The organism is Clostridium perfringens (assembly GCF_016027375.1).
GTDB classification, from domain to species: Bacteria; Bacillota; Clostridia; order Clostridiales; family Clostridiaceae; genus Sarcina; species Sarcina perfringens.
The window spans coordinates 380,083-437,753 of the sequence record NZ_CP065681.1 but is presented as its reverse complement, the minus strand read 5'-3'; the positions used below and the strand labels follow the sequence as shown (position 1 = coordinate 437,753).

Sequence of the window (57,671 nt, the reverse complement as noted above, 5' to 3'; positions counted from 1 at the left end):
ATAAATGACAGAAGTAAAATAACTATAAGAATAATGACTAAAGATATAGATGAAGAAATAGATGAGGATTTCTTCAAGAGAAGATTTAAAACTGCATGGGAATATAGAAAGAAAGTTATAGATACATCTTCATGTAGATTCATCTTTGGAGAGGCTGATTTCCTTCCTGGTTTAACAGTTGATAAATTTGAAGATTATTATGTAATTCAAATATCAACTCTTGGAATGGATAAATATAGAGACCTAATAGTTAAAATTCTAGTTGAGGAATACGGTGCTAAAGGTGTCTATGAAAGAAGTGATATAAAAACTAGAGAAATAGAAGGTTTAGAGCAAAGAAAAGGCTTCTTAACTGAACCATTTGATACAGATATACAAATAGTTGAAAATGGAGTTAAATACATAGTTGACTTAGAAAATGGTCAAAAAACTGGTTTCTTCTTAGATCAAAAAGAAAACAGAGCTGCAATGCATAGAATATGTAAAGGTATGGATGTTTTAGATTGCTTCACTCATACTGGCTCTTTTGCTTTAAATGCCGGTATAGCAGGTGCTAAATCAGTTTTAGGAATAGATGTATCTCAACACGCTGTAGACTGTGCTACTAGAAACGCTGAACTTAATAACCTTCAAGATAGGGTTAAATTTGAAAAGCATAATGCCTTTGATGTATTAGGAGATTGGTCAAGAGAAGGAAAACAATTTGGTGTTGTTATTTTAGATCCACCAGCTTTCACAAAATCAAGAAATACTGTTAAGCAAGCAATAAGAGGATATAAAGAAATAAATCTTAGAGGAATAAAAATGGTTAAAGAAGGTGGTTACTTCGCTACATGCTCTTGTTCACATTATATGGATGAAGAACAATTAAAGAAAACTGTAGCTGAGGCTGCTCATGATGCAAGAAGAACTTTAAGACAAATAGAAGTTAGAACTCAAAGTGCAGACCACCCTATACTTTGGAACTCTGACGAATCATATTATTTAAAATTCTTCATATTCCAAGTATTCTAAAAAAATTTTAAATCTTAAGTATAAAAAAAAATATATTGGTTAATATACTAATGTAGCAAAAATATATAAAGTTAATATCTTAACTTATAAATAAGAGGTGCCTTACAAAATCGGCATACACTCTAAAATTTGTATTTAAGGGTTAATCATTAATTTAAATATTAAATATATTATTACTATGAGGTGCTTTACATAAATGGCATACACTCGTTAAATGGTCATAATTAATTTAAATATTTAAATATCTATTTTTAGCTACTCACTAGTTAGGACTGTTTATTCTATCCTAATTAATGTACATATAATATTAGATGTATTAAAAGAGAAAGGTATCTGATTTTTTCAGATACCTTTCTTAATTTATTTATGAAACTGTCTTGGCAGAGACTATGCTAACACCTGTTCCTAAAACATCTTCTATAATTACATCTCCAACTTTAATTGGAAGTTTAACAGAAGCCTTGTTAATTTCCTTCATTACATCAAATATCATTCCCTTTGGAATAGGTTCCTCTGTTTTAACTGGAACAACTATGTTGTCACAACCATCTATTTTAACAGTTGAAGTTACTATTCTAGTTGGATTTTTAACCTCATTTAATCCATAAATTTCTCCTCTTTTACATGTGTTTCCTGTAACCTTTTCTAACTCTGTGTCTACTGTTAAATGACATCCTCTAGGACATACTATGCATATTAATTCTTTTACCATTATTATTCACCATCCTCTAATGAAATTGTTATTGCTCCTTTAGCATTTTTTAGCTTATCTTTAAGAATTGTAATTCTCTCCATTTCTGCAGGAACAACATGAGGTTTCTTAAAGCTTTGAATAACATTTCCTTCTTCATCTCTAACTACTATTTGTTTATTTTTAAATACATTTCTAACTCTCATAAACACATTTAAATTTCCATCTAAAGATTCAATTTCAAATTTTTGAGGAACTGTATAACTTATATTTTCTCCATTTTTTATTTCAGTGAAATGATTTAATCTCTTTTTACCTTTAATATATTTAGCAGCATTCTTTCCTGCATTTTTAGCTTCCTCAGTTACAAAGTCAACTAAGTCATGAACATGGACAACATTACCACAGGCAAATATACCTTCTCTATTTGTTTCCATACTTTCAGAAACTACAAGTCCATTAGTTCTAAGGTCTAATTCAACTCCTGCATTTTTTGAAAGTTCATTTTCTGGTATTAATCCAACTGATAATAATAATGTATCAGCATCAAATTCTATTTCAGTGCCTTTTATAGGTTGTCTATTTTCATCAACCTTAGCTATAATAACCTTTTCTAATCTTCCATCACCTTTAACATCAATAACTGTATGAGATAGGTATAGTGGAATTCCATAATCCTCTAAACATTGAACAATATTTCTAGTTAATCCATTTGAATAAGGCATAAGTTCAACAACAGCCTCTACCTTAGCTCCTTCAAGAGTCATTCTTCTAGCCATTATAAGCCCAATATCCCCTGATCCTAAGATAACTACTTTTTTACCTACCATGTAGCCTTCCATATTGATAAATCTTTGAGCAGCCCCTGCAGTGAATATTCCTGATGGTCTATCTCCTGGAATACTTATAGCTCCTCTTGTTCTTTCACGGCATCCCATAGCAAGTACTATAGCTTCTGCTTCTATTGTTAAATATCCTTTTTCAGTATTTATAGCATGTATTATTTTTCCTTCTATTTCTAAAACCATTGTATCTAACATAACTTCTATGTTAGTTCCTTCTACCATGTCAATAAATCTTCCAGCATATTCAGGTCCTGTAAGTTCTTCTTTAAAGGTATGAAGACCAAATCCGTTATGAATACATTGATTTAAGATTCCACCTAGTTCTTTATCTCTTTCTATAATTAATATTTTTTCTACTCCATTTTCATGAGCTTCATAAGCTGCTGCTAATCCTGCTGGGCCTCCACCTACAACTACTAAATCATATTTCATAACTAAATCCTCCTACTTTGTTTTTCCACTTATTATATATGAACCATTTTTATCTAAAAGCACTTCTTCTATATTCATACCAGTTTCACGAGATATTATTTCTTGAACTCTAGGTCCACAGAAACCACCTTGACATCTTCCACAACCAGGACGACATCTTCTCTTAACTCCATCAATAGTTCTAGCTCCTAAAGTTCTATTTATACTATCAACAATCTCTCCCTCAGTTATATTTTCACATCTACAAATTATTCTTCCATATCTACTATCTTTTTTAATTAAATTTGCTTTTTCTTCTGGAGAAAGTTCTATAAAGTGTACTTGTTCTCTTTTTTCATTGAAATTATCTTTTTTCTCTAAAGCTAGTCCACTTTCACCAAGCATTTTAACTACATCCACCGCAATAGCTGGTGCTGAACTTAAACCTGGTGATTTTATTCCTGCTACATCAAAGAATCCTTTTACATCTTTAGCTTCTCCAATTATGAAGTCAGGCTTATCAGCTATAGCACGAAGTCCTGCAAAGTTTCTAATATTTTCTCTAAAATTAACTTTGTTAGTTGTTTTTAAAGAAACTTCTCTAACCTTAGCTAATCCATCATACTCGGTAGAAACTGAATCTTTATCACAAGTATCAATAGCATCTGGACCAACTAATAAATTTCCATGAACTGTTGGAGTAACTAAAACCCCTTTTCCAAGTTTAGTTGGACATTGGAATATTGTCTTTTCAAATAATCTTCCTTGGCTCTTATCTAAAACATAGTATTCACCTTTTCTAGGAGTTATCTTAAAGTCTTCCTCACAAACCATATTGTGAATCTTATCAGCATAAATACCTGCTGCGTTTACTACGAATCTAGCTTCTACTACATCACCATTTTCAAGTTTTATTTTGAAGTTTTCATCTTTTTCAATACCAACAACTTTAGAGTTTAGTCTTAATTCTCCTCCATTATCTATAGCATTTTCTGAAAGAGCTATAGTAAATTCATATGCTCCAACAATTCCTCCTGTTGGGCAGAATAAAGCTCCCTTTACATCTTTATTTAAGTTTGGTTCCATTTCTAAAATTTCTTCTGCTGATAAAAGTTTTACTCCTTCTACTCCGTTTTGAATTCCTCTATTATATAAAACCTCTAATTCTTTTTGGTCATCTTCATCAAAACCTATAATTAATGATCCATTTCTCTTAAAAGGAACTGATAAGTCTTTACAAAGCTTATCAAACATCTTATTTCCTTCAACATTGTATTTTGCCATTAATGTTCCTGGTTCAGGATCATATCCTGAATGGACAATTGCTGAATTTGCCTTAGATGCTCCCATAGCAACGTCATTTTCTTTTTCTAATTCTACAACCTTTAAATTATACTTTGTTAATTCTCTAAATATTGCTCCACCTATTACTCCAGATCCTATAATTGCTACATCATAAATCATTAAATATCGCTCCCTTTTTTAAAAATAAAAAAGAACCAAACTCAAAAAAGACATAAGAATATCCTTTTTGTGTCTAGCTCTCTTCTCTCTTACACACAAAATTAAAATTATTTATTAACTTTTATTTAATTATATCATATTTCTGTAAATGTTTCCAGACCTTTTTTAATCTTCAAGTGCCCATCCTTTTGATCTTTCAACAGCCTTTTTCCATTTCTTATGATATTTATTTCTTCTCTCTTCAGAAATAGTTGGCTCAAATTCTTCACTTGCAAACCATAACTTAGCTATTTCTTCTTTATCACTCCAGTAACCAACTGCTAATCCTGCAAGATAAGCAGCTCCTAAAGCTGTTGTTTCTGTAATTATAGGCTTAATTACCTTTTTACCAACTAAATCTGATTGGAATTGCATTAAGAAATTATTTCTACTTGCTCCTCCATCTACCTTTATACAATTTATATCATATCCAACATCGTTTATCATAGCTTCAAGCACATCTCTTGTTTGATATGCAATTGATTCAAGTGCTGCTCTTATTATATGATTTCTATTAGTTCCACGTGTTAATCCTACTATGGTTCCACGAGCATACATATCCCAATAAGGAGCTCCTAATCCAACGAAGGCAGGAACAACATATACTCCACCATTATCTTCTACCTTTGTAGCAAAGTATTCAGTATCACTAGAATCACTTATAATTCTTAATTCATCTCTAAGCCATTGGATAACAGCTCCTCCAACAAATACTGATCCTTCTAAAGCATATTGAACTTTTCCGTGTAATCCAATAGCTATTGTTGTTAAAAGTCCTGATTTACTTTTAACAAGTTCTTCTCCTGTGTTCATTAATAAGAAACATCCTGTTCCATAAGTATTTTTTACGTCACCTTTATTAAAAGCAGCTTGTCCAAATAAAGCAGCTTGTTGGTCCCCAGCTATTCCAGCTATAGGAACTCTTATTCCACCTTTTGCTCCAAGGTTTGCATATCCGTAAATTTCAGATGAATTTTTTACTTCTGGTAACATACTTCTAGGAATGTCTAGTTCCTTTAACATTCTTTCATCCCATTCAAGGTTCTTTATGTTAAATATCATAGTTCTAGATGCATTAGTATAATCAGTTACATGAACTTTTCCATTTGTAAGCTTCCAAACAAGCCAACTGTCTACTGTACCAAATAAAAGCTCACCCTTTTCAGCTTTTTCTCTTGCACCTTCAACATTGTCTAATATCCATTTTATTTTTGTTCCTGAAAAATATGCATCAAGTACAAGTCCTGTATTTTCTCTAATATAGTCTACAAGTCCATCTCTTTCTTTTAACTCATCGCATATATCAGCAGTTCTTCTACATTGCCAAACAATTGCATTGTATATTGGAACCCCTGTATTTTTATCCCAAACTATTGTAGTTTCTCTTTGGTTAGTTATTCCAATAGCTGCTATATTTTCTTGAGTTATATTACACTTAGCCATAACTTCTTGAAGTACACTATATTGAGTTGCCCATATTTCCATTGGATCATGCTCAACCCATCCTTCTCTAGGATAAATTTGATTAAATTCCTTTTGGCTTACCCCAATAATATTTTGTTCTTTATCAAAAATTATTGCTCTAGAGCTTGTTGTTCCTTGATCTAATGCTACTATATATTTTTTCATAAAAACTCACCTCTTAATTTTATATCTTCCATATATCCTCTTTTGTTGTTGATATACATGTTGCTCCTGATCTTAAAGCTTCCATGACATCCTCTTTATCTGAAATTAAACCACCTACTATTAATGGCTTATGTATTGTTTTTGATAATTCTTTAATAACTTTAAATAATAATCCTGGTAACATTTCTACAGCATCACATTCATCCACTAAGTGATTTTTTGTGCTTTGAAAAGAAAGACTATCTAAAATGAAAACTCTCTGAATAGCTACTAACCCTAATTTTTTTGCACTTTTTACTGTTTGAGCCTTAGTGCTTATTATTCCATCAAACTTAGTTTTCTCTTTCAAATATTCTAAAACAATTTCTCTATTTGTAAGTCCATCAACTAAATCTATGTGCAATATTCCAATCTTATTTTTTTCTGATATTTTATGTGAAATTTCTATAATATCTAAAATATTACCAAATAGAACAAAAATCACATCAACATCAGCTTCTAATGCCTTATTTAATTGGTCCATATCCTTTACAGCTGCCACAATAGGGTTGTCCTCAAGTATTCTTTTAAAATTAATCATTTTATATAGCCTCCTTAAAATTGTCCAAAATTAATATCTCCTTAAAATATATTTGTATATACCATTGCTCCTGCTATAGCTCCAAGTATTGGTCCTACAATTGGAATCCAAGCGTAAGCCCAATCTGAGCCTCCCTTATTTTTCATAGGAAGCAAGAAATGTGCAAGTCTAGGTGAGAAATCTCTAGCTGGATTAATTGCATATCCAGTTGGTCCGCCTAAAGATACTCCTATAACTAAAATTAATAATCCAACGGCTATTGGCATAATTCCATCTGCCATTTTCGCATCACCAAGTCCTAGAATTCCAAACATTAAAACAAAAGTACCTATAAATTCAGTAAAAAAATTCCATTTATAATTTCTAATAGCTGGTATAGTACAAAATGTACCAAGCTTTGCATCATGATCTTCAGTAGATTCAAAATGAGTATAATAAGTTAAATAAACTAGTACAGCACCTATGAAAGCTCCTATAAATTGTGCTATACAAAATACTATAACCTGACTCCATGTTAATCCTCCAGTTATACCTAATGCAATAGTTACCGCTGGATTAAATACAGCTCCACTCACCCTAGAAAAGATATAAACAGGAATAGCAACAGCTATTGCCCATCCTACAGTGACTACAATAAGATCAGCGCCATTACCCTTAGTTTTTTTAAGAGCTATATTTGCAACTACTCCATCCCCTAACAATATCAAAAGCGCAGTTCCAAAAAGCTCAGCCAAGAATTGATTTACCATGACTATCCACCACCTAGTAATTAATATATTTAATTTTAAAAAAGCTTAAAATAAAAAAGAGCTAAACAAAAAAACTAAATTTTTTTCTCGTGTTTAACTCCAAATACTCTTACACAAGTTGAATATATACGTATATATTTTTGTTGTTTTTTTACAATATTTATTTTAACACCTCTTGAAACTGTTTTCAATAAATTAAAAATTTAACAATCTTTCCATAAAATAAAAAAAGAGGGATATTGCCCTTAATCCCCTCTTTTTCTAATTATTTATCAAATAATAATTGTTTAATTTGTGCTTCTAAATTTTGTATTCCTGTTGGATCTGCACCTTTACCATCTAAGCTATTTTGATATTTATCTATTAACTGTTCTATATCTGATATAGCTTGATTTATATTCTTATCACTTTCTGGAGTCATTGCCTTAATTTCTTTTAAATCTTTTAAAGCATCTGCTTTCTCCTCATTCCATTCATTCATTTGTTTATTTTCAAGTACTTCTAAATATTCTTCTCTAAGATCAAGATAAACCTCAGCTACTTCATTAACTAAGCTATCATCATCTACAACCTTACTTTTATTCTCTGTAGTTGCAGCAGGCTTATTATCAGAAGTGGTTTTATTTGATGAATCATTAGAGCTTCCGCATCCAACTAATTGTAATCCCATTATGGCAGAAATAATAACTACTAATAATTTTTTCTTCATAAAAAACATCTCCTTTAAAAATATCTCGTCCTATAAACATCATATATTCCTAAATACATATTAACAAATTACTTCTTTTAACTATTTACCAAGAAATCAAACATAAAATATTAATATTGAAAATTTAATAAATGTTTTAATGTATTTTATCAAGATATTTCTTTTTTGTTTTAAAAACATTACATTAAAAGTAGTTTTTACTCCTATTATTTTATTTTAAAATTTATTCATCTTTTATAAAAATACTTCACAAAACTTTATTATATTGTCACTTTAACTCCTGATTCCACAGTTTTTATTTCACCATTTTTAAATTCAAAAACTAAATCTATTAAATTCTTTGTAGAACAATACTTTAAATCCTCTTCTAGTCCTAAATTTTTAAGAATATTATAGTGTTTAGCATCTTTTATAAACTCTTCTATTCCTTCACTGCTTTCATAAACATATTTAGCTGTTTTAGCTATATCAGTAAGTTCAGCCTCTTTGTTTTTACATAATTCACTTATTATATAACCTGCACACATAAAATCATCACTTGAAAATTCACCGTTTGTTCCAGAATTAACAAAGACTATTTCTTTTTCTTCATTTTCTAAATATTTAGCTACCGCTTGTCCATTTAACACAGAGGCAACTATAACTTTATCTGCTTTGCTGCATAAATTTAAAGCTCTAGTTCCATTTGTAGTAGACATTATTACATTTTTTCCTTCTACTATTTCTCTTTTGTATTCTAATGGAGAATTAGAGAAATCAAATCCATCTATTTTTAAAGCCTTTCTCTCTCCTCCAAGTAAAACTTCTTCACCTAAAGATTTTAATTCTTTTGCTTTTTCAAAAGCCTCTTCAACACTAACTACTGGTATAACCTTTTTAGCTCCATTATAAAGTGCTGTAGTAATTACAGATGTAGCTCTTAACATATCTATAACCACAGCTATCTTTCCTTTAAGTGCTTCACTATCTATGTAATCTGCAGAAATTATAACATCAATTTTCATAAAAATTCCCCACCTTATTTTTAAAATTATTCTTCAAAATTCTTTCCTTGATAAATATCATTATCTTCAAGAGCCTTATCAATAGCATTTAAAACTTCCCATTTTTTTAAACTCCACATAGGTCCTATAAGAAGTTGTCTAGGAGCATCTCCTGTTAGTCTATGTATAACCATATTTTGAGGTATTCTACTTATGGCCGTACAAATTAAATCAACATATTCCTCTTGAGTTAAGAATTTTAATCTACCTTCCTCATAATCCTTAACCATTCTTGTTCCTTCCATTAGATGAAGTAAGTGTAATTTTATTCCTTGTGCTCCACATCTAGAAACATAATCAACAGTTTCTAACATTTGCTCTTTACTTTCTCCAGGAAGTCCAAATATACAGTGAACTACAGTATCTATTCCTCTGCTTTTTAATCCTTCCATAGCCTTATCAAATACTTCTAAATCATATCCTCTATTAAAACTTCTAGCAGTATCATCATGAATTGTTTGAAGTCCTAACTCAACCCAAGTATATACCTTTTTATTCATTTCCTCTAATAAATCTAAAACTTCTTCATTTATACAATCTGGTCTTGTACCTATAGCAAGAGCAACCACACCTTCTTTATTAATTGCTTCCTCATATTTTCTTCTTAGTTCTTCAACAGGAGCATATGTATTAGTGTAAGCTTGAAAATAAGCTATGTATTTTCCCTCTTTCCACTTCTTATTCATCATCTCTTTAACATTATCAAACTGAGTACCAATACTTAAAGTTCTTTGTCCAGCATAATCTCCTGACCCCTTTGAACTACAAAAAGTACATCCTCCCTTAGCAACCTTACCATCTCTATTAGGACATGTAAAACCACCATCTAAACTTATTTTAAATACTTTTTCTCCAAACTTTTCTCTTAAAAATCTATTTAAAGTATTATATCTCTTGTCTCCCCATGTTTTTCTTTTTTCCATTTATATCACCTTTTCATTAAAATCAAAATTTCTTTAAAATAAAAAAGTTAATCATAAATTTAAGGGTTATGATTAACTTATTTTATATTATACTATAGTTTTTCAAGTTTAAAATCTTTTAGAGATATTTTATATCTTCCAATTAAGCCACTTTCAGTATTATTTGATTTTATTATTGGAGTAACATTCATAATTATATTGTTATCCTGTATTCTTTCATAAATAAGATTATATTCCTCTTCTGCAAATATATCATCTAATTCTAATGAAACTATACTTCCACCACTTTGATAAACCTTAAATCTTGTGCCATTTCCTTTAACATAATTTACAACAACATATCCATCATCATCTGAAAAATTTAAGCTAGAAATTTTACATCCATTTAATACATCTAATGATGTTATCTTTTTCCCTAAAGTTTTATCATCATTCTTTTCATCTTCTTTTCCCCCTTCATCTTCCCCTTCTTTAGCTGCAGTCTCCTGTGCATCCTCAACATCAACCACTCCTATATAAGAATCTTCATCCTTATATGTTGAAATTGCTACTTTATCTCCTGAAAATGAAATTTCTACGGCTGAAAAAGCTTCTTTAGGTACATCAACCTTGGCTACATCTATAACATTAACCTTTGGATAAATTTTATCTGGTATGCTCTTTAAATCTATTAATGTGTTAATCTCAACATCATCATCTTTTCTAATCTTTAATTTATCCTTATCTAAAAAAACACTATAAAGCTCAGTTGATTTAAGTTCTGATACCTTATATTCTCCCTCTTCAGTTTTTCTAACTTCTAAATAATATTGCTCTAAATCAGCCTTAGGCTCTCCTTCTTTAGTTCTAGTTACATAGAATTTAAACATAGTTTTATTCCCTAATTGTGCTGACCCAACTTGCTTAATCCCTGTTATTTCAAGATCCTTACTAGGACTAATTATTATATTTTTATCAACCTCTTTATCAGATAACCTTTTTATCTTTTCTAAATCATTGCTTTTAAGAGCCTCCATATATTCCTCTGCAATTGATATTGCTATCTTATTATTAAAATATATACTTTCAACACTTTCCTTTAGCTCCTTATTATCATTGACCGTATTACTTATTCTATTACAGCCCATGAAAAGAAATAAAGATCCAATAATTAAGGATGCCATAATCTTTTTAACCATTTATAATCATTCCTCCCTTAGAATAAGTCCTATTTTAGGTTTTCCAAATAGCTTAAAAGTATTAATAAAATAATAAATATCCTAAACTTAATTTTTACTTTTTTATTTTAAGAATAAACTTCCTTTACAACTTATATATTTAGTTAGGGAGGTGATTTAATGAAAAGTATTATAAAAGTTTTTCAAGTAGCTTTTGTTTTTATAGGAACTATAGTAGGAGCTGGACTTGCCTCTGGAAAGGAAATAACAAATTTCTTTACAGTTTATGGATATAAAAGCTTTTTTACTATTATAATGACTGGCTTATTTTATATTTTTCTTTGCAACATAATTTCAAGAATAAGTATTAAACATAGTTTAAATTCCTATAGCGAAGTCATAAATACAGTTAGTCCTAATATTTTAGGAAAACTCACTGGAATCATAACAACCTTTTACTTAATATCTAGTGCATCCATAATACTAGCTGGTAGCGGAGCCTTGTTGAATCAATACTTTGGAATTCCTAAGATTATAGGTTCAATATTTATGGCTATTATTGCTTCACTGATTCTTATGAGAGAAACTGATGGGTTAGTAGAGATAAATTCTATTATTGTTCCATCCTTAATAATAGTAACAACTACGCTTATGATTCTTTATGTTGCATTTGCTAATGACCCAATTACTATAGATTCTCTTGTTTCTTCTACCCCAAAACTTTCTAAGGGAGTTTTTACTTCTGGAATACTTTATTGTGGCTATAATATTCTTTGCTGCTGTGGGGTTATTGTTCCTTTAAGTAACGAAGTTAAAAGTAAGAAAATCATGACCTGGGGAATTATATTAGGTTCTGTTCTTCTAACTATAATATGTATTTTTATAAATTCAATGCTTATGGTTAATCAGCCACAAATATTCCAATACGAAATTCCTCTGCTTTATATTGCTGATAGATTTGGAAAGCCTATTCAAATAATGCTTTTAATAATAATATTAGCTGAAATGTTTTCTACAGAGGTTTCTGATGTATATTCCATAAGTAAAACCCTTACTAAAAGCTTTAAAATAAAATATAAACATGCTATATTTGCAGTTTTAATAGTAGCACTTCCAATTTCATCAATAGGATTTTCAAACTTAATCTCCACATTATACCCAATGTTTGGAGTTTTAAGCTTAGTATTTATAGTTCAATGTATTTACTTCTACTTTTTTAAATTAAAAAAACAAAGATAAAAAGTAAAAGCTGAGCAATTTATATAACTTGCTCAGCTTTAATATTTAATAAATTATCTTTGGTACATTTTCATATCTATCCATTATTGTTGGTGGATAAAATATCTTCTTCTCAACACTTGATCTAAGCTCTGCTATTTTTGTTACTGCAACATAGACATCTGATATTTTATACCATGTTGCATAATCCACCTCTCCTGTTTGAGGAAGGTTAAATACCTTTTGAAAAGTTCTAACAGAATCTCTAGTTTTCTGACCATATTTCCCGTCTACAGCAACCTTAGGTATTAAAGGATACGCCTTTGAAATAGCATTTAATTGTTCTTGTATAACTCTTACAGGTTGACCTGAAGCTCCAATACCTAAAGTATATCCTGGAAATGATCTTGGACTTCCCTGAACTTTTTTAGCAGACTTTAATTCTAAATCATCTCCATAAAAAGATGTTAAAATATCATAAGGAACCTTTCCTTCGTCTCCTAAGTATTTACTTCCCCATTGAGTCATCCAACCTGGACATTGTACATTTATTCCATCACAATATTGTGCCAAAAGAGGCTGCTTAGAATTGAATCTTTTCATATATGTTGAGAATATTTCATCTACAATTCTACTTATGTTATCATAAAAGTTTCTTCCATAACTAAAAGCATGGTCAAAAGCTGTTGAATTAGTTATATCAAAATTCTTACCTTTTCCTCTATACCATTCAGTATATATTCTATTTAAAGTAAATGATATTATGGCATAAACATTAGCTCTTATAGTATTTTCAGACCATGTTGAAAAAATTTCACAACATGCAACATTTTTTATATAGTCTTTGTAATTAACCTTATAATTGGCTGCTGAATTATCATTTGGTCTACCATTATGAACAACTATATACTCTGGAACTACAGGCTCTGGCAAAACCACTGTTCCCTTTGGTGGTGGAAGTTCCTTTTCCTCTGCTTCAGGTATCTTTGGTGGGAAATTTCCAACTAATCTATTAGGTTGTATATCAATAACTTCCTCTTGTCTATAATATCCTCTAGTCTCAGGTAAGTTTACATTTTGAAGAGCAACTCTTGAAGGATAGATTTGTACTCCATTTACTGCTACAGGCAAAAATCCTTCTCTTTCAACAATAACCTCTGCGAAACTATAAGGAATCGTACCTGGTTGATTAGAATTTTCTATTGGTGGTGCATCTAATTCTATAGTGTCAGTGCTTCCAGTATCATCTGTATATAATTCTATAGTATCTCCTACAGCCACACCATCTTCTCCTGTTGGTGTTATTTTAACCTTACATTTATCAATAGGTATATATCTCCTTTGTTCACTAAAACATTGAACTTTTAATCCACCTAATGCCATATACTTTCTCCTAATAATAAATTAATACCCTATAGTTTATGAGATTAATATCTATTTTGTTAATAAGTATTTATAATTAAAATATAATCAAAATTATTTTTTACTTTGTAATATTTAAAACTCTAAGTTCTTAAACTATTAAAAACATTGATCATATCTATAGTTCCATATCCCCACTCTCGATTTGGGTACATGTCACCTTCCCTAGTATTCACACCTCTTATTAGATAGGTTTGAAGTTTAGCTACATATAGTGTTGGATCATTATTATAAACAATTCCCCATTGAAATAACATTGCACAGCACCCAGCTACTATAGCCGCAGCGACGCTTCCCCCACTAACTGATACCTTTTCTCCTTTGTTGTTTATAGTTAAAGCATTTACTCCACCTGCTGCAATAATAGGTTGAATAATATCATTTCTTGCATACCCTCTTCCTGATGAAGATAATATGGTATTATTCTCTTGATTATATGAAGCTACAGTTATCATTTTCTCTGCGGCTCCTGGAATGGTCAATGTTGTGTATGGTGATGATATTAAAAATTTTGTTCCCTCTGCTAATAATTCTTTTTGCAATATATAGGCATCAAAATTTCCAAAGGTTATATGCTGTCCAGTTAATCTAAATCTCCATATACCAGGCTTTAAATTTTGTGCTCTTATTACAATTCTCTCCCCTCCAGTAAGTTCATCTGGCGAATCATAAAAAACATCCATAGTTGTTCCTTCATATATAAAATTTATTTTATATCCATTTTCAACAGCTAAATTTTTATTTCCACCATAGTTAGTTAAGGGATTAGCATTTTCAATAAGTTCTCCTGATGGTGAAATTATTGAAAGCTTAAATTTATCAGGTTTATAACCTAAAATAATCATCATAATACCATCTTGATCCTCTCCAACATCAAGCTCTATGGTTTTATTATCACCCATCTCTGTTATTATTCCATCAGCATGGGTATTAGTATTTCCTTGATTGCCAGATGAAGCAATTACAGCAATTCCTCTTTTATTTGAAATATCATTTATATATCTTTCTAAAATACTTGATCCATCATGGGCTCCAAAATTAGTTCCCATAGGAATATATATAACCATTGGTTTATTATATTGAAATGATAAATTATATAAATATTTCATTGCTAAAAGTATGTCTACATTTCTATACTTAACAGCGTCACCCTTTGCAAAGAAATAATCTGTGTATTTTTTAAAAGCTCTATCTAACTTTACTATTGCAAGGTCACATTCTGGAACTACCCCTGTTAAACTTTCATCCTTTCCACTTCCTGCTATTATACAAGCCATCTCTGTTCCATGTCCTACATCATCTTTAGATTGAACTATGGTATATGGATCTCCGCCACTATTATTAAGTTCTATTGCTTGATTGATTTCTTCTTCACTATACTCAGTTCCATAAAACATATCTTTGGGATACTTATCTGTTTTTAATGATTGATCCCATATTTTTAATATTCTAGTCTTTCCATTACTATCAGTAAATTCAGGATTTAAATAATCTATTCCAGTATCAATAATTCCAACAATCACATCTTCCCCTGTCAATTTTAAGTATGGACTATTATGAAAGTTTTCTGCCTTAGAGGCCTCTATAGGACTTGTACTACTTAGAGTATATATTCCTCCGAGCTCTATAAAAACCAAGGAATTTATCATCTGAATAACACTATCATAGTCAACATTTTTCATGGATAAAACAGCATAAGTACCATCAATTATATAGACTTCAACATTTTCAATATCCTTAACTTCATTCTCTATATCCCCTCTATATTCAACAAGAAAATTCATGCTTTCAGGGTCAACTAATAGATTCGCTTTATTAGATACAGTTTCCATAACTATCTCCTATTAATTAATAATTCCATTGTTCTATCTAAACATACAAATCCATATCCCAAGTCTGGATTTGGATATGCCTCACCAAAGATCGTCCTCTTTGCTCCTTTAATCAAATAATATTTAATTCTTTCTCCATATAAAAAAGGATCATTATTTCTTATAATCCCCCATTCAAAAAGAAGAGCACATATTCCAGAAACTTGTGGCGCAGCCATTGATGTACCACTTTTAGTATCAAATCCTTGCTCCTCAACAGTGGATAATATGTTTTCACCTGGAGCAACTAAATCTGGTTTTATTAACCACTCAGGTCTAACAACTCCTCTTCCAGAAAAAGCTGATAAATTATTGTTTAAAAAATTATAACTTCCAACGGAGATAACCCCTTCTACAGTTGCAGGGATTCCTAAGGTATTATAAACAGATGGTTGTAAAAATCTTGTTCTTTCATTTAATCCTTCTGCTATAGGTAACCAAATATCAAAATATCCCTCATAATTATTTAATTTTCTAACTATAATTCTCCATCCACCAGAAGTTATTGTATCTCCTAAGGGCAAAATACTTATGGTAGTTTGTCCTTGTATATCAAAAGGCTTAGGACCAGTACTATATACAACTATTTTTTCTCTTCCAACAAATCTTTCTTTATAAGACTCAGATAATTCTATTGGTCCTGTACTTATTCCAGTTGGTGAAATTACTTCAACTGATACATCAACTAATACAGGCTTGAAAAAATCTAATATAATACCTTTTTCTCCATCTCCTATATTTAAGTCTAAATCTTCTTCTTTTTTCATCTTGCCCCCTACATGATGAGCACTATTACCTTCATTCCCAGCAGCTACTACAATAACTGCCTTTTGTAATTGCGTAAAAGTTTGAATATACTTTTCTAGTAAACTACTTCCATTATGAGAACCATCATTTGTACTTAAACTTATATTTACAACTAAAGGTTTATTAATTTCATTACTTTTATCCATTAAAAATTTTAAACCTCTCATAAGCTGTGTACTTAAGGCCGCCCTTAAACTATTCTCACCAGTTATCTTTACCATTGCTATGCTACTTTTATATGCAACTCCATAATTATCAAAGTTTATATTTCCTCCGGCACATGCAATTCCTGCAACATGAGTTCCATGACCTGATAAATCAATTTCAGGTACAATGCTAAATGGATCTTCAGATTTTAAAGCTTCATTTATTTTATTTTTATCATATACAACTCCATTTTCAAGATCATATATATACTCTATCCTGGTATTGCCCTCAGCATCTTTAAAAGCATTATGAGTGTAGTCTATTCCAGTATCTAAAAAACCAACTAATATTCCTTCTCCAGTTAAATTATAATTATTCCAAACTGATGGAATGCATGATGCTCTATTACTATCATAAGCTGATGTATATAAAATTTTGGGTAGCTCTATATATTGAAGGCCTTCAAGCTCAATTATCCTATTTAAGTCATTAACCTTTATTATAAGTATTCCAAATCCATATCCTAAATCTTCAACTTTAGCACCTATGACATCTACTGAATTTTTAAATCTTAAAAAATTATCTCCATATAAAACAACTAACTCTATCTCTCCATTATTAGGGGAATATTGTTCTATTAAGCTAGTTAGTATTTGCTTGGGTATTGTATTTATAAAATCTATGCCAACCTTAGCTTTATTTTCCATACTTATACTCCTTATTTACTTATTCGTTAAACTCTTAAATATTTCTTGCATGTCCAAAATTCCATATCCCCACTGTCTATTTGGATAAGTATCTCCTTCTCTTTTCCTAGCTCCTCTAATAATATAAGCTTGTAATTTAGTTGCATACATTTGAGGATCATTTCCATCTACAACGGCCCATTGGATTATTAAAGCACAGCACCCTGCTAAAATTGCCCCAGCAACACTTGCCCCAGACATGGTTATAGTCCCTCCACCAGGTTTAGTTGTTATGGCATTTATGCCCCCAGCTGTTATTATAGGCTGTATATAATCTTTCATTGTATATCCTCTTCCAGATTCTGATACTATAGCCCCATTATTTTGATTGTAGTATGAAGTATTAATAATAGTCTTTGCAGTTCCTGGTATAGTTAATGTTGTATAAGGAGAAGGATTCAAAAATCTTGTATCCTCAGCTAATAATTCTCTTTGAAGAATCCAAGCATAATATTTACCATCAACTATATTGTTACCAGTTAATATAAACCTCCAAACCCCCTCTGTGATTCCCTCCATCTTTATTACAAACTTATCATCTCCAGTAAATTCATCTGGGGAGTCATAAGTAACTTGCACTGTAGTTCCTTCATAAATAAATTTCCAAGTTGGTGCGTCATTTATCAATATATGCTTTGTCTTCCTAGGATTAGTATTTTCAAATATCTCCCCTGAAGGAGATAATATGCCTAACTTTATTTTACTAGGTCTTTGTGCATATATTTGTAAAACTAGCCCTTGTTGCTCTTTCCCACAATTAAGTTCTATTATTTGACTATCACCATTACTCTTTATCTCCCCTGAAGTATGTGTATCTGTATTTCCTTGATTCCCTGTGGAAGTAACTACAAATAAGGAGTTTCTCCCGGAGATTTTAGTATCAACATATCGTTCTAATATGCTTGCACCTGCATGATCTCCTAAGTTGCTTCCTAAAGGTAAGTATATTATCATTGGTTTATTTAAGGTAAATGATAATTCATATAAATATTTAAGAGCCATTATTATATCTGTATTTCTATATTTAGCCTTATCTCCTTTAGCATAATAAAAATCTATATACTCTTTAGATGCTTCCTGTAATTTTATGATTATAAACTCACAATCTGGTGCTACTCCTACTATTTCTCTATTAATCCCTCTAGCTCCAACTATCCCTGCCATCTTAGTCCCATGTCCATAATCATCTTTTGAAGGAACAATATCATATGGATTCTGCCCTTGTTTTTGAGCTTGTATAGCTTTATTTATATCTTCTTCTGTATACTCGCTTCCACTAATAAATCCATCAGGAGTCTTACCACTATCTATTGTTTGATCCCAAATCCTTAAAATTCTAGTAGTTTCATCTTCTCTCATGAATTCATTATTTAAATAATCTATTCCAGTATCAACTATGGCAACAACAACTCCACTTCCTCTAAGATTTAAAGAGGGATTTATATGAAATATTGGAGCCTTTGAATCTTCTACAGGACTTTCACCTAGGGTATATATTCCGTTTAACTCTATATAAATTATACTTTTTATACTTCTTATAGTTTCCATATAGTTTTGTAATTTTATAGATAAGATTGCAAAATTATCATCAATAAAAAAGATACTAGCATCATTTATATCATCAATTTCTTTTTTAATATTTCCATCATAAGCAACAACAAAGCTTATATAATTTTCATCATTATAGAAGTTTTTTTTCTCAATTGACTCCACTAAATCCACTTCCTTCTTACTTACTTTATTTTCTTATAGCTATTTTATTCAGAATTTCTTCTTTTTGATAACCAACATAAAAAGTATTTAAATATAAAAAGGACAGTTCTAATCTAGAACTGTCCTTTTTGTATTTAAATTTATAAATCAAATTCTATTCTATAAAGCTTAGCAATTGCCTTAATTTCTTTTATGTTAGCTGTCTCTGTTCTCATGCTACCATTATTGCTTATTAGTAAAGCCTTAACGTTATCTAGCTTTTTAATTTGTCTAATAACTCTTTTTCCATTGAATTCAACTAAACAAATAGAATTATTTTCTATCTCTTTTATTGAATAGCATAAAGCTAAATCATTCTCTTGAATTCTATAGCCAGTCATATCATTATTTTCTATTTTTAAATAAAAAACTTTGTTTGCTGTATGACCATCTATTTTATTTGAAGCAGTGGCAAGTTGTTTATATCCCTTAACCTGAGCTAATGAATAATCATATATTGGAACATTTTTTAAAACTGATCCAAAGGCTTGATTCCAAACTTCATTAACCTCTGCTGGTTTTGTTTGTCTTACTTGCTTTTCAGCTTTAAGTTCTTTTTGAAGTTCCTCATCAGTAACAACCATATTTATATCATTTAAATCAGTATTTAAAACCTTTGATACCTTTGATATAAGTGATTCATTTATAATTTTTCTTCCTGTTTCAACTTCATTTACAAACTTCTCAGCTACACCTAGCTTTTTAGCTAAAGCTTTTTGTGTCATTCCACTTTTTTGTCTAGCCTCTTTTATTCTTTCCCCAACTCTACTCATTTTAAGCTTTTCCTCCTTGCATACTTCTATACCATTCTCTTTCTTCAATCAAATGTTCAACAAGGTAGTTAAATTGCCATTCTTTAGAGGTTTCTGTAACTACAGCCATTATAGGATTTTCTGTAATAACTTTTGCTATTGAAACCATCATTTGTAATTCTTCATCAGGGAAATTACTGAATATAACAACTTTTTCATCAAAGTTTTTCTTTGAAACAACTTCAAATTTTAAGCCTTCTAATATATCTTTAACTTTCATAGAAGCCATTTCATTACTTATATTAATAACCTTGTGCCCTGTTGCTTGAAAGTCTTTTGTTTCCTTTTCATTTAAACCATAAGTTAGAATAGCTTTGCTATTATTAAGCATACTCATGCTAATCTTCCTCCCATACATTCATAAATTAAAGTATTTCTGGTTCTTCTATACCCTCTGCATTTTCTACAGTTACTTTTGCCATAACTTGTGGCTCATCTGGCATATCATTGTAATCAGTTTTTACATTTGCTATTTTATCAACAACGTCCATACCTTCTATAACCTTACCAAATGAAGCATATTGACCATCTAAATGTGGTGAATTTTCGTGCATTATGAAGAATTGACTTCCTGCTGAATCAAAATTCATAGCTCTAGCCATTGATATAACTCCTCTTGAGTGCTTTAAGTTATTTGGGAATTGGTTTCTTGTAAATTCACCTTTTATTCTATATCCTGGGTTACCCATTCCTGTACCTTCTGGGCATCCTCCTTGTATCATAAATCCTGGTATAATTCTGTGGAATGTTAATCCATCATAAAAACCTTTTTTAACTAAACTAACGAAGTTTCTAACTGTGTTTGGAGCAAATTCTGGATATAATTCTATTTTGATTTTTTCTCCAGTTGCCATTTCTATTGTAACTATTGGATTCATATTAGTAATTCTCCTTTCAAATTTAACTATTTAGTATTATTTACTTAAACTAAAATGTTAATCCTTCTTTGTATAAAATTATATATTATTTCTCTTAACAATGGAATATTGGGAAAATATTTAAAAATAAAAATAAGACAACATAAAGAATCCTAATAACATAGATTCTATTATGTTGCCCACTTAGAGTTCAACTTAATATAATATTTTATAGCTTTTATATAATTCATATTTTCATTTTTAAGCAAAAGTAGTTCCAGCTACAACTCTTGAATAATCAGTATAGTTTGATAAATTCTTAACATTGATTTTTGAAATAATATTCTCTCTTCCCTCTTTATTTATCATATCAGTAAATAAACAAGTTAAGAAAGTTGTTGAAACTCTACCTATACCACCAAAATCTAATTCTACATTTTCATTTAAATTATCTTCAATATAATCTCTTAAGATTATAGCATCCTCAACGTGTATCTTATCTCCTAAAAATTCTCTTACATTTATTTTCATTGTGAAATCCTCCCTCTTTAAGTAACTCCCATTAATCTTTGTTCAAATTTTCTGAAAATTCTCTTTACATTTATTATAATATCAACCCCTCATTAATTTGTCAACAATTTAACAAACTTTTTTTGTAAAAAAATTTCTTAAAATAAAAAATCTACAGAAATACTAAAATAATATATACTAAATTATAACAAATAAAGTTATATGTTATTTCGTATTACTGTAGACCATTAATTGGTTATTTAATTTCTATAAGCTTTTTACTTAACTCTAATATTTTCTTATCTTCTAAGGAATTAAATATATCTAAATTACCTTTTTTCTTTGATTCTGATTCCATATTATTTTCTTCTAATCGTCTTTTTAACTCTCTTACCGTGCCTGAACTTCCATCTATTATGTCTACTTTTTCTCCAACAATATCTTGTATTACATCTTTTACAAAAGGATAATGAGTGCATCCTAAAACTATACTTGAAATTTCTCTATCCATATAAGGATTTAATTTTTCTCTCAAGAAGTTTTTTACATCTTCTCCCTCTAAATCTCCTGCCTCTATAAATTCAACTAACCCTGGACAAGGAAGAGGTATTACTTCTCTATGCTCCCCATATTTATCCATAAGATTTTTGAATTTCTCTTGATTTAAAGTTGCCTTTGTTGCCATTACTATTACTGATCCAGTTTCATGTAACTTTATAGCAGGCTTTAAAGCAGGTTCTATGCCTATTATAGGTATATCTTTATAATACTCTCTAAGATCATGAGCTGCTGCTGAAGTTGCAGTATTACATGCTATTACAATTGCCTTAGCTCCCTTTTTTATTAAAAATTCAATAGCATTAAATGAAAGTGACCTTATCTCTTGTGGAGTCTTCTCTCCATAAGGTGCATGCTTAGAATCCCCATAATATATATAATTTTCATTTGGCATCATTTCTAAGGCTTTTCTTAAAACGCTTAAGCCTCCTAAGCCAGAATCAAAAAAACCTATAGGTGCATTCTTTAAATCATCTTGCATCGCTATCCCTCACTTCTAAGTACTTTATTTAATCTTAAGATAATTTTATAACTTTCTATTAAATAAATCTATTAAAATTCATATTTTACACTTATACTAAAATATAAAATATATTGACAGTAATATTCTATTGTAATAAAATCTTTTTAAGAATATTTACATGACGAATATTTTTGCATAAAAATCATATTATTGTACGTTTACAAACAAATAAAATAACTATTAGTCATAAAAATGAAAGGATGTGAACAGGAGATTATTGCAATTATGTTAATTTATTATAATTGTATTACTTCTAAATAATTATGAATAAAGATTTATTATTTACAATTCCTAAGAAATATCATAATAAAGAAAGTTTAATTTCTATTTTTGAGGACCACCCTGAAATAAAATTTGTATCTTTAGTTGGGGTTGACTTAGCAGGTAATGATACTGACGAAAAAATTCCTTCCAAGTTATTCTTAAAAGATATGGATTCTTTCCTTCATGGAACTGCCGTACAAACAGACGGTTCTTCAGTTGTCCTTCCAGGAATAGCAACTTTAAATAACGCAAAAGTGGATATGATCGCCGATTTAGATTGTAAGTGGTTTGTAGATTACAATTACGACTTCATAGACCCTTTAACTAATAGACCAGTAGGAACACTTAGAATTCCTTGTTTCCTAATCCACGAAGATAAAGCAGTTGACTCTAGACATATCTTAAAAAATTCAATTGGCACATTCAAATCAAACATATTCTCATTATTAAAAAAATATCCTGAAACACTAAATGATTTAAATATAAAATTCGATGATATAGATGACCTTTTATTAACATCTGCAACAGAATTAGAATTTTGGGTAAAAACACCAAATGATAAAGCTTTAATTGAAGAACTTTCAACTTCTGAAGTTTTACAAGAACAATATTGGACAAGAACTAAGGGTAATGTTAGAACAGCCTTAGAACAAAGTTTATTATATATGGATGAGTATGGATTTGAACCTGAAATGGGACACAAAGAAGTTGGTGGAGTTAAAGCTAAGCTTACTTCTTCAGGTCAATTTGATCACATAATGGAACAATTAGAAATAGACTGGAAATTCTCAGATGCTATGCAAGCTGCAGATAATGAATTATTTATAAGAACATTAGTTAAAGAAACCTTTAGAAGAAACGGATTAGAAGTAACATTCCTTGCTAAACCAATATCAGGAGTTGCTGGTAGTGGAGAACACACTCATTTAAGCTTAAGCTTAAAATTAAAAGATGGAAGAATTATAAACCTATTTAATCCAACTAAAAATCATTTCTTAAGTAAAATAGGATATGGTTCTATAATGGGTATATTAAAGAACTACGAGGTAATGAACCCATTTATCTCAGCTACAACAGACTCATTAAAAAGATTAAAACCAGGATTTGAAGCTCCTGTTTGTATAGTTACATCTCTAGGTCAAAGCCCTGAAGTTCCATCTAGAAATAGAACTATATTAGCAGGCTTAATAAGAGATCCTCATAATCCTTTAGCAACTAGATTTGAGCTTAGATCACCAAATCCATTTACAAATACTTATCTTTGTATAGCATCAAGCTATATGGCTATGTTAGATGGTATTAAGTATGCTTTAGAAAATAATAAAACAGAGGATGATCTTTTAGCTGAATTATCTAAAAAACCAGGTGAAGAAGCAGATTACCTAGAAAAATCTAGAGCATATAGAAGTGAAGAAGATGTGTTTGAAGATTTCACAGATTCACAAAGAAATGAATACTTTGGTGTAGCTCCTGCTACTGTTTTTGAAAACTTAAGTGCTTTTGATAAATACCCTGAAAAGGTAGAGGTATTAAAAGTAAATTCAGTATTTACAGACAAGCTTATAAATAGTTTCAAAATGGCTACTACTAAGAGATGGACTACAGAAATAACTTCAAGAATAATTCCTTCTTACACAAAAGATATAAGAGCCGCTAAACAACTTCATTGTTGTGATAAAGCCTTAGATCTTGACGTATCAACTTGGATGACAATAAATGAATTAAGACATATAACAATGAAAGATTCTTATCACAGAAGAAGCTTATTTACTCAAATAAAGAATGCTATAAATGAATCTGATTTTGAAAAAGCTTCTGATTTACAAATAAAACTTGATAAAAATATGAGTGAATTAAATGACCTTTACTCAACTTACAAGAAAAATTTATTAGATATATAATAAAAAAAGAAATCAATACTTTAAATTGATTTCTCATACTTTAAAGAAATGACCTTTGTTAATTTCAAAGGTCATTTTATATTCTTATATTAATGATATGTATTTCCTAAACTTATTGAATTCTTGCTTAATATTTCAAAGGAATAATCCTCATAAAAAACAAATGGATTATTATTTATAATTTCTTCTGCTTCTTTAAAATTATTAGCATGGAATATTATAGTTCCTCTATTTCTGAAATATGACCCACCACATAATACATACTTGCTTACAGCTGTATCTTTATACATTTTGGCTTTATGCTCACCTTGGAATCTGTTATCTCCATTAATTTTATAATTTATTTTTACAAACATACCGCTGCTCTTAGTCATATAAATTAACCCCCTAAAATTTGTTATATGCTATTATATTATGTTAATGTCCTATATATTCCTAAGCTGTCTAAAAAAAATAAGAACTTATGTTCCCTCATCTTTTTTAATTTTATAAAACATATGTTCGCTTGTCAAGAAAAAAAAGGGATGTAATCATTCATATTACATCCTTTTTTCTATAAAATTCTTTATTTATATGTATATTTCTCTATTTTTTTACTTATAGTAATTCTTATCTATGCAACCTCTTCTATCTCATGATCTCTTTTATAAAGTCTATCTTTAATAAAGTAAGCTATTTTACAAATAAAATAAGCAATAAATATACCAACTAAATTTATAAATACATCCCCTAAATCAAAGAATCCTCTTTTAAATACATATTGAGCAAGTTCTATATTAAACTCTATAGAGGCAGATAATATAAAGGCTAATACAAAGTTATATTTTCTTAGCACATATCCTATAGGCATAAAGAATATTATATTACCTATTAAATATAACTGCCCTGTTCTATCCCCTCGTAGACCATGTAAAACTGCAAAGGGATCTAACTGGAATCCTCTGGCCATTTTAGGTCTAGCAAATAATAGTATAAACATTGTTCCTACATATAAGCCAAATAAGAATAATTTAAATAGTTTTGAAGTTTTCATTCTAGTTGTTGTTAAGAAAACTTGATATATAAGCATTACACTTGTTAACTTAAAAAAGTTATATATTACAAAACCTTTTTTACCACTCAAATCTATTTTTATAAAAACATCTATGCATTCCTTTACTATTAACTTATAAAATGCCATTGCTAAAAGTACTGAAATTATAAGCAAAATACTTTTTATAAAAAAATTCTTTAATACCCTCTTAGCTGTTTCCATAAAAATCACCCCCAATAATTTATAAATTTTATATTGAATATTAATATTTTTATAGTATAATAACTAAGTGCTTTTTAAAACAAGCCTCTTATATTATTATACTTTAATTTAATCACATGTCTAAAATCAAAAATTTATCCACAGAATTATTTTTTAAAAATTATCCACAGCAATTCAAAATATTTTTTATCCACAAAATAAATAATTTATATTTCTTCACAGTATTTTTCTTTCAAAACAAATTTTAATACACTTTATCCACAAAAATACTACAATTATATTACCATTTAAATTTATATTGGATTTTAATAAGATTTTCTTATTTTAAAAAGGTAATTATGAAATTTTTAGCGTCAAAGGGCTCAGTTAGAATAAATCAATAACTTTTATTAAAATTTATCCACAAAGAAATTATTTTTTCTTAACATAATTTAAAAACTAACTGAGCCCTAACTAAAAGGTAAATTTTAAACAACACATAACTAAAAAGTAGGTTTATTATATGAAAAATATAATTTTCACTTTAAATCTTTAGGTATAAAAAAATAAAAGTCCTATTTAGCTTCAGTTAACCAAAACTAAATAGAACTTATTTTATATTATTAATACTTTATATTAAGTTAAATACTTCTAACTCTCTATTATGTGCTCCTTCTTTTTGTAATTCTACTAGAGCTTTAAGAGTATCTAATGAAGTCATAACTCCTATATTTCTTTCTATTGCCGCTCTTCTTATATGGAATCCATCTCTCTTAGAATCGTTAGCTTTAGTTGGAGTATTTACCACTAAATCTATTTCTTTATTCTTTATTAAATCCATGATGTTTGGAGATTCTTCTCCTATTCTTCTAACTTCCTTAGCATCTATTCCAGCCTCTCTTAATTCCTTAGCTGTTCCTGTTGTTGCTATGAAATTATATCCTAATTTATCTAAATCCTTAGCAAGTTCCATAAATTCTTTTTTATCATGTTTCTTAATAGTAGCTAAGATAGTTTTACCCTTATCTCCAGTGTACATAGAAGCCCCAACAAAGCCTTTGTATAACGCTTCAAAAACATTTCTTCCTACTCCTAAAACTTCTCCTGTGGATCTCATTTCTGGTCCTAAACTTACTTCAACATTAGGAAGTTTTTGAGTTGAGAATACTGGAACCTTAACTGATACTAAATCTGGCTCCTTATAAACTCCTGTTCCATATCCTAAATCTTTTAATCTTTCTCCAAGCATTATTCTCGTAGCTATATCTACTATTGGAACTCCACTTACCTTTGATATATAAGGCACTGTTCTTGAAGCTCTTGGATTAACCTCTATTACATAAAGCTTTCCTTCAAACTCAATAAACTGAATATTTATCATTCCCTTTATTCCTATGCTTAAAGCTAATTTCTTAGTGTAATCTAGAACATCTTCCTTTATCTTATCTGAAATATTTTGAGCTGGGTACATAGTAATACTATCTCCTGAGTGAACTCCTGCTCTTTCTAAATGCTCCATAATTCCTGGAACTAGAACATCTTCACCATCAGATATGGCATCAACTTCTATTTCTCTACCCATTAAGTATTTGTCTATAAGTATTGGATTCTTGGAATCTTTCTCAAAAGCATTTGTCAAATAGTATGTTAACTCTTCTTCATCATGAGTTATTTCCATACCTTGACCACCTAAAACGAAGGAAGGTCTAACTAAGATTGGGAATCCTAATCTTCTTGCTTCCTCTAAGCCTTCTTCTAAGCTCCAAACTCCTTTTCCCTTCGGTCTAGCTATATTAAGTCTTTCTAATAAATCATCAAATTGTTCTCTATCCTCAGCTAGGTCTATTTGATCTGAAGTAGTTCCTAATGTAGGAATATTCTTCTCTTTTAAGAACTTAGCAAGTTTAATAGCTGTCTGACCACCAAATTGAAGTATAACTCCATCTGGATTTTCTTTATCTATGATGTTTAAAACATCCTCTTCAGTTAATGGTTCAAAATAAAGCTTATCTGAAATACTGAAGTCTGTACTTACTGTCTCTGGGTTATTGTTTATAACTATTGTTTCAATTCCTTGCTTTCTAAGTGCCATTACACAGTGAACTGAAGCATAGTCAAACTCTATCCCTTGACCTATTCTTATAGGACCTGATCCTATAACTACAACTTTCTTATTATCAGAAACAACTACTTCGTCATATTGTTCATATGTTGAGTAATAGTATGGTGATAAAGCTTCAAATTCTCCACCACAAGTATCAACCATTTTATAAGCAGGCTTTATATGCCATATATCTCTTAATCTGTAGATTTCATCTGGTGAAACCTTTAGCATATCAGCTATTGCCTTATCTGAGAAACCTCTTCTCTTTAATTTTAATAACCACTCTCTATTTAAATCATCTATTGTGCTTTGCTTAAGCTTTTGTTCTTCTTCAACTAACCATCTGAATTTTTCTAAGAAGAATATATCTATTCCAGTTATTTTTGAAACCATATCTATTCTGTATCCTCTTCTTAGCATTTCAGCTAAAGCAAATATTCTCTCATCATCTGGAGAAACTACCCTTTCTCTTAACTCATACATTGAAAGATCTTTAAATTTTTTATGCTCTAATGAATACTTACCTATTTCTAATGATCTTATACCCTTTAAAAATGCTGCCTCAAAATTACTTCCTATGGCCATTATTTCTCCAGTAGCCATCATTTTAGTTCCTAAAGCTCTATCAGCTCCTTGGAATTTATCAAAAGGCCATTTAGGAATTTTTACAACTACATAGTCTAATGAAGGCTCAAAGCAAGCATATGTCATTCCTGTTACTGCATTTTTTATTTCATCTAATCCATATCCTAAAGCTATTTTAGCTGCAACCTTTGCTATTGGATAACCAGTTGCCTTTGAAGCTAAAGCTGAAGATCTTGAAACCCTTGGATTGATTTCTATTACTGCATATTCAAAGGAATGTGGATTTAAAGCAAACTGAACATTACATCCTCCTTCAATTCCTACAGCATTTATTATATCTATTGATGCACTTCTAAGCATTTGATACTCTTTATCTGATAATGTTTGGCTAGGAGCTACAACTATTGAATCCCCAGTGTGTATTCCTACAGGGTCAATGTTTTCCATGTTACAAACTGTGATACAATTACCAAAAGAGTCTCTCATTACTTCGTACTCAATTTCTTTCCATCCTTTAACACTCTTCTCTAAAAGAACCTGTCCAATTGTACTTAATTGTAATCCTGATGTTAATGTTTCTATTAATTCTTCTTCATTATTAGCTATTCCTCCACCAGTTCCTCCAAGAGTATATGCTGGTCTAACTATTACTGGATATCCAATCTTTCTAGCAAAGGCAATACCAGCGTCTAAATCAGTTATTATTTCACTTTGAATAACAGGTTGATTAATTCTATTCATCATATCTCTGAATAGTTCTCTATCTTCCCCTTCTTTAATAGATTCTATGGAAGTACCTATTACTTTTACATTATATTTATCTAAAATTCCCTTTTCATAAAGCTCAACAGCAAGGTTTAATCCTGTTTGTCCACCCATTCCTGCTAAAAGGGAATCTGGTCTTTCTTTCTCTATTACTTTTTCTACGAATTCAACTGTTAAAGGCTCAAGATAAACCTTATCTGCTATTTCCTTATCAGTCATTATTGTAGCTGGGTTTGAGTTTACAAGTACAACTTCAATCCCTTCTTCTTTAAGAGCTTGGCAAGCTTGAGTACCTGAGTAATCAAACTCCGCTGCTTGTCCTATTATTATTGGACCTGAACCTATTACTAAAACTTTTTTTATATCTTTATTTAATGGCATATTACTTCCTCCTTATAGTGCATACTTCATAAACTCATCAAAAATGTATTCGCTATCCTTTGGTCCTGGACATGCTTCTGGGTGAAATTGAACTGAAAATATTGGTAATTCTTTATGTTTCATTCCCTCAACTGTTCCATCATTCATACTTACATGAGTTATTTCCATATTTTCTGGTAAAGTAGCAACATAGTATCCATGATTTTGTGATGTTATATGAACTCTGTTATTTATTAAATCTTTAACTGGATGGTTACATCCTCTATGACCAAACTTAAGCTTCTTAGTTTCTCCACCTAAGGTTAAAGCTAATAATTGATGTCCTAAACAAATTCCTACTATTGGTTTCTTCCCAACTATTTTCTTTATCTCATTTACTGCTTCTCCCATATCCTCTGGGTCTCCAGGTCCATTTGATAAAAATACTAAGTCTGGATTTATTTCTAAAACTTCTTCTGCCTTAAAGTCATAAGGGAATACTGTAACATTACATCCTCTTTTTACAAAGTTTCTAATAATGTTTTGCTTTATTCCAAAGTCGATTATAGCTACTTTCTTTCCTTCCCCTGAGATTTCATATTTTTCATTAGTTGAAACTATTGAAACAGCATCTCTATTTGAGAAAGCTTCTAACTTATCTTTAACATCTTCTAAGTCTGAATTATCTAAAACTATAATTCCCTTCATTGTCCCATTATTTCTTAAGATTTTTGTTAAGGCTCTTGTGTCTATACCATCTAATCCTAAAACCTTATTTTGAGCTAAGTAAGTTTCAAGCTCTAATTCACATCTAAAATTATTTGGATACTGACATTTTTCTCTCACTATGAATCCTCTTACTTTAGGCTCCTTAGATTCTAAATCCTCTAAGTTAATTCCATAGTTACCTATTAAGGGATAAGTCATAGTTACTATTTGTCCATAATAAGAAGGGTCAGTTAAAACCTCTTGATACCCTGTCATTCCTGTGTTGAAAACTACCTCTCCAACACACTCCTTTAAATATCCAAAGGCTTTACCTTCAAATACTACGCCATTTTCTAATATAAGCTTTGCTTTCATTTCTAGACCTCCTATTTAAAATCATATTTAAAAAACACACTTTAAAAGGTCTTAATTCCATTGCCATCATTCTAAATGTTATTTAATTAAAAGAAAGAGGTACTAGAGCGATTGCGTAAAAAATCAATCACTCTAATACCTCTTTTTCTCTTTTATATGGAATTGTATTAAAATACAAAGCTATTTCATTTTTTAATTTCATCTGTTTTTTTGTACAACAAAAAATTCTATTTAACATAATTATACCTCTTTCTGGCCTCACGGGACCAATTTAAAGTGTATTTTTATCTTATTGATAAATTCTTATTATCAATTTTAGTTTATTAAATTTATATAGTCAAGTCCATTTTATAAATTTAACAGGTTTTAACAGTAAAATTTATTTTTCCCACAAAAAGTTAAGGTGCTAGATGTAAAACACCTAGCACCTTAACTTAATTTCAAACCTATACCTACTTCATTGTCCTATTGAAGCAATTATAATTATTATACATATAGAGCATTTTGTCAATGGAATTCATTGAAATTCTATAATTATTTCGTCAATTCTCTACAATTTTTATGATTATTAAATTTTATTAAAGCCTTTATAAAATTCACCTTTAGATAATAAAAAGCATAGTTTAATACTAAATAAAAATTTTATAGGAGATACTTATGGAAATAATTTATCCAAATGATTTTGTTAGATTTTTCAACGAAGATGAAGAAGTAGATGAAGTAGGTGAGTTTGAAGTCTTACCTGAGGATACAGAAAACTCCTTTGAAAGATACTACACTGGTAATGAAGATACATTTAATGATGACTATCCTATGAATTATAGAAATTCTGACAATGATTCTAAATTCTCAGTAATACCACCAGTTATTAAAAATATTCCTGATAATATTGCAAATGTACCTGCTGTTATACAAGACCTACCTTATGCAATAAAGGATATGGGAAATGACTTAATGCATAGCGCACCTGTTGGATATATGTCAAATATGCTTCCTATACCAACTAATTGGCAAAGTCCTCAATCCCCTTCACCAATGGGACCACCTCCATCTTATATACCATCAAAAAAAGATGCAGGTGTTCAAAATTTTGGTCAAGGAAGTGGAAATCCAAATGCAAAAAATGTTAGTTCTGGCTCTATAAGATTTTGTCTATATAGATTCACTTATATTTGGCAAACTAATGGAAGAAGCTATTGGGCTTACTTAACTAGAGTTGATAGAAGATCAGTTTCTGGATGGCGTTGGGCTGGCTTTAGATGGGTTTACTTTGGAGTTGATTTAAGAAGAATTGATTCCTTTATTTGTTACTAAATAATAAAATATTATTTATTTCAAACTTTTATCCCTTAATCTACTAAAATCTATTTAATTTTTTATTTTTCTAAACTAAAAGCCTTTACTAATTAACTTTAATCATTTAAATGTTCTTACGCCCCCTATAATAACATTTTTAAAGTTAATTAGTTAAAGGCTTAATTTTATTTTTAGTATGATACTAATTTTATATAACTAAACTTCCATATTCTATTTTTAAACTTTTATATTTTAAATTAGAATTTTTTTATATTACTCATTTTTAGATAAATTTAAATCCTCAAATTTAATATCAGCTAAAGTATCTTTTATCTTCTCAGAAGAGGATAATTCACCATATTTATCAACTTCTTTGCTATTCTTAATATCATGATTTAAAGAGCCTGGCCCATTTATACATCCACCTTTGCAAGCCATTCCTTCTAAAAAGTTTCCCTGTGCTCTTTTTAATTTTGCTAATCTAAGTTTTATATCACAATCCTTAATTCCATCTCCAATTATAGGTCTAAAATCTACTTTTATTCCTTCGCTATCTATAAGATGTTTCACTGATTCAGTAACTCCTCCACTTCTAGCAAAAAGTCTTCCATAAAATGAACCATGCTTAGTATCACTTTCTTCACATTCGTCGATTTTAATATTCCTAGAGTCAAGTAAAGCTAAAAGCTCCTCAAAGGTTAATACGTAATCAACATCTCCACTAACCTCATTTCTCTTAGCTTCTGTTTTCTTTGCAATACAAGGTCCTATGAATACAGTTTTAACATCTTTATTTTGAGATTTTATTAACCTTGCCATAGCTACCATAGGAGATACAGTATTAGATATACACTCCTTAAGCTCTGGATAATTTTTTTCTATATAAGAAACAAAGGCAGGGCAACAACTTGTTGTCATGAAGTCTAATTCACCTTTTTCTTTAAATTCATTACATTCATGAACAGCCACCAAATCTGCTCCTAAAGCTGCTTCAAACACATCTTCAAATCCTAATTTTTTTATAGCAGTAATCACTTTACCAATCTTACTATGATTAAATTGAGATGATATAGCTGGTGCCACAATGGCATAAACTTTCTTCTCATCTTTAAGTAATCTTATAACATCTACTAAATAAGATTTGTCCATTATAGCTCCAAAAGGACAATCAACTACACAGGCTCCACATTGAATACATTTTGAATCATCTATGACAGCTTTTTTACTATCAACATCATAAGATAATGCTTTTGGAATACAGGCTCTCATACAAGGTCTCTTCACCTCAGCTATCGCATTATAAGGACAAACCTCTTTACATTTTCCACATTCCTTACACTTTTCATAATCAATTTTGCATTTTCTATTATCAAAACTTATAGCTCCAAAATTACAACTATCTCTACATTTCTTAGCTAGGCATCCTCTACATGCATCAGTAACTATAAATCTGTTAACAGGACATTCATCACAGGCTATATCTATTACTTCTATCATGTTTTCTCTATTTTCATGTCCACCTAAAGCTAGTTTCATTCTTTCTTCAACTATAGCCCTTTCCTTATATATGCAACATCTTACATTAGGTTTTAAATCATCTACAATTTCTTTTGCTATATTAAGCTTTTCTTTGTCTAAAGTGCCATCAAATTCTTTCTCTGCTATCCTTTTTAAAACCTCATATTTAAGAACTTGAACAGCAGTGTCAAACTTTATATATTGCTTGTTAGCATCCTTTATAGCCATAAAACTCCCCCACAAAATAACTATTGTAGCGTAGATATTATATTAAGATTTAAAGAAAATGCTATTTATTATTTTTTAGAGACAAATTTATTATCCTTAATATAAAATCTCCATAAAAAATCCCTAGCTTCCTCAGCATAATCTATGCCTATTCTCTTTGCTTCAACAATAGAAAAATCCTTTTTAATTAAGGAGTCATCTTCAACATAAATCTCTTCGCTACTAATAGTATTTATGCCATTCTCCCCCTTATCTATTCCTAAAGCCATGCATAATTTTGATGGACCATTAGAAAAATTTTTCTTTTCGTAGCTTGATAACTCTTCATAACTCTTCTTATATCTTAATTTACTCATTTCTTCTATTCCCTCTAAAGGCTCAATTCCTCTTATAAGTACTCCTCCTGCCACGTCTTTTTCTTCACTTATTAGATTTAAGCAGTGATACATTCCATAAATTATATAAACATATACAGTTCCCGGATCTGCATAAAGAGTTTCTGTTCTATTAGTTCTCTTGCCACCGTAAGCATGAGAAGCTTTATCTATAGCTCCTATATAAGCTTCCGTCTCAACAATCTTTCCTTTTAAAGTAACTCCATTAATCTTTCTAACTAAAACTTTTCCTAAAAGTTCTTTAGCTACAGTTAATGTATCTCTATTATAAAAATCCCTTCCTAATCTCATAAAGCACCTCTTCCATAATTCTCTTTTATAAAACTATTAGTTATACAATTTTATCTTTACTTACTAATTATAATTCTATACAATAACTTCTTAGTTTTATAAATTATTTAAATTTAATAGTAAAAAATATATCTTTTTACTGCTAATAAATTGAATATTAAACCTAAAAAAATATTGAATTAACATAAAATTCTTAATAACCAAAATAAAAAGCACTTTAACAAAAGTTTAAGTGCTTTTTATTTATAATATCTCTTTTTATTTGATTTTACATAATAATAAAATATTAAAATTTATTTATAATACTTATTACTAAAAATTTTTTTGATTTAATTTTTCATATAAATCTATTATTTCATTTGCCAAATCTTTTAATGTCATAGTAGTCATCAATTGATCCTGTGCATGAATTAATAGCATGGATATTTCTATTTTATTGTCACTAGCCTCATCTTGAATCAAAGCTGTTTGTGATTTATGAGCTTTACCTAATTGTATTGATGCTTTTTCTATTAAGCTTCTAGCCCCGTCTACATCTCCTGCTTTAGCAAGCTGAATAGCTTCCATGGCATAACTTCTAGCTTCTCCACTATGAATTATTAAATCCATGATTATTTCTTTCATTTTCCCATACTTCCTTTTTCATAAATTAAAATCTCTTTACCCTTAAACACCTAAAATATTTCTTTAATATATGAAATTTAATTTTATAAGATTATATAATTTATCTAATTTGACCATTTCCATAAATTATATACTTATTTGTTGTTAATTCCTTAAGTCCCATTGGTCCTCTAGCATGTAACTTTTGTGTACTTATTCCAATTTCAGCACCAAATCCAAATTCTCCACCATCAGTAAATCTTGTTGAAGCATTTACATATACAGCAGCTGCATCAACTCTTTGAAGGAATTTCTCTGAATTAAAATAATTTTTAGTAACTATTGATTCTGAATGTTTTGTTCCATATTTATTTATATGAGAGATAGCCTCATCTAAATCTTTAACAACCTTAACTCCAAGGATATAGTCTAAATATTCTTTTCCCCAATCCTCTTCAGTTGCTAAGTTTATATCATTCACAATTGCCTTAGTTTTTTCACAACCTCTTATTTCAACGCCTTTTTCTTTTAAAGCCTTTATTGCTACTGGTAAAAATTCTTCCGCTATTTTCTCATTAACTAATAGTTTTTCAGCAGCATTACATACAGCAGGTCTTGATGTTTTAGCATTTACTATTATATCTACGCCCATATTTATATCAGCTTCATCATCTATGTATATATGACAATTTCCAACTCCAGTCTCTATTACAGGTACTGTAGCATTATTTACTACGGCCTTTATAAGTCCTGCTCCACCTCTTGGAATTAAAACATCTAAATAATCATTTAATCTCATGAAATCTGTAGCAGTTTCTCTTGAAGTATCCTCTAATATTTGAACTGATCCCTCTGGAAGACCTGCTTCCTTTAAGGCATCACTAATAATCTCAACTATTTTTAAGTTAGAATTTATAGCCTCACTTCCTCCTCTTAAAATAACAGCGTTTCCTGTTTTTAAACATAAGGCAGCAGCATCAGCAGTTACATTAGGTCTTGCTTCATATATTATTCCAACTACTCCTAATGGTACTCTTTGTACACCTATTCTAAGGCCATTAGGTCTCTTAAACATAGATGTAACTTCTCCTATTGGATCATCTAATTTAACAACATCTGCTACAGCATTTGCTATAGATTTTACTCTTTCCTCATCTAATTTTAATCTATCAAGCATTGCATTAGATGTTCCCTTTTCAATTGCCTTTTCAAGATCTTTTTTATTTTCTTCTAATATCTCATCACATCTTTTTATTAAGGATTCACTTATTTTTAATAATCCATTATTTTTTTCATTAGTAGATGCAAATGAAAGTGTGTAAGAAGCTTCTTTTGCTTTTTTACCTTTTATAATAAGTTCATTATTCATTTTTATTCCCCCTTCTTAGCTACAAACATAGTTCCTATATCTTCACCATTTAATATGTCAATTAATATTTCTGGATTTTCTCCATTAGCTAAAATCATATCTATTCCATTACTTGTTGCTACCTTAGCTGCTGAAAGCTTAGTTACCATTCCGCCTGTTCCTCTATTACTTCCAGCTCCCCCTGCACATTCTTCTATTTCAGGAGTTATTTCATAAACTTCTTTAAGCATCTTACTATCCTCATTAGTTCTTGGATCTGAATCGTAGAAACCATCTATATCAGATAATATTATTAAAGTATCTGCATTTACTAAAGTAGAAACTATAGCTGAAAGATTATCATTATCTCCAAAGTTTAATATGTTTTGTATCTCATCTATTGATATAGCATCATTCTCATTAACTATAGGTATAATTCCTTTTTCTAATAAAGTATCAAATGTATTACATACGTTATTTTTCATTCTTTCATTTTCTAGTACATCTCTAGTTAAAAGAACTTGTGCCACAACATGACTATATTCTCCGAAAAATTTATTATATATATGCATTAAAGCACACTGTCCAACAGCAGCTACAGCTTGCTTTTCTCTTATAGTCTCTGGTTTTTTCTCAAGTCTAAGTTTTCCAACTCCAACTCCAATTGCTCCTGATGAAACAAGAACAACTTCTTTTCCCATATTACATATATCTGAAATTACTCTAGATAATTTTTCTATTCTCATTAAGTTTACACTTCCATTTTCATAAGTTAATGTAGAAGTTCCAACCTTAACAACTATTCTTTTACTATCTTTTAATGCTTTTCTCATTTGTAGGTTTCCCCCTTTTTATTTATAAAAATTATTTTTCCATTAAATCATAAGTATATTATATTCTAATACGTTAAATCATGAAACTACCCATTTATAATTTCTCCACCATTTACGTGTATTGTTATACCTGATATGTATGATGCTTCATTACAAGCTAAGAAAACATAAGCTCCAGCAAGCTCTACTGGTTGCCCTGCTCTTCCCATAGGTGAATTAACTCCAAATTCAGAAACTTTCTTTTTATTCATTGAAGATGGTATAAGAGGTGTCCATATAGGTCCTGGTGCCACAGCATTAACTCTAATTCCATTCTTAACTAGCATCGTTGCTAAGGTTCTTGTCATTGTGGTTAAAGCACCCTTAGTACATGAATAATCAAAAAGTATCTCATTTCCTCTATAAGCTGTAATAGAAGTGGTATTTATTATTGAACTTCCACATTCCATGTATTTAACTGCTGCCTTTGTCATATAGAAAGTTCCAAAAACATTTATTTTAAAAGTATTTTCTATTTGCTCTGGTCCAATATCATCTAAAGTTTTAGAATCATGTTGAACTGCCGCATTGTTAACTAATATATCAAGTTTTCCCCACTTTTCAATGACCTTCTTTACACTTGAAGTGCAGAAATTAATATCAGAAATATTTCCTTTTATAACTAAAGCCTCAGAACCAGCACTTTCTATAAGTTCCTTAGTCTTATTAGCATCCTTATCCTCTTCATCTGATAGATATATTATACAAACTTTAGCCCCTTCTCTTGCATAAGCTAAGGCTACAGCTCTTCCTATTCCACTGTCTCCACCTGTTATTATGGCTACCTTATTCTTAAGTCTTTTTCCATCATTTATATACTGTGGTAAATCATATATTGGTAGTGGATTCATTTCATCCTCTACTCCAGGATGAATACTTTGATTTTGAACTGGAAATGTTGTTGGGAATAATTTTTCATTACTCATAAATAATTTCCTCCTTAAAAACTTTATTTTAAATTTAATTATTTATAAGCTTATTATTCTCAATTATTTTTTACTTATAGCTTTATTTTGTATTTTCTTTACTATCTTTGCATTTAAAGTCGTGGGAGACACTTTAGATAAAAATACTAATACCTTATTCATAATCCCAGGAATACATATTGCCTTATTGTTCATCAAAGCCTTATAACCATATTCAGCCACTTCTTTGGCACTCATTGCTACATCTAAATCTCCCTTTCCAGCTCTCTTAGAAAAGTTCGTCTTAGTAGCTCCCGGGCAAAGGGTAACCACATTAATTCCTTTATCCTTAACTTCTTCTCTTAATGCCTGAGAAAATGATAAAACATATGCTTTACTAGCGTAATAAACTGATATTAATGGGCCTGGTTGATATGCTCCAGTAGAAGCAACATTTAAAATTCTCCCTTCCTTTTGATCTAGCATATCTTTTAAAATAAGCTTAGTTAATTTGGTTAAACTTATAATATTTACATTGATTATATCTAATTGCTTTTGCCAATCTATTTCATTAAATTCTCCATTTAATCCTATACCAGCATTATTTATTAATATATCTACTCTTCCTACCTCAGTTTTAATTTTCTCATATAAGATATCTATGTCTTCACTTAAACTAAAATCAACTTTATATATGTAAGCACTTACATATTTTTTCTTTGAAAACTCTTCTAACTCTATTAATTTTTCTAAATTTCTTCCTACCAATATTACATTATAATGATTTTCCATAAATATTTTTGAAAATTCATATCCAATTCCACTAGTAGCCCCTGTTATTAAAACTGTTTTTTTCATAAAAATTCCCTTCTTATAAATAAATCCTTAATAAAACATTTATTATGTTTTTTGCTAATATGTCAAGTTTTTTTCTGTAAACCTTTATTTAAAAAACCTTTATTAAACGTTTAACATATGATATAATAACATTTGCATCAATAGATGTGGGAGGGTGAGGGAGATATTTTTGAAAAGGAGAAAGGATGAATAACTTTTTTAAACTTAAAGAACATGAAACAAATATAAGAACAGAATTACTTGCTGGTCTTACCTCATTTTTTGCTGCAGTTTATATAATTGTAGTAAATGCTAGCATACTTAGTGATGGTGGAGTATCTATGGAACCACTTATAATAGCTACAGTATTAGCATCATTAATTGGATGTGTACTAGTTGCACTTTTAAGTAATGCTCCTCTTATTATAATGCCTGGTATGGGTATTAATGCACTATTTACTTATACCATAGTAAATACTATGGGACTTACATTCCAACAAGCTTTAGCAGCTGTTATAGTAGCTGGTATTTTGTTTATTGTGGTAGCGGTTACACCTTTAGCAGATATGTTAACTAGTTCAATACCAACCTCATTAAAAGAAGCAATAACAGTTGGAATTGGTATTTTTATTACTTTCTTAGGATTACAAAAGGCTGGCTTAATAGTAGGAGATGCCTCAACACTTGTTAAATTAGGTGATATTTCATCTAAAGAAGTTATAGTATTCTTCATAACTATGATACTAATGCTAGTTTTATTTATAAAAGATGTACCAGGTTCATTCTTAATAGGAATTTTATCTGGAACAATTATATCAATGTTATTTGGAATTGTTGATTTATCAAATTTTCAATTCTCATTACCTAATTTCAGTGAATATAAACAAGTTTTCTTATCAGCTAATTTTAGTGGAATAACTTCAATTTCATTTTGGATTGCAACCTTCTCACTAACTTTAGTCCTAGTATTTGAAAACATTGGTTTACTTCATGGACAAATTGATGGTATGTTAAAACAACCAAGTAAAAGACAAAGAGCTCTTAACGCTGTTGCCTTTACTACTATAATTTGTGGTATCTGTGGTACTAGTCCTTCAGTTTCAACTGTAGAAGGTAGTGCAGGAATAGCAGCAGGTGGTAAAACAGGATTAACTTCTATATTTACAGGATTTTTATTTTTAATATCAATCTTCTTTATACCAGTTATATCACTTATTCCAAACTCAGCAATAGCTCCAGTCTTAATAATAATTGGAGGCTTAATGATTCAAAATATAGTTTCAATAAACTTTGAAGACTTCACTGAATCATTCCCAGCATTCCTTACTTTAACTATAATACCTTTAACATTTAGTATAGTTGATGGTATTGCTTTTGGATTTATAGCTTATCCTATTTGTAAGTTAGCAACAAAGAAGTATAAAGATGTATCTATCCCTATGTACGTTATATCAGCAATCTTTTTAGTATATTTTGTACTTCACGCTACACAAATATAGCTTTAAATTATAAATTAAACTCCCTTATTAATATCAATAAGGGAGTTTTTTTATATACTGATTATATATATTAAATTAGGAGTTAATTTTATGGAACTATTTAACTTACCTCCTGACCAACTGAATCTTCTTTGTATTTTAATAGCAAAAGATTACTCTACTAGATATAATGCTGATGAACTCAATGTTTTAGGTGATTTTCTTATTGCCTTAGGTTCTAACATAGTTGTATACTCTGCTAGCTTTTCCTATTTTGATAATTTAAGAGCTCAATCAAATAACTCAATTAATAATTCAAACAATATAAATAAAGACTAACACAGCTGTGTTAGTCTTCATTTATATAATTAATAATATATCCAAATTCTATATATTATTTACTATTATTCTCCTAAGAACATTTTCATATCATCTTCTACATTTGTAATTCCACCAATTCCAAAGTTCTCAACTAAAACTTTAGCTACGTTTGGTGATAAGAATGCTGGTAAAGTTGGTCCTAAGTGAATGTTTTTAACACCTAAGTGTAATAATGATAATAATACTATTACAGCTTTTTGTTCATACCATGCTATGTTGTAGCTTATTGGTAATTCATTTACACTATCTGTTCCAAATACTTCAGCAAGTTTTAAAGCTATTACAACTAATGAGTATGAATCATTACATTGTCCTGCATCTAAAACTCTTGGAATTCCATTGATATCTCCAAGTGGTAATTTATTATATTTATATTTAGCACATCCAGCTGTTAATATAACAGTGTCTTTTGGTAATTTTTCAGCAAATTCTCTATAGTAATCTCTTGATTTAGCTCTTCCATCACATCCAGCCATTACGAAGAATCTTCTTATTGCACCTGATTTAACAGCATCAACTACTTGGTCAGCTAAAGCAAGTACTTGGTTATGAGCAAATCCACCTACGATTTCCCCTGTTTCAATCTCTGTTGGAGCTTTGCAAGTCTTAGCTAACTCTATTATTTGTGAGAAATCTTTGTGTCCATTTTCATCAGCTGTTATATGAATACATCCTTCATATCCTACAGCACCTGTTGTGAATATTCTTCCTCTATATGAGTCTTGAACTGGTGTTATACAGTTTGTTGTCATTAATATTGGTCCATTAAATGATGCGAATTCTTTATTTTGTAACCACCATGCATTACCATAGTTTCCTGCAAAGTGAGAATATTTCTTGAATTTTGGATAGTAGTGTCCTGGTAACATTTCACCATGAGTATAAACATCTACTCCAGTTCCTTCTGTTTGTTCTAATAGCATTTCTAAGTCTTTTAAATCATGTCCTGATATTAATATTCCTGGGTTATTTCTAACTCCTATATTAACTTTTGTTATTTCTGGATGACCGTAAGTTGAAGTGTTAGCTTCATCTAATAATGCCATTCCATCAACACCGAATTTTCCTGTTTCTAATGCTAAAGCTGTTAATTCATCTGCACTTAATGAATCATCTAATATTTTAACTAAAGTTTCTGCCATAAATGCATGAACTTCTTCTTTATCATGTCCTAAATTCATAGCATGCTCCATGTATGCTGCTAATCCTTTTAATCCATACATAATAAGCTCTCTTAAACTTCTTATATCTTCATTTTCTGTAGCTAAAACTCCTACTTGTGAAGCTTTTTCCATCATTTCCTCACTAGTTGTAGCTGTCCAAGTTGCACATCCTTTGAAGTCTGATCCAACTGGATTTCCACCCTTAGCTTGTACTCTTTCTTTTAGCTCTTCTCTTGCTACTAAAGTATCTTTAACTCTTTTTTCTATTGCTTTAAAATCAAAGTTTGCATTAGTAATAGTAATAAATAGGTTATCTATTATCATTCTGTTTATTTTTTTATCTACTATTCCTACTTTTCTTCCTTCATTAGCTACTGTAGCTAATCCTTTAGTAACAAAAATTAAAAGGTCTTGTATTTTTGCTACATCTTCAGTTTTTCCACAAACACCTCTTACAGTACAGCCTTTGCATCCTGCTGTTTCTTGACATTGAAAACAAAACATACTCATTTTAAATTCCTCCATGTTCTTTATTTCTTTATGTAAAATTCTTTTAAGATTCTTTTTTATTAGTAACTTTCCTAGTCACCTTACATCTAAGATTATACACAGGGTTTTTAAGTAACTCGGTAACTAAAGTTACCTATTTGATAAATTTATTTAACTTTATAAAATTATGTATATAAACCTTAATTTATTGAATATTTATACATTATTCATTATTTTTATGCAATTTTTCATTGATTTTATACATTTTATTGTGTATAATAGGCTTTGTACTAATTGATTTGTTTATTAAAAAGGGGGACTAAAATTGAAAACTAAATATAAATCGTCTGATTTATTAAAGTTTATAATTCCATCTTTATTAGGAGTAATTTTATTTATGGTTCCTATAAATGATGGTGGAAATATAACAATACCAGTAGCCTTTTTCACAACTAGACTTAAAGATTTAATAGGTGATTATTTACCTACTTTATCAATGATAGTTGTTGTAATAGCTGCTTCATTAACAATAATAACTAAAGCATTTAAGCCAAAATTTATAATAGAAAATAATTTTTTAAATTCATTATTAAATGTTAATTGGATTTGGACAATTGGAAGAATCTTAGGTGGATTATTTATAATATCAGCATTTACTAGATTTGGACCTGAAATAATAAAGTCTGATTTAACTGGGGCGTTTATATTAAATGATCTACTACCAACACTTATAGTAGTATTCTTCTTTGCAGGATTATTCTTACCACTTCTTTTAAACTTTGGTTTATTAGAATTCTGTGGTGCCTTACTGACTAAGATAATGAGACCATTATTTAAACTACCTGGCCGTTCATCAATAGACTGTATGACTTCTTGGTTAGGTGATGGAACTATTGGGGTATTACTTACTTCAAAACAATATGAAGAAGGATTTTATACTGAGAGAGAAGCTTGTATAGTTAGTACAATGTTCTCAGTTGTTTCAATAACTTTTAGCTTTGTTGTTTTATCACAGGTTGGATTAGAGAATATGTTTATTCCATTCTATTTAACTGTTACTTTTGCTGGAATAGTTGCCGCTATAATTCTTCCAAGAGTTTGGCCTCTTAGCAAAAAACCTGATGCTTATTTCAACAATGCAGAACCTAAGAATGTAGAAGATGTTCCTGAAGGATTTACTCCTTTCACTTTTGGAGTTTTTAAAGCAGTTGAAAAAGCCCAAAATGAAAGTAGCTTAAAAAAATTCTTTGCTGATGGAATTAAAAACGTACTTGAAATGTGGATAGGAGTTTTACCTGTAGTTATGGCAATGGGTACATTAGCTCTTATGATAGCTGAGTACACTCCTGTATTCCAATGGCTTGGTGTTCCTTTCATTCCTTTATTTAAGATTTTAGGAATTCCTGAAGCTTCCGCTGCTTCTCAAACTGTTATAGTTGGATTTGCAGATATGTTCTTACCATCAGTTATAGCATCAAAAACTATTTTAAGTGATATGACTAAATTTGTAGTTGCTTGTGTATCAGTAACTCAACTTATATACTTATCAGAAGTTGGAAGTGTTATTTTAGGATCAAAAATACCACTAAACTTAAAAGAATTATTTATGATTTTCTTAATGAGAACACTAGTTACTCTACCAGTTATTGCACTTGTAGCACACTTATTGTTCTAAATAAGTAAAAGAGATTGTCTTAAAAACAATCTCTTTTTTATTTACCTTGGATTTTTTACACTTAAAGTGCTTACTGCATTTGGAGTTACTAAAAACTCAATTATAAGGTTATTATATGCAGGTTGCATAGTTCCTACCTTAACTCCAACATAAATCTTATAGTTAAATTCACACTCATTATCTGCCTTAGCCTTAAATACTTCTAATACTTCCACATCTTTTAAACAATAATACATATCACTTTTATATAACTTTGTTATTTCAGCTTTAATATATGGATTTAATAAAGTGATTATAAAATTATTTACTAAAGGATCATTATCATTTAAAATACTCTCTTCCATATAAATATTGTTATTATTGTTTGGTGTATTTTCCATGCGATTATTAATATAATCCTTAAGTGTTCCATAGTTTTCAATCTTATTAAGCTCTTCATAAGCAGATATAAATCTCACTATTATATTGCTATTTAATAAATCATCATTATCATCTAAAAACTTTCTATCTCCATATGCTATAGCAGCTAGTGCTAAAGGTAACTCTTTTCTAAATATTCTATCTCTCTTTATGGCCTCTTCTCTTCCTTGATTTCCATCAACATATAAGTATATTTTTAAGATAAATCTATTGTTTCCTCTTTTCCAAACTCCAAAAACTTCATCTCTCGCTGATGAGTTTATTTTGTCATAAGCATATGCTAAAGCTACTGTAAGAAATAACTCTCCAGTATCATCATTATGAGTTAATGTGTACTTTCTTCCCTCTATTGGTTTTTCATCTGTAATTCCATTTCTAAATTCAACGCTTAACATTTTAGGATCAAACATAACTTAACACCTCAAAAATATAATATTAGCTATTCATTATATGAAATTTTAACTATTTCTATAACTAATCTGATGAAATATATATATGTTACTGATAAAATAATTGTGAGAATAAATATTGGAGGATTTTTTATGGCTATGACAGAAAAAGAAAAAATGATATTAGGTCTGCCTTATAACCCTGCTGACCCAGAATTAACTAAAGGTAGAATTAGAGCTAGAATTTTATTTCAGAAATTTAATAAATTAGACTTACCTGATAATGAAGAGAAAGCTGATAAAACTTTTAAAGAAAGAAGTAGTATATTAAAAGAACTTTTAGGTTCAACAGGTGAAAGCATATATATGGAACCTAACTTCAAATGTGATTATGGTTATAATATATCAGTAGGTAATAACTTTTACGCAAATTTTGATTGTGTAATGCTTGATGTTTGTAAAATTACCATAGGAGAAAATTGTTTCTTTGCCCCTGGAGTTCACATTTATACAGCTACTCATCCAATTGATCCTATTGAAAGGCTAAACTATGAATTTGGTAAGCCTGTAACCATAGGTAATAATGTTTGGATTGGAGGACATGCTACAATAAATCCAGGTGTAACTATAGGAAATAATGTAGTGGTAGCCTCTGGAGCCGTTGTAACTAAGGATGTCCCTGACAATGTAGTAGTAGGTGGAAATCCAGCAAAAATAATAAAAAAAGTTTGTGCTAAATAATCATAATTATTTTATAAATAGGAAAGCTAAAACTTATAAGGAGGGTTCGTTATGAAAAAAATTATATTAGCAGGTGGTTGTTTTTGGGGTGTAGAAGAATTTCTTTCTAGAATCAATGGTGTAGTAAGCACTGAAGTTGGATATGCTAATGGACGTACTGAAAATCCTACTTATGAAGATATATGCACTAAAAATACTTACTTTGCTGAAGTTTGTCTTGTAAATTATGATGAAAACATAATATCACTTAAAGAATTATTAGCTAAGTTTTGGACAATAATAGATCCAACCTCATTAAATAAACAAGGCAATGATGTTGGTAGCCAATATAGAACTGGCATTTACTATGTAGATCCTTCAGATTTAGAAGAGATTTTAAATAGTAAAGAAGAACTTCAAAAATCTTATTCAAAAAAAATAGTGACAGAGGTTAAGCCCTTAGAAAACTATTATAAAGCTGAAGAATATCATCAAAAATATCTTAAAAAGAATCCTAATGGGTACTGTCACATAAAATTAGATTAAACTAAGTAACTTCAACTAAGTACTTTTTGAAATTAGAAATTAAATCTTTAGACTCATTTGAAATTTTAGCAACATGATTAACAATATTGTCTATATGGCATAACTCAGTTTCTATACTAGAATTTTGTTTCCTTAACTTATAAGCCCTTTTAGCTAAATGAGAAAGCTTAGTTTTTTCCTTTTTAGTAAAGCTTAAAAGTGGTATTCTAGATACATAGCCTGAAGTTATCATGTTGCTTCTTATTAATGCTCCCCTAACAAGATAAGTTACTAGGGATGAATTTAAATAAGCTAGTAACCACCAAACCTCTTCTGATTCACATATTATATTAGGATTGACTCCAAAGGTGGAGTTTTTAGGCAATATACATGCATTAAAGGAAACCCCCATAGATGAACAGGTTATACCACTTTTATAAAGAACTTCTTTATTTCTAACATTAAAATTTCTATTAATCTTTTCTATTTCTAAAAAATCTTTATGTAGATAAATTACTCTATCTGTATAAAACTTATCTTTTCCTGGATTTTTGTAAAAAGGAATAGTAAATTCATTGCTTTTTTCCTTAGATAAAAACTCTTTATCATTACCTGTTGAGATCCCTGTTACGCATTTAAACTTTTCTCCAAGTCTAATATTATTAAATAAACTCCGTATATCTTCAGGACATTCTATTAAAAACTCTAAATTATCCTTTTTATTTTGCAATACAATTTCTTGTAAGTTATAAAGCCTTTCATTACCATTACCTTTTACCCCATTTAATAACTCTTTAAATTCTTCTATGGATTTAGGCCTGTTATTTACAACTATCTTTTCTTGATACTCTTTTCCCTTTCTTAAAATAAGTATGCTTGTCCTAACATCTGCCCCTTGATTATGAAAAAGGCCTCTAGGACACATGGTTATTTCATGTATAGAACATTCCCTAAGAATTTTATTCCTAAGCCTCTTATGATTTTTCGCTGTAAAAAATGAATCATTAGTAATTAATCCAATAACAGCCCCATTCTTTGCCTTATCTATTATGGCAGACATGAACATGCTGTACATATTATGTAATCCAACCTCATTGAAATAATTCTTAAGCCTCTCCTTATTCTCCTTTATAAAATTAACCTCATGACAATTATATGGTGGATTAGCAATGTAATAATCATAGTCCCATGTTTTTGTATTTTTTTGAGAGCAATAATAATTTATAAAATTGCCTTTCTTAAACTCACATCTATAATTGTTTTTATATTTTATTAAATCCATACCTATGGTTTTAATTCCTAAATCACTAAAATAATCAGTTAGCTCCTCTTTTCCACAACATGGATCAAATAAAGTTTTCCCTTTACCATTTATATCTATAATTCTTTTTCCTATATATCTTGCAACAAATTGAGGTGTAGCATAATACCCTATCTCTCTAACATCAATAATTTCCTTATGCTTTATATCAACTGCTTTATATAAATTTTTCTCTTTTCTTCCCATAAAACCCCTCACATCACAAAGAAATATTTTCCCATTATATTTTACCACATATTTCTATTAATTATAATTTTAAGAATCTCTTATAAAACAAAAAGAGTAAAGACTTAATCTTTACTCTTTTCTTTATTTTATAATCCTGATTCTCTAAATTTATGCTCTACAAACTCAGTAAGTCTATGGAATGGCTTTTTAAGAATACATAGTAATAAGAATATTAATAAGAATATTCCTAAAGCTTTCATATCCTTAGATACAGAATTCCATATTGGACCAGCTATAGCTTCTCTAAATCCATCTATAGAATAAGTAAATGGCCATAAAGGTTGTAGAACCTCAAATATTTTTGGATTTGTTTGTATTGGATAAATTCCTCCAGCACCTGCTACTTGGAATACCATTATAACAATGGCTATTGCTTTACCTATGTTTCCAAATAAGGATACTAAAGTAAATATCATTACCGTAAATACAATAGAACTAACTATTGCAAATCCAAACATCAATGGCATATTTGCAGGATTTACTCCTAATATATATATATCCCCTAAAACTACTATTACTGTTTGAATTAATGATATAGTCAAGAATAATAACATTTTACCAAAATGCTTTTGGATAAGATTTAATTTTGTTCCATCTTCAAAATCCTCACACTCTGCTGTTAATAATGATGTAAGTAATAATGAACCAACCCAAATTGCTAAAGTTGTATAAAATGGTGTAAGTCCTACTCCAAATATTCCTGCATCATAAACTTGCTCCTCTTTTACTGTTATAGGAGAGGATATAAATGATGCTATTTCTTCTGGATTCTTACTCATTAAATCTATTAGGTTATTTAAATTCTCCTCAGTTAATCCTGAAGTTTTTTCTATTAATTGACTAATTGCATCTTGGAACTCACTAAGTTTACTTGTTACTTGATCAGCTTGTTGACTAGCTACATCACTACTAGCTATACCAAAAGTAGTTAAAGCATTTAACTGTGGAACAACTACCTTTGTTGTTTCTAATACTGAGTTTGCTGTATCTAATCCACCTTTTAATGAATTTCCAATAGTATTTAAAGCTGGTGCTCCATCATTATAAAAAGTATTTGAAACATTTATTAAAGCTGAGCTTGTTTCAGTACTTATTGTAGAAACAGACTCTATAGCATTAGCTATATTTTCCTTACTTTCATTGTTTGATAATGCTGTTTTTAAAGCAACTAATTGTTCTCTTTCTTTAGATACTAAATCTTTTGCAGTATTTAACTTATTTATTAAATTGCCTATTTTATTATTTGGTATTACGGAATTTATTTTTTCTAAAGCTTTAAGATTATTATCTATACTTTTATTTAATGAATCTGTTAATTTTACTAACTTATCTACAGTTTCAACCATCTTAGTTGTATCCATAGCATTATTTAATTCTTTAAGCTTTGAAAGTAAACTTTGTAATTCCTGGTTTGTTGATTGCATTGTTACAACATCACTGCTAAAACTATTTGATACAGCGTTAACTGTTTGTTGTGTTGAATTTATTAAACTTTTACTTGCCTCAACAGTAGTTTGTAAATTATTTATTTGATCTGTTACCTTTGGTAAATCATTTCTTACACTAGAAAGATAACTACTTAAACTTTTTGAATCTCCATTAGCTTTTTGAACAAAATCTTGAATTTCCTTTAAACTACTATTAGCACTTTGTAATGTATCTCTCACCTTTAATATTTCTGGTTTATTAGTTTCTAACTTTCCACCTAATTGATTTAAAATATCAAAAGCTTCTTTATTTACAGTATCAACAAAGTTAGATTTTATTTCATCTGTAACTTTATTCTTTGCAACATTTGTTATTTTGTTTGCTATAGCATTAGATTTTTCATTTACTTTATAAATTATATCCGGCTTTTGAGGACTTCCTGTAATTAAACTTGTTAATCCCTCTGAGAAATCTGAAGGTATTTCAATCATTGCATAATACTTACCTTCATTTAATCCATAATTTCCTTGCCATGCATCTACAAACTGCCATCCTATAGCATCATTCTTTTTAAGTTCATCAATTACTTCCTTACCTACATTTATCTCTTTACCATTTACCTCAGCGCCCTTGTCATTATTGACAACGGCAACTGGTAAATTCCCTGTATTAACATAAGGGTCCCAACATGCCTTAATGTTAATCCAAGCATAAAGAGATGGTATTATACATAAACCAATGACTATTGCTAAAGCCGCTGGATTTTTCCTTATATTTCTTAAATCTCTTCGAAAGACTTTAAAAATTTTCTTCATAATTCACCTCTTAAAATACAGCTTATTCTGCTATTCCAGATTCTTCAAACATGTCTTCAAATTTTCTAACCCTAGGATTTAAAGGTCCTTTTAATAAATATCCTAGAAGTATAAATACCAATCCCATTATGGTTAAAATAGCAAAATCTAAAATCACAGTACTTACTAAAGGTCCTGCTATAGCTTCCCTATACCCTGATATAGCATAAGTAAATGGGAAAGTTGGTTGAATTATTCTAAAGAATAATGGATCTACTTGTATAGGATATGATCCACCACTACCTGCTAATTGTAAAACCATAAGTATAATAGCTAAGGCTTTACCTAGGTTTCCAAAGACAGACATAAGCGTAAATACAATTATAGTGAACACAGCTGAAGCAAACATTGATACAAAAATTAATAATGCTGTATTTACTGTTTGAACTCCTAAAAGGAACTTATCCCCAAAGGCTACTATGAACCCTTGTAGTATTCCTAAGCTTACGAAAGTTAACATCTTTCCAAAATGTCTTTCTCTTAAATTTATATTCTCACTACCTTCAAATTCAGCTGACTCTGTTTTTAATAATGATATTAATATTAATGAACCAACCCATAGGGCTAATACTGAATATATTGGCGCCATTCCTGAGCCATAGTTAGCTACTTTGTATATTGCATCTACCTCTATATTAAATGGATTTGCAATAAAATCTCCCATAAATTCTGGATTACTTTGTAGTATTCCAACTATTTTTCCAAGATCATCATCACTAACATCTTGAAGTTTTGAACTTAATTCACTTATAACACCTGAAAATTCTTCTAAACTATTTTTTAATTTTTCTGATGTTGAATTTGCAAGCTGAGATCCTTGATTAGCTGTACTTAATAAATTATTTATTTGATCAACTAAACCATTTGCTTTTCCTAATAAATCTGATGCCCCTTTAGTAGCAGTAACAAGTCCATCAGCAATTGTATTTAAAGCCGGTCTTGTATCATTATCAAATCTATTTAAAGAATTATCTACTTGCCCTTCTATTTTCTTAGTTAAATCACTTATTGAACTAAGAAGTCCTTTATCTACATTTTGACCACTATTAACTTTGCTTTGTAAATCATTAAGCTTAGTTTTCTCTTCTGCTAAGGAATTTTGAACATTTTTTAATGAAGTTATCATATTAGCTATCTTTTCATTAGCAATTTTTTTATTAATAGCATCTAAAAAGTTAATTACAGCTGTAACACTATTATCAACTTTATCTATTTCATTAATAGATTTACTTATTAGTGCATTAATCTTAGCAGAACTTGCATCATTAGCCATTGAAGATAAATCATCTAAATTACTTTGTACCTTATCTAATGATGTTTGTGATTCACTTAAGTTTAACCTTATATTATCAAAGGTACTATTTAAAGATTCTTTAGAAGTATTTATTAAACTACCAGTATTCTGAGCATTCTGAGATATATTATTTAAACCACTTGTTATTGATGGCATGGTACTTTGAACTTCTTTTAAATATGTGCTTAAATTTGATGAGTTACTATTTATATTGTTAAGCATATTTTTAATAGCACTCATATTTTTATCTATAGCTATTATAGAATTTTTTAACTTAATAATATTATCTTTATTTTTATCTACATCATATCCTAAATCATTTAATGAAGAAAATGCTGTCTCATTAACAGTAGTTATAAAATTTGATGTTATTTGATTTACAAGAGTACTTTGTGCAACTCCTGTTATTTTACCTGCAACAGGGTTAGCTTTTGTGTTAACCTTGTATATTATTTCAGGCTTTGTAGGATTTTCAGATAAAACACTAGTTAAGTCTTCAGAAAAATCTTCTGGAATCTCTATCATTGCATAATAGGTACCATCTATTAATCCCCTATCTGCTTTTTTCGTATCAACAAATTTCCACCCAATGGCATGATTATTCTTTAATTCATCAATCACTTCATTACCTATGTTCATTTCTTTCCCATTGAATGAAGCCCCTTTATCATTATTTACTACAGCAATGGGAACGCTGCTAGTATTTTCATAAGGATCCCAACATGCCGCTATATTTACCCATGCGTAAAGTGATGGTATAAAGCATATTCCACCTATTATTAAAAGTGCTATCGGATTTTTTATTATTGCTTTCACATCTCTCTTAAACACTTTTAAAATGTTACTCCACTTCATTTAAACACCTCCATTTAATAAAGCTAAAATAAACACATCCCCCTATGTCCTATCTTAAAATTATAAATTTAAAAAGACTTAAAAACTCTTAATTACTATAGTATCAAAAATTAGTTTACAAATAAACCTTTTTGATAGTATTTTATAGATTTTTCTTAATTTATCGTTTTCAAATTACATTGTATTAATTAATTTATTAAATCATTATGTTCTTATTATATATCAATATAATTAATTGATTCCTTTTCTTAAATATTAATTATTTAATCTTAAATAGAATTAAACCTAATTATATTAGTTAAATTCCAAAATAAAAAGGAACATACTAATATGTTCCTTATTGCTGTTTAATTAAATTTTTTTAACGAATTCTGATTTTAAGCTCATAGCTCCAAATCCATCTATTTTACAATCTATGTTGTGATCTCCTTCAACTAGACGTATGTTCTTAACTTTTGTACCCTTTTTTAAAGCTGATGAAGCACCTTTTACTTTAAGGTCTTTTATTATAGTTACAGTATCTCCATCTTGAAGTATATTTCCGTTTGAGTCTTTAACTACTAATACATCCTCATCTGCATTTTCACTTCCTGGAGTCCACTCATAAGCACATTCTGGGCAAACTAAAAGACTTCCATCTTCATAAGTGTATTCTGAATTACATTTAGGGCAATTTGGTAATTTATCCATTATACATATCCTCCGTTCATTAACTAAATTCTCCTTAGTATAAATATTGATTTATACATATAGGGATTTACTTATAGGCTTATATAATATCATAGTCTAATAATAATGACAAATTTTAAGCTTTTTAAAGATAAATTGCTATAATCTTCTAAAATATTGACTAATAATAGAATATATTATAATTTGCTAAATTTTAAAGTTTTTATTCTTATTTTAAGATCCTGATAAAACACTTCCATCTGAGCTAACCACAAAAAGTTCTGAGTTATTACTATCCCCATTCTTTTTAACAATTACTTGATAAACCTTTGCCCCATTTATATCTGTATATTCTTGAAAATTTTCATATGTATTATTAGGATTATCTCCTATTTCTTTTTTTACAAGTTCAACAGCCTTCTCAAAAGTAAATTTTCCATTTACCTTTTCCACTTCTTCCTTTGTAACTTTTGAACTAGCTTCTTCATATATTTTATTAGCTCTAGCTTCTTGATTAGGTAACATATAATTTCCTCTAATTAACTTGCTCATAAATACTTTCGCTTCAAAGTATTTACCTGAATCATAAAGTTTTTGTCCTTCATTTATCTCATCATTTATTTTTTTCGCAAAGTAAAATCTATCTTTCTCATATTCAACCTTGGCTAAAACATCTTTATCTGTTATGGTTTCATATAATCTTATGGCTTCATCAAAATCTTCTCTATTATAAGCATCACGAGCTTTATAGAATATTGTATATTTATCATTTACTTCTTGTTCTTCTGGCTTTTTATTACTATCTTCTTTATTAGAACTATCTTTTTCATTATTTTCTTTGCTTTCTTCTAAATCGCCTGTATTATTTTCTTCTTTTTCATCTTTATTATTTTGATCTTTTTCACTACTAATATGCTCTTCCTTTTCAGCAACACTCTCTTGTTTTTCCTTAAAATAGTTATTATTTAAAACTATTCCTGTAGTTGTTCCTCCAATTAATATTAAACCTATTATAGCTGTAATTATTAGCTTTTTCCTCATTTTTCCCCCTAAACCAACTTATTTATATTACAAATTATTACCTTAAATTATACTATTAGCAATATAAAAAAACTATATAAAAATTAAGTTAAATTTGTAAAAAATAAAGGATTACTTAATTAGTAATCCTCTACTTTTAAGCTTTTACAGCTACTATTAAATTTCTATTTATTGATTGATCTACTCTATGTAAATAATTATGATAAGATGTTTCATCAAGAACTTTAAATCCATTTTCCTCTAAAGCAATAGCTACCTCATCATATTTCATAGTAAATTCATTGTATGAAAGTACTAAACTTCCTTTAGTTTTTAATGCATTATGCCATGCTGGAATCGCTTCTTTTAAAAGCCCTAGTGGACTTCTTTCCATAAGAGAATTTCTATCATTCTTACTTCCATGCTGAACCCCATAAGGTAAATCAGATATTATAATATCACAAGATTTTTTCTTAATAAGAAGATCTGCTTTTCTAGTATCTGAATTAAATAACTGGAATGATTGAACATCTCCTGAATTAAAAGCATTCTTTTCTGCTGCGGCAGTTAAATTAAACACATTAGCTATTTTCTTCTTTTTAGAATCTGACACCTTAGATTTTTCAACTTTATGCTTAAACTTTCCTTCTTTTAAAAATCTAACAACATAAGTTTGAATCTCTTGAGTCCATTGCTCATTTATCTCTATTCCTTTAACATCAAACCCTCTTATGAATCCTTCATATAAAGTTGTACCTTTACCACACATAGGATCTAATAAAGTTATCTTTTTACTTCCTGTTTTACAAGCACTTAAAGCTAAATTTACCATAAGTCTAGTAAATTGCTCATTTGTCTTTCCATTATATTTTAATATTTGAACCATACTTTCAGGGAATGTATGAAAATCTGGGACACTAATAGGTCTTAAAAGATTTCCCTCTACTATTTCAAATAAGGCATAATAAATTGATGAAAAACTTAATGCTTTAAAGTCTTCTTCCTTAAGCTCTCTATTAGTACTAAAGCATATTGATGCTGGAAGACCTAAATTCCCTTCTCCAATCTCCTTTATCTCCATATCATAAGCATCTGCAATTGCTTGTAATTCTGAAACTGCAATCTTAAGCGCTGTATCAAAATAAATACGATTATGACCTGGATTTGCAAGTATCGCATATTTGCTCATAAAAAAATCCTCACTTATTCTTATCTTTTAATTCTATTTTTTATCCATAATATTATAACATCACACACTTCAAATATTAATAAAAAAATGGGATACTTTTAAATAAAAGTATCCCATTTTTTATTATCTTATTTCATCTAAAAAGCTATTCATAATTTCGTTATTCTCACTTGTTAAAACCAAAGTATCATTAGGCTTAATTATTGTAAAACCTTTTGGAATAACAACTTTATTATCTCTTTTTATCATAACAATTAAAATCTCATCTGGAATTTCTGAATCCATAATAGCTTTATTTACAACCTTATTATTTTCTCCAACTTTAACTTCAAAAATGTAATCTTTTATATTATTTTTCATATTATCTTCATGGTTATCATCTTCATAACATATTAAATCTAGCTTCTTTGCAAACCAAGGTATTAACGTTCCCTGAATTGCTACTGAGAATAATGCTATAAAAAATATAATATGAAAAATATCATTTTCAATAGCTGAGGTCTTAGTAATTGCATATATTGCAAAAACTAATGAACCTGCCCCTCTAAGTCCAACCCAAGATATAAACATCTGCTCTTTAATTGGAACTTTAAACCAACTTAATATAGTAAAGACTGCTATAGGTCTGCCTACTAATATTAAAAATATTGAAATAGCTATTCCCTCAAATGCTATGCTTGGTAATTGTGATGGAAAGGCTAAAAGTCCTAACATGAAAAATAAAATTATTTGCATTATCCATGATAATCCATCAAAAAAATGATTCAAACTCTTCTTATGAGGTATTTTTGAATTTCCCATTACTATACCAGCAATAAATACACTTAAATAACCATTTCCACCTAAGAATTCACTTATTGAATAAGCTAAAATAGCTACAGTTATAGTAAAAATAGGATATAAACCCTCAATTTCAAATTCCACTTTTCTTAATATAAAAACTGCAAGTTTTGATAGAAATAATCCTACTGTCACTCCAAAAACTATTTGTTTAAAAATCATTCCTAAAAGACCAATACCTACTGATTCATTACTAGTAATAAAAATTAACATAACACTTGTCAGCATGTATGCCGTTGGATCATTACTACCACTTTCAAACTCTACTAATGTATCAATATTATTTTTTAATTTTAAATTCCTTGAACGAAGAATAGATATAACTGAAGCAGCATCTGTAGAAGCAACAATACATCCTAATAATAAACCCTCAAATATACTTGTTTTTAATACAAAATGACAAAACAATCCTGTAAGTCCTGCTGTTATTATAACACCTAGTGTAGATAACATAATTGAAGGTATAGCTACAGACCTTGCTTTTTTCCATTCAGTACAAAAACCACCATAAAACATTATAAATACTAACGCTATAGATGATAAAGAATAAGTAATATTATAGTTATCAAAATATATACCACCAATTCCATCAGATCCAAATAACATTCCTATTATAATAAATACTAAAAGTACAGGCACACCCCATTTATAGAAAATTTTACTAGATATTATACATGTAAGTAGTACTATACCACTTAGTATCATTAGATTAACCATAATAAATCACCCCCTTAAGCTCTTAATCACAAGCTAATCATATTTATATTATAAACTTAATTTCTAAATTTCTGTTTATCTTAATATAGAAATCTTAAGATTTTATGTGTTTTATTAAAATATAACAATTAAATATTTTAAAACTTTTTATGGTTACAAAAATTTATTGATGTAATTCAAAAAATCATAATAAAAACTGCCATTAATTAAATTAATAGCAGTTTTTATTAATTAAAATATTTAAATTTAATTTTACATAATTTTATTTGGAATTACAGCATCTATTATTCCTATAACTACAGCAGCCAGTAATGCTCCTATAATTGAAACTCCCATGTTTGGAACTAAGAATTGAGTTAAATATATTATTATTGCAGCTATTATAAAACCTTTTATTCCTTTCCCAAATGGTGATGCATCAACACCCATAAATAATTCTACTAAATAATCTAACACTGATATTACGACAGCAGCTAATAAAAATGACCATAGTCCATGTATTGAAAATCCTGGAGTTACAAATGATGTTATTACTAATACTATGGCAACTAAAACAAATCTTCCTATCCACTTTAATATGCTACCATCACTATTTTGTTTTCTATAACTTTCATTTCCCATAAGATTACCTCCTTCTATAAATTGATCCTTTGTAAAGTGCTACTCATTTTTAATCTTAATAGCTTTCTTTACATTTATATGTTGACCACTATATGAAATAATATTCCTATTAAAAATTTTAATTTAAGAGTTTTAAAATTATAATATTAAATATTTACTAATTGTTGATTAAACAAATTTAAGATCTACTTAAATTCATATAAAGTGTATGAATTTAATATATTTTATTAAGATACATATTATAAAGATAAATTTTATATTTATCTTAGTATTATCACAACTTTTTTTTGAAAATTCACATTAAATATATAAAATTTTATAATAAAGTA

The 57,671-nt window shown here is 29.3% G+C and carries 49 protein-coding genes (1 of these 49 running past the window's edge); 9 read left to right on the top strand and 40 right to left on the bottom strand.

Annotated elements, in window-relative coordinates:
- On the top strand, nt 1-1,014 hold the 3' portion of the coding sequence (locus tag I6G60_RS02255) for a class I SAM-dependent rRNA methyltransferase (RefSeq protein WP_011591162.1). Its footprint begins 162 nt before the window's first position; the window shows 1,014 of its 1,176 coding nt (coding positions 163-1,176); its start codon lies beyond the left edge, outside the window; its stop codon occupies nt 1,012-1,014.
- 364 nt (nt 1,015-1,378) lie between these two features.
- Here I6G60_RS02255 and I6G60_RS02250 read toward each other — a convergent pair whose 3' ends face one another.
- From I6G60_RS02250 to I6G60_RS02205, 10 genes are all read right to left on the bottom strand, one after another.
- A complete protein-coding gene (locus I6G60_RS02250) occupies nt 1,379-1,726 on the bottom strand; it encodes a DUF1667 domain-containing protein (RefSeq protein ID WP_003450634.1) in 348 nt (115 codons plus the stop codon).
- Between the two features lie 2 nt (nt 1,727-1,728).
- Complete coding sequence (locus tag I6G60_RS02245) at nt 1,729-2,982, bottom strand: FAD-dependent oxidoreductase (RefSeq protein ID WP_003450714.1); 1,254 nt, start codon at nt 2,980-2,982, stop codon at nt 1,729-1,731.
- 12 nt (nt 2,983-2,994) lie between these two features.
- The gene (locus I6G60_RS02240) at nt 2,995-4,425 is read right to left on the bottom strand and encodes an NAD(P)/FAD-dependent oxidoreductase (RefSeq protein WP_011591163.1); all 1,431 of its coding nucleotides are present in this window, start codon (nt 4,423-4,425) and stop codon (nt 2,995-2,997) included.
- Between the two features lie 165 nt (nt 4,426-4,590).
- A complete protein-coding gene (glpK, locus tag I6G60_RS02235; protein WP_003456800.1) occupies nt 4,591-6,093 on the bottom strand; it encodes a glycerol kinase GlpK in 1,503 nt (500 codons plus the stop codon).
- A 19-nt stretch (nt 6,094-6,112) separates the two neighbouring features.
- A complete protein-coding gene (locus tag I6G60_RS02230) occupies nt 6,113-6,673 on the bottom strand; it encodes a glycerol-3-phosphate responsive antiterminator (RefSeq protein ID WP_003456768.1) in 561 nt (186 codons plus the stop codon).
- A gap of 41 nt (nt 6,674-6,714) precedes the next feature.
- Nucleotides 6,715-7,422, bottom strand: a complete 708-nt coding sequence (locus I6G60_RS02225) for an MIP/aquaporin family protein (protein WP_003456873.1) — start codon at nt 7,420-7,422, stop codon at nt 6,715-6,717.
- 265 nt (nt 7,423-7,687) lie between these two features.
- Complete coding sequence (locus I6G60_RS02220) at nt 7,688-8,131, bottom strand: hypothetical protein (protein ID WP_003472067.1); 444 nt, start codon at nt 8,129-8,131, stop codon at nt 7,688-7,690.
- Between the two features lie 260 nt (nt 8,132-8,391).
- Entirely contained in the window at nt 8,392-9,135 is a 744-nt protein-coding gene (locus I6G60_RS02215) for a 2-phosphosulfolactate phosphatase family protein (protein ID WP_003456794.1), read from the bottom strand.
- Nucleotides 9,136-9,161: 26 nt separating this feature from the next.
- Nucleotides 9,162-10,097: a TIGR01212 family radical SAM protein gene (locus I6G60_RS02210; RefSeq protein ID WP_003450751.1), complete on the bottom strand. Its 936-nt coding sequence runs from the start codon at nt 10,095-10,097 to the stop codon at nt 9,162-9,164.
- A gap of 92 nt (nt 10,098-10,189) precedes the next feature.
- Nucleotides 10,190-11,275 carry a hypothetical protein gene (locus I6G60_RS02205; RefSeq protein ID WP_057232212.1) on the bottom strand — a complete coding sequence of 362 codons (1,086 nt, stop codon included), beginning with the start codon at nt 11,273-11,275 and terminating at the stop codon, nt 10,190-10,192.
- Between the two features lie 159 nt (nt 11,276-11,434).
- Between I6G60_RS02205 and I6G60_RS02200 the strand changes: the two genes are divergently transcribed.
- A complete protein-coding gene (locus tag I6G60_RS02200) occupies nt 11,435-12,493 on the top strand; it encodes a YkvI family membrane protein (protein WP_138329855.1) in 1,059 nt (352 codons plus the stop codon).
- 45 nt (nt 12,494-12,538) lie between these two features.
- Here the strand turns inward: I6G60_RS02200 and I6G60_RS02195 are convergent, their stop codons facing one another.
- The 9 genes from I6G60_RS02195 to murI form a co-directional block, all read right to left on the bottom strand.
- Entirely contained in the window at nt 12,539-13,855 is a 1,317-nt protein-coding gene (locus I6G60_RS02195) for a peptidoglycan-binding domain-containing protein (protein WP_003472096.1), read from the bottom strand.
- A gap of 122 nt (nt 13,856-13,977) precedes the next feature.
- Nucleotides 13,978-15,726, bottom strand: a complete 1,749-nt coding sequence (locus tag I6G60_RS02190; RefSeq protein ID WP_011591166.1) for a S8 family peptidase — start codon at nt 15,724-15,726, stop codon at nt 13,978-13,980.
- Nucleotides 15,727-15,728: 2 nt separating this feature from the next.
- Entirely contained in the window at nt 15,729-17,426 is a 1,698-nt protein-coding gene (locus I6G60_RS02185) for a S8 family peptidase (protein ID WP_011591167.1), read from the bottom strand.
- A 15-nt stretch (nt 17,427-17,441) separates the two neighbouring features.
- A complete protein-coding gene (locus I6G60_RS02180) occupies nt 17,442-19,178 on the bottom strand; it encodes a S8 family peptidase (RefSeq protein WP_011591168.1) in 1,737 nt (578 codons plus the stop codon).
- Nucleotides 19,179-19,318: 140 nt separating this feature from the next.
- Nucleotides 19,319-19,990: an XRE family transcriptional regulator gene (locus I6G60_RS02175; protein ID WP_011591169.1), complete on the bottom strand. Its 672-nt coding sequence runs from the start codon at nt 19,988-19,990 to the stop codon at nt 19,319-19,321.
- Nucleotide 19,991: 1 nt separating this feature from the next.
- Nucleotides 19,992-20,366 (bottom strand): DUF3783 domain-containing protein, encoded by a 375-nt coding sequence (locus I6G60_RS02170; RefSeq protein ID WP_003450690.1) that lies wholly within the window; start codon nt 20,364-20,366, stop codon nt 19,992-19,994.
- Between the two features lie 28 nt (nt 20,367-20,394).
- Nucleotides 20,395-20,907 carry a peptidylprolyl isomerase gene (locus I6G60_RS02165; protein ID WP_111744341.1) on the bottom strand — a complete coding sequence of 171 codons (513 nt, stop codon included), beginning with the start codon at nt 20,905-20,907 and terminating at the stop codon, nt 20,395-20,397.
- Nucleotides 20,908-21,147: 240 nt separating this feature from the next.
- Nucleotides 21,148-21,417, bottom strand: coding sequence for an STAS-like domain-containing protein (locus I6G60_RS02160; protein ID WP_003450538.1), 270 nt, complete (start codon nt 21,415-21,417; stop codon nt 21,148-21,150).
- A gap of 235 nt (nt 21,418-21,652) precedes the next feature.
- Nucleotides 21,653-22,435: a glutamate racemase gene (gene murI, locus I6G60_RS02155; RefSeq protein WP_003456846.1), complete on the bottom strand. Its 783-nt coding sequence runs from the start codon at nt 22,433-22,435 to the stop codon at nt 21,653-21,655.
- 305 nt (nt 22,436-22,740) lie between these two features.
- Here murI and I6G60_RS02150 point away from each other — a divergent pair, with 305 nt between their 5' ends.
- Nucleotides 22,741-24,642 carry a type I glutamate--ammonia ligase gene (locus I6G60_RS02150; RefSeq protein WP_197925563.1) on the top strand — a complete coding sequence of 634 codons (1,902 nt, stop codon included), beginning with the start codon at nt 22,741-22,743 and terminating at the stop codon, nt 24,640-24,642.
- Nucleotides 24,643-24,731: 89 nt separating this feature from the next.
- Here I6G60_RS02150 and I6G60_RS02145 read toward each other — a convergent pair whose 3' ends face one another.
- From I6G60_RS02145 to I6G60_RS02130, 4 genes are all read right to left on the bottom strand, one after another.
- On the bottom strand, nt 24,732-25,016 hold the full coding sequence (locus I6G60_RS02145; RefSeq protein WP_003456707.1) for a hypothetical protein: 285 nt from the start codon (nt 25,014-25,016) through the stop codon (nt 24,732-24,734).
- A 239-nt stretch (nt 25,017-25,255) separates the two neighbouring features.
- On the bottom strand, nt 25,256-25,897 hold the full coding sequence (locus I6G60_RS02140) for a VanZ family protein (RefSeq protein ID WP_003450676.1): 642 nt from the start codon (nt 25,895-25,897) through the stop codon (nt 25,256-25,258).
- Nucleotides 25,898-26,507: 610 nt separating this feature from the next.
- The gene (carB, locus tag I6G60_RS02135) at nt 26,508-29,711 is read right to left on the bottom strand and encodes a carbamoyl-phosphate synthase large subunit (RefSeq protein ID WP_110035085.1); all 3,204 of its coding nucleotides are present in this window, start codon (nt 29,709-29,711) and stop codon (nt 26,508-26,510) included.
- A 12-nt stretch (nt 29,712-29,723) separates the two neighbouring features.
- Entirely contained in the window at nt 29,724-30,773 is a 1,050-nt protein-coding gene (locus I6G60_RS02130; RefSeq protein ID WP_110035084.1) for a carbamoyl phosphate synthase small subunit, read from the bottom strand.
- 657 nt (nt 30,774-31,430) lie between these two features.
- Here I6G60_RS02130 and I6G60_RS02125 point away from each other — a divergent pair.
- On the top strand, nt 31,431-32,087 hold the full coding sequence (locus tag I6G60_RS02125; protein ID WP_003462951.1) for a hypothetical protein: 657 nt from the start codon (nt 31,431-31,433) through the stop codon (nt 32,085-32,087).
- 255 nt (nt 32,088-32,342) lie between these two features.
- On the opposite strand, the gene I6G60_RS02120 is transcribed toward I6G60_RS02125, so the two are convergent.
- The 7 genes from I6G60_RS02120 to I6G60_RS02090 form a co-directional block, all read right to left on the bottom strand.
- Complete coding sequence (locus I6G60_RS02120) at nt 32,343-33,815, bottom strand: 4Fe-4S dicluster domain-containing protein (RefSeq protein ID WP_110071703.1); 1,473 nt, start codon at nt 33,813-33,815, stop codon at nt 32,343-32,345.
- A gap of 68 nt (nt 33,816-33,883) precedes the next feature.
- Nucleotides 33,884-34,501, bottom strand: coding sequence for a DNA-3-methyladenine glycosylase (locus I6G60_RS02115; RefSeq protein WP_003456892.1), 618 nt, complete (start codon nt 34,499-34,501; stop codon nt 33,884-33,886).
- Between the two features lie 312 nt (nt 34,502-34,813).
- On the bottom strand, nt 34,814-35,125 hold the full coding sequence (locus tag I6G60_RS02110; protein WP_003450726.1) for a PTS lactose/cellobiose transporter subunit IIA: 312 nt from the start codon (nt 35,123-35,125) through the stop codon (nt 34,814-34,816).
- 100 nt (nt 35,126-35,225) lie between these two features.
- Nucleotides 35,226-36,473 carry a glutamate-5-semialdehyde dehydrogenase gene (locus I6G60_RS02105; RefSeq protein ID WP_110035082.1) on the bottom strand — a complete coding sequence of 416 codons (1,248 nt, stop codon included), beginning with the start codon at nt 36,471-36,473 and terminating at the stop codon, nt 35,226-35,228.
- 2 nt (nt 36,474-36,475) lie between these two features.
- Nucleotides 36,476-37,285, bottom strand: a complete 810-nt coding sequence (gene proB, locus I6G60_RS02100) for a glutamate 5-kinase (protein ID WP_003450599.1) — start codon at nt 37,283-37,285, stop codon at nt 36,476-36,478.
- A gap of 86 nt (nt 37,286-37,371) precedes the next feature.
- A complete protein-coding gene (locus tag I6G60_RS02095; RefSeq protein ID WP_011591173.1) occupies nt 37,372-38,250 on the bottom strand; it encodes an SDR family oxidoreductase in 879 nt (292 codons plus the stop codon).
- A gap of 63 nt (nt 38,251-38,313) precedes the next feature.
- Nucleotides 38,314-39,087 (bottom strand): SDR family NAD(P)-dependent oxidoreductase, encoded by a 774-nt coding sequence (locus I6G60_RS02090; RefSeq protein WP_011591174.1) that lies wholly within the window; start codon nt 39,085-39,087, stop codon nt 38,314-38,316.
- 185 nt (nt 39,088-39,272) lie between these two features.
- Between I6G60_RS02090 and I6G60_RS02085 the strand changes: the two genes are divergently transcribed.
- Nucleotides 39,273-40,565, top strand: a complete 1,293-nt coding sequence (locus I6G60_RS02085; protein WP_003450694.1) for an NCS2 family permease — start codon at nt 39,273-39,275, stop codon at nt 40,563-40,565.
- 90 nt (nt 40,566-40,655) lie between these two features.
- Nucleotides 40,656-40,883 carry a hypothetical protein gene (locus I6G60_RS02080; RefSeq protein ID WP_003450671.1) on the top strand — a complete coding sequence of 76 codons (228 nt, stop codon included), beginning with the start codon at nt 40,656-40,658 and terminating at the stop codon, nt 40,881-40,883.
- 65 nt (nt 40,884-40,948) lie between these two features.
- Here the strand turns inward: I6G60_RS02080 and hcp are convergent, their stop codons facing one another.
- Nucleotides 40,949-42,598, bottom strand: a complete 1,650-nt coding sequence (gene hcp / locus I6G60_RS02075) for a hydroxylamine reductase (RefSeq protein WP_041702734.1) — start codon at nt 42,596-42,598, stop codon at nt 40,949-40,951.
- Between the two features lie 304 nt (nt 42,599-42,902).
- Between hcp and I6G60_RS02070 the strand changes: the two genes are divergently transcribed.
- A complete protein-coding gene (locus I6G60_RS02070; protein ID WP_011591176.1) occupies nt 42,903-44,252 on the top strand; it encodes a YjiH family protein in 1,350 nt (449 codons plus the stop codon).
- Nucleotides 44,253-44,293: 41 nt separating this feature from the next.
- Here I6G60_RS02070 and I6G60_RS02065 read toward each other — a convergent pair whose 3' ends face one another.
- A complete protein-coding gene (locus tag I6G60_RS02065; RefSeq protein WP_003479364.1) occupies nt 44,294-45,082 on the bottom strand; it encodes a staygreen family protein in 789 nt (262 codons plus the stop codon).
- Between the two features lie 132 nt (nt 45,083-45,214).
- Between I6G60_RS02065 and I6G60_RS02060 the strand changes: the two genes are divergently transcribed.
- The gene (locus I6G60_RS02060) at nt 45,215-45,802 is read left to right on the top strand and encodes a sugar O-acetyltransferase (protein ID WP_011591177.1); all 588 of its coding nucleotides are present in this window, start codon (nt 45,215-45,217) and stop codon (nt 45,800-45,802) included.
- Between the two features lie 51 nt (nt 45,803-45,853).
- Entirely contained in the window at nt 45,854-46,327 is a 474-nt protein-coding gene (gene msrA, locus I6G60_RS02055) for a peptide-methionine (S)-S-oxide reductase MsrA (protein WP_003479367.1), read from the top strand.
- Nucleotide 46,328: 1 nt separating this feature from the next.
- Here the strand turns inward: msrA and I6G60_RS02050 are convergent, their stop codons facing one another.
- The 8 genes from I6G60_RS02050 to I6G60_RS02015 all read right to left on the bottom strand — a co-directional run bounded on the left by I6G60_RS02050 (nt 46,329) and on the right by I6G60_RS02015 (nt 57,342).
- Nucleotides 46,329-47,813: an N-6 DNA methylase gene (locus I6G60_RS02050; protein WP_197925561.1), complete on the bottom strand. Its 1,485-nt coding sequence runs from the start codon at nt 47,811-47,813 to the stop codon at nt 46,329-46,331.
- A 128-nt stretch (nt 47,814-47,941) separates the two neighbouring features.
- Nucleotides 47,942-50,098 carry a YhgE/Pip family protein gene (locus I6G60_RS02045; RefSeq protein ID WP_004455719.1) on the bottom strand — a complete coding sequence of 719 codons (2,157 nt, stop codon included), beginning with the start codon at nt 50,096-50,098 and terminating at the stop codon, nt 47,942-47,944.
- A gap of 22 nt (nt 50,099-50,120) precedes the next feature.
- The gene (locus I6G60_RS02040; RefSeq protein ID WP_011591179.1) at nt 50,121-52,286 is read right to left on the bottom strand and encodes a YhgE/Pip domain-containing protein; all 2,166 of its coding nucleotides are present in this window, start codon (nt 52,284-52,286) and stop codon (nt 50,121-50,123) included.
- Nucleotides 52,287-52,637: 351 nt separating this feature from the next.
- Nucleotides 52,638-52,976 carry a zinc ribbon domain-containing protein YjdM gene (locus I6G60_RS02035; RefSeq protein WP_003456718.1) on the bottom strand — a complete coding sequence of 113 codons (339 nt, stop codon included), beginning with the start codon at nt 52,974-52,976 and terminating at the stop codon, nt 52,638-52,640.
- A 213-nt stretch (nt 52,977-53,189) separates the two neighbouring features.
- Complete coding sequence (locus I6G60_RS02030; RefSeq protein ID WP_003456862.1) at nt 53,190-53,996, bottom strand: hypothetical protein; 807 nt, start codon at nt 53,994-53,996, stop codon at nt 53,190-53,192.
- 136 nt (nt 53,997-54,132) lie between these two features.
- A complete protein-coding gene (locus I6G60_RS02025; protein WP_003456679.1) occupies nt 54,133-55,164 on the bottom strand; it encodes a TRM11 family SAM-dependent methyltransferase in 1,032 nt (343 codons plus the stop codon).
- Nucleotides 55,165-55,287: 123 nt separating this feature from the next.
- On the bottom strand, nt 55,288-56,721 hold the full coding sequence (locus I6G60_RS02020) for a potassium/proton antiporter (RefSeq protein WP_003482523.1): 1,434 nt from the start codon (nt 56,719-56,721) through the stop codon (nt 55,288-55,290).
- Nucleotides 56,722-56,973: 252 nt separating this feature from the next.
- Complete coding sequence (locus I6G60_RS02015; protein WP_003456828.1) at nt 56,974-57,342, bottom strand: phage holin family protein; 369 nt, start codon at nt 57,340-57,342, stop codon at nt 56,974-56,976.
- Nucleotides 57,343-57,671: the final 329 nt, after the last annotated feature.

Excerpts from the sequence above, each read along its gene's own strand:
- I6G60_RS02035 (WP_003456718.1), bottom strand. The coding sequence starts at position 52,976 with ATGGATAAATTACCAAATTGCCCTAAATGTAATTCAGAATACACTTAT.
- I6G60_RS02185 (WP_011591167.1), bottom strand. The coding sequence starts at position 17,426 with ATGGAAAATAAAGCTAAGGTTGGCATAGATTTTATAAATACAATACCC.
- I6G60_RS02120 (WP_110071703.1), bottom strand. The coding sequence starts at position 33,815 with ATGGCTATAAAGGATGCTAACAAGCAATATATAAAGTTTGACACTGCT.
- I6G60_RS02130 (WP_110035084.1), bottom strand. The coding sequence starts at position 30,773 with ATGAAAGCAAAGCTTATATTAGAAAATGGCGTAGTATTTGAAGGTAAA.
- I6G60_RS02205 (WP_057232212.1), bottom strand. The coding sequence starts at position 11,275 with ATGGTTAAAAAGATTATGGCATCCTTAATTATTGGATCTTTATTTCTT.
- I6G60_RS02095 (WP_011591173.1), bottom strand. The coding sequence starts at position 38,250 with ATGAGTAATGAAAAATTATTCCCAACAACATTTCCAGTTCAAAATCAA.
- I6G60_RS02215 (WP_003456794.1), bottom strand. The coding sequence starts at position 9,135 with ATGAAAATTGATGTTATAATTTCTGCAGATTACATAGATAGTGAAGCA.
- I6G60_RS02195 (WP_003472096.1), bottom strand. The coding sequence starts at position 13,855 with ATGGCATTAGGTGGATTAAAAGTTCAATGTTTTAGTGAACAAAGGAGA.
- I6G60_RS02125 (WP_003462951.1), top strand. The coding sequence starts at position 31,431 with ATGGAAATAATTTATCCAAATGATTTTGTTAGATTTTTCAACGAAGAT.
- I6G60_RS02190 (WP_011591166.1), bottom strand. The coding sequence starts at position 15,726 with ATGGAAACTGTATCTAATAAAGCGAATCTATTAGTTGACCCTGAAAGC.
- I6G60_RS02080 (WP_003450671.1), top strand. The coding sequence starts at position 40,656 with ATGGAACTATTTAACTTACCTCCTGACCAACTGAATCTTCTTTGTATT.
- I6G60_RS02050 (WP_197925561.1), bottom strand. The coding sequence starts at position 47,813 with ATGGGAAGAAAAGAGAAAAATTTATATAAAGCAGTTGATATAAAGCAT.
- I6G60_RS02015 (WP_003456828.1), bottom strand. The coding sequence starts at position 57,342 with ATGGGAAATGAAAGTTATAGAAAACAAAATAGTGATGGTAGCATATTA.
- I6G60_RS02020 (WP_003482523.1), bottom strand. The coding sequence starts at position 56,721 with ATGGTTAATCTAATGATACTAAGTGGTATAGTACTACTTACATGTATA.
- I6G60_RS02220 (WP_003472067.1), bottom strand. The coding sequence starts at position 8,131 with ATGAAGAAAAAATTATTAGTAGTTATTATTTCTGCCATAATGGGATTA.
- I6G60_RS02250 (WP_003450634.1), bottom strand. The coding sequence starts at position 1,726 with ATGGTAAAAGAATTAATATGCATAGTATGTCCTAGAGGATGTCATTTA.
- I6G60_RS02040 (WP_011591179.1), bottom strand. The coding sequence starts at position 52,286 with ATGAAGTGGAGTAACATTTTAAAAGTGTTTAAGAGAGATGTGAAAGCA.
- msrA (WP_003479367.1), top strand. The coding sequence starts at position 45,854 with ATGAAAAAAATTATATTAGCAGGTGGTTGTTTTTGGGGTGTAGAAGAA.
- I6G60_RS02170 (WP_003450690.1), bottom strand. The coding sequence starts at position 20,366 with ATGAGTATGCTTAATAATAGCAAAGCTATTCTAACTTATGGTTTAAAT.
- I6G60_RS02225 (WP_003456873.1), bottom strand. The coding sequence starts at position 7,422 with ATGGTAAATCAATTCTTGGCTGAGCTTTTTGGAACTGCGCTTTTGATA.
- I6G60_RS02110 (WP_003450726.1), bottom strand. The coding sequence starts at position 35,125 with ATGAAAGAAATAATCATGGATTTAATAATTCATAGTGGAGAAGCTAGA.
- I6G60_RS02165 (WP_111744341.1), bottom strand. The coding sequence starts at position 20,907 with ATGAATCCAATAGTTACAATAGAAATGGCAACTGGAGAAAAAATCAAA.
- I6G60_RS02175 (WP_011591169.1), bottom strand. The coding sequence starts at position 19,990 with ATGAGTAGAGTTGGGGAAAGAATAAAAGAGGCTAGACAAAAAAGTGGA.
- I6G60_RS02060 (WP_011591177.1), top strand. The coding sequence starts at position 45,215 with ATGGCTATGACAGAAAAAGAAAAAATGATATTAGGTCTGCCTTATAAC.
- I6G60_RS02210 (WP_003450751.1), bottom strand. The coding sequence starts at position 10,097 with ATGGAAAAAAGAAAAACATGGGGAGACAAGAGATATAATACTTTAAAT.
- I6G60_RS02145 (WP_003456707.1), bottom strand. The coding sequence starts at position 25,016 with ATGACTAAGAGCAGCGGTATGTTTGTAAAAATAAATTATAAAATTAAT.
- proB (WP_003450599.1), bottom strand. The coding sequence starts at position 37,285 with ATGAGAAAAGCATTAAAAGATAGTAAAAGAATAGTTGTTAAGGTTGGA.
- I6G60_RS02085 (WP_003450694.1), top strand. The coding sequence starts at position 39,273 with ATGAATAACTTTTTTAAACTTAAAGAACATGAAACAAATATAAGAACA.
- I6G60_RS02025 (WP_003456679.1), bottom strand. The coding sequence starts at position 55,164 with ATGAGCAAATATGCGATACTTGCAAATCCAGGTCATAATCGTATTTAT.
- I6G60_RS02160 (WP_003450538.1), bottom strand. The coding sequence starts at position 21,417 with ATGAAAATAAATGTAAGAGAATTTTTAGGAGATAAGATACACGTTGAG.
- I6G60_RS02150 (WP_197925563.1), top strand. The coding sequence starts at position 22,741 with ATGAATAAAGATTTATTATTTACAATTCCTAAGAAATATCATAATAAA.
- I6G60_RS02105 (WP_110035082.1), bottom strand. The coding sequence starts at position 36,473 with ATGAATAATGAACTTATTATAAAAGGTAAAAAAGCAAAAGAAGCTTCT.
- I6G60_RS02245 (WP_003450714.1), bottom strand. The coding sequence starts at position 2,982 with ATGAAATATGATTTAGTAGTTGTAGGTGGAGGCCCAGCAGGATTAGCA.
- I6G60_RS02230 (WP_003456768.1), bottom strand. The coding sequence starts at position 6,673 with ATGATTAATTTTAAAAGAATACTTGAGGACAACCCTATTGTGGCAGCT.
- I6G60_RS02240 (WP_011591163.1), bottom strand. The coding sequence starts at position 4,425 with ATGATTTATGATGTAGCAATTATAGGATCTGGAGTAATAGGTGGAGCA.
- I6G60_RS02065 (WP_003479364.1), bottom strand. The coding sequence starts at position 45,082 with ATGTTTGATCCTAAAATGTTAAGCGTTGAATTTAGAAATGGAATTACA.
- glpK (WP_003456800.1), bottom strand. The coding sequence starts at position 6,093 with ATGAAAAAATATATAGTAGCATTAGATCAAGGAACAACAAGCTCTAGA.
- murI (WP_003456846.1), bottom strand. The coding sequence starts at position 22,435 with ATGCAAGATGATTTAAAGAATGCACCTATAGGTTTTTTTGATTCTGGC.
- carB (WP_110035085.1), bottom strand. The coding sequence starts at position 29,711 with ATGCCATTAAATAAAGATATAAAAAAAGTTTTAGTAATAGGTTCAGGT.
- I6G60_RS02045 (WP_004455719.1), bottom strand. The coding sequence starts at position 50,098 with ATGAAGAAAATTTTTAAAGTCTTTCGAAGAGATTTAAGAAATATAAGG.
- I6G60_RS02030 (WP_003456862.1), bottom strand. The coding sequence starts at position 53,996 with ATGAGGAAAAAGCTAATAATTACAGCTATAATAGGTTTAATATTAATT.
- I6G60_RS02200 (WP_138329855.1), top strand. The coding sequence starts at position 11,435 with ATGAAAAGTATTATAAAAGTTTTTCAAGTAGCTTTTGTTTTTATAGGA.
- hcp (WP_041702734.1), bottom strand. The coding sequence starts at position 42,598 with ATGAGTATGTTTTGTTTTCAATGTCAAGAAACAGCAGGATGCAAAGGC.
- I6G60_RS02090 (WP_011591174.1), bottom strand. The coding sequence starts at position 39,087 with ATGAAAAAAACAGTTTTAATAACAGGGGCTACTAGTGGAATTGGATAT.
- I6G60_RS02115 (WP_003456892.1), bottom strand. The coding sequence starts at position 34,501 with ATGAGATTAGGAAGGGATTTTTATAATAGAGATACATTAACTGTAGCT.
- I6G60_RS02140 (WP_003450676.1), bottom strand. The coding sequence starts at position 25,897 with ATGGAAACAGCTAAGAGGGTATTAAAGAATTTTTTTATAAAAAGTATT.